Annotated in this window: 51 protein-coding genes (1 of these 51 only partly in view); 14 read left to right on the top strand and 37 right to left on the bottom strand. The window is 62.6% G+C overall.

Annotation, left to right across the window (positions count from 1 at the left end; genetic code table 11):
- The 10 genes from PRZ01_RS13120 to PRZ01_RS13075 all read left to right on the top strand — a co-directional run.
- Positions 1–178, top strand: partial view of a HypC/HybG/HupF family hydrogenase formation chaperone gene (locus tag PRZ01_RS13120; protein WP_273597251.1) — the 3' portion only. 53 nt of this gene lie to the left of the window's left edge; 178 of the gene's 231 nt are visible here — the last part of the coding sequence; its start codon lies off the left edge, out of view; the stop codon is at positions 176–178.
- Entirely contained in the window at positions 175–1,317 is a 1,143-nt protein-coding gene (hypD, locus tag PRZ01_RS13115) for a hydrogenase formation protein HypD (protein ID WP_273597250.1), read from the top strand. The genes PRZ01_RS13120 and hypD overlap by 4 nt, the downstream gene beginning before the upstream one ends.
- A gap of 73 nt (positions 1,318–1,390) precedes the next feature.
- Entirely contained in the window at positions 1,391–2,455 is a 1,065-nt protein-coding gene (hypE, locus tag PRZ01_RS13110) for a hydrogenase expression/formation protein HypE (RefSeq protein ID WP_273597249.1), read from the top strand.
- A gap of 37 nt (positions 2,456–2,492) precedes the next feature.
- Positions 2,493–2,981 carry a hypothetical protein gene (locus tag PRZ01_RS13105; RefSeq protein ID WP_273597248.1) on the top strand — a complete coding sequence of 163 codons (489 nt, stop codon included), beginning with the start codon at positions 2,493–2,495 and terminating at the stop codon, positions 2,979–2,981.
- A 58-nt stretch (positions 2,982–3,039) separates the two neighbouring features.
- Positions 3,040–3,315 (top strand): hypothetical protein, encoded by a 276-nt coding sequence (locus tag PRZ01_RS13100; RefSeq protein WP_273597247.1) that lies wholly within the window; start codon positions 3,040–3,042, stop codon positions 3,313–3,315.
- Between the two features lie 11 nt (positions 3,316–3,326).
- Positions 3,327–4,793, top strand: coding sequence for a sigma-54-dependent transcriptional regulator (locus tag PRZ01_RS13095; protein ID WP_273597246.1), 1,467 nt, complete (start codon positions 3,327–3,329; stop codon positions 4,791–4,793).
- Positions 4,794–4,800: 7 nt separating this feature from the next.
- Complete coding sequence (locus PRZ01_RS13090; RefSeq protein ID WP_273597245.1) at positions 4,801–5,820, top strand: NADH-quinone oxidoreductase subunit B family protein; 1,020 nt, start codon at positions 4,801–4,803, stop codon at positions 5,818–5,820.
- Positions 5,821–5,836: 16 nt separating this feature from the next.
- A complete protein-coding gene (locus tag PRZ01_RS13085; RefSeq protein WP_273597244.1) occupies positions 5,837–7,324 on the top strand; it encodes a nickel-dependent hydrogenase large subunit in 1,488 nt (495 codons plus the stop codon).
- 69 nt (positions 7,325–7,393) lie between these two features.
- Positions 7,394–8,812, top strand: coding sequence for a sensor histidine kinase (locus tag PRZ01_RS13080; RefSeq protein ID WP_273597243.1), 1,419 nt, complete (start codon positions 7,394–7,396; stop codon positions 8,810–8,812).
- Positions 8,813–8,829: 17 nt separating this feature from the next.
- On the top strand, positions 8,830–9,435 hold the full coding sequence (locus tag PRZ01_RS13075) for an ABC transporter ATP-binding protein (protein ID WP_273597242.1): 606 nt from the start codon (positions 8,830–8,832) through the stop codon (positions 9,433–9,435).
- Here PRZ01_RS13075 and PRZ01_RS13070 read toward each other — a convergent pair.
- Entirely contained in the window at positions 9,396–10,712 is a 1,317-nt protein-coding gene (locus PRZ01_RS13070; RefSeq protein ID WP_273597241.1) for an MFS transporter, read from the bottom strand. The two genes, PRZ01_RS13075 and PRZ01_RS13070, sit on opposite strands and share 40 nt — an antisense overlap.
- Positions 10,713–10,924: 212 nt before the next feature.
- Here PRZ01_RS13070 and PRZ01_RS13065 point away from each other — a divergent pair, with 212 nt between their 5' ends.
- Entirely contained in the window at positions 10,925–12,304 is a 1,380-nt protein-coding gene (locus PRZ01_RS13065) for an aminotransferase-like domain-containing protein (RefSeq protein ID WP_273597344.1), read from the top strand.
- Here PRZ01_RS13065 and fba read toward each other — a convergent pair.
- The 8 genes from fba to PRZ01_RS13025 all read right to left on the bottom strand — a co-directional run bounded on the left by fba (position 12,301) and on the right by PRZ01_RS13025 (position 21,331).
- On the bottom strand, positions 12,301–13,338 hold the full coding sequence (fba, locus tag PRZ01_RS13060; protein ID WP_273597240.1) for a class II fructose-bisphosphate aldolase: 1,038 nt from the start codon (positions 13,336–13,338) through the stop codon (positions 12,301–12,303). The two genes, PRZ01_RS13065 and fba, sit on opposite strands and share 4 nt — an antisense overlap.
- Positions 13,339–13,358: 20 nt before the next feature.
- The gene (gene tkt, locus PRZ01_RS13055) at positions 13,359–15,371 is read right to left on the bottom strand and encodes a transketolase (RefSeq protein WP_273597239.1); all 2,013 of its coding nucleotides are present in this window, start codon (positions 15,369–15,371) and stop codon (positions 13,359–13,361) included.
- Positions 15,368–16,264, bottom strand: a complete 897-nt coding sequence (locus tag PRZ01_RS13050; RefSeq protein WP_273597238.1) for a phosphoribulokinase — start codon at positions 16,262–16,264, stop codon at positions 15,368–15,370. Before PRZ01_RS13050 ends, tkt begins: the two co-directional genes overlap by 4 nt.
- A 206-nt stretch (positions 16,265–16,470) precedes the next feature.
- On the bottom strand, positions 16,471–17,556 hold the full coding sequence (locus PRZ01_RS13045; RefSeq protein ID WP_273597237.1) for a class 1 fructose-bisphosphatase: 1,086 nt from the start codon (positions 17,554–17,556) through the stop codon (positions 16,471–16,473).
- A 9-nt stretch (positions 17,557–17,565) separates the two neighbouring features.
- The gene (locus PRZ01_RS13040) at positions 17,566–18,303 is read right to left on the bottom strand and encodes an HAD-IA family hydrolase (RefSeq protein ID WP_273597236.1); all 738 of its coding nucleotides are present in this window, start codon (positions 18,301–18,303) and stop codon (positions 17,566–17,568) included.
- The gene (gene cbbX / locus PRZ01_RS13035) at positions 18,281–19,261 is read right to left on the bottom strand and encodes a CbbX protein (RefSeq protein ID WP_273597235.1); all 981 of its coding nucleotides are present in this window, start codon (positions 19,259–19,261) and stop codon (positions 18,281–18,283) included. The genes PRZ01_RS13040 and cbbX overlap by 23 nt, the downstream gene beginning before the upstream one ends.
- A 142-nt stretch (positions 19,262–19,403) precedes the next feature.
- Positions 19,404–19,856 (bottom strand): ribulose bisphosphate carboxylase small subunit, encoded by a 453-nt coding sequence (locus PRZ01_RS13030; protein ID WP_273597234.1) that lies wholly within the window; start codon positions 19,854–19,856, stop codon positions 19,404–19,406.
- Positions 19,857–19,867: 11 nt separating this feature from the next.
- Positions 19,868–21,331, bottom strand: a complete 1,464-nt coding sequence (locus tag PRZ01_RS13025; protein WP_273597233.1) for a form I ribulose bisphosphate carboxylase large subunit — start codon at positions 21,329–21,331, stop codon at positions 19,868–19,870.
- A 103-nt stretch (positions 21,332–21,434) separates the two neighbouring features.
- Here PRZ01_RS13025 and PRZ01_RS13020 point away from each other — a divergent pair, with 103 nt between their 5' ends.
- On the top strand, positions 21,435–22,370 hold the full coding sequence (locus tag PRZ01_RS13020; protein ID WP_273597232.1) for a LysR family transcriptional regulator: 936 nt from the start codon (positions 21,435–21,437) through the stop codon (positions 22,368–22,370).
- 62 nt (positions 22,371–22,432) lie between these two features.
- Here the strand turns inward: PRZ01_RS13020 and PRZ01_RS13015 are convergent, their stop codons facing one another.
- From PRZ01_RS13015 to PRZ01_RS12995, 5 genes are read right to left on the bottom strand one after another with little or no spacing between them, the layout of a single operon-like run.
- Entirely contained in the window at positions 22,433–22,888 is a 456-nt protein-coding gene (locus PRZ01_RS13015; protein WP_273597231.1) for a hypothetical protein, read from the bottom strand.
- Between the two features lie 47 nt (positions 22,889–22,935).
- Positions 22,936–26,040, bottom strand: coding sequence for an efflux RND transporter permease subunit (locus PRZ01_RS13010; protein ID WP_273597230.1), 3,105 nt, complete (start codon positions 26,038–26,040; stop codon positions 22,936–22,938).
- Between the two features lie 60 nt (positions 26,041–26,100).
- A complete protein-coding gene (locus PRZ01_RS13005) occupies positions 26,101–27,252 on the bottom strand; it encodes an efflux RND transporter periplasmic adaptor subunit (protein WP_273597229.1) in 1,152 nt (383 codons plus the stop codon).
- 19 nt (positions 27,253–27,271) lie between these two features.
- Entirely contained in the window at positions 27,272–27,880 is a 609-nt protein-coding gene (locus PRZ01_RS13000; RefSeq protein WP_273597227.1) for a hypothetical protein, read from the bottom strand.
- A complete protein-coding gene (locus tag PRZ01_RS12995) occupies positions 27,877–29,091 on the bottom strand; it encodes a TolC family protein (RefSeq protein ID WP_273597226.1) in 1,215 nt (404 codons plus the stop codon). The genes PRZ01_RS13000 and PRZ01_RS12995 overlap by 4 nt, the downstream gene beginning before the upstream one ends.
- 204 nt (positions 29,092–29,295) lie before the next feature.
- On the opposite strand from PRZ01_RS12995, the gene PRZ01_RS12990 reads away from it, so the two are divergent.
- Positions 29,296–29,979 carry a heavy metal response regulator transcription factor gene (locus PRZ01_RS12990; RefSeq protein WP_273597225.1) on the top strand — a complete coding sequence of 228 codons (684 nt, stop codon included), beginning with the start codon at positions 29,296–29,298 and terminating at the stop codon, positions 29,977–29,979.
- Positions 29,969–31,435 carry a Cu(+)/Ag(+) sensor histidine kinase gene (locus PRZ01_RS12985; RefSeq protein ID WP_273597224.1) on the top strand — a complete coding sequence of 489 codons (1,467 nt, stop codon included), beginning with the start codon at positions 29,969–29,971 and terminating at the stop codon, positions 31,433–31,435. The genes PRZ01_RS12990 and PRZ01_RS12985 overlap by 11 nt, the downstream gene beginning before the upstream one ends.
- 338 nt (positions 31,436–31,773) lie before the next feature.
- On the opposite strand, the gene PRZ01_RS12980 is transcribed toward PRZ01_RS12985, so the two are convergent.
- The 23 genes from PRZ01_RS12980 to PRZ01_RS12875 all read right to left on the bottom strand — a co-directional run.
- Positions 31,774–32,769: a PoNe immunity protein domain-containing protein gene (locus PRZ01_RS12980; protein ID WP_273597223.1), complete on the bottom strand. Its 996-nt coding sequence runs from the start codon at positions 32,767–32,769 to the stop codon at positions 31,774–31,776.
- 7 nt (positions 32,770–32,776) lie between these two features.
- Positions 32,777–34,120 (bottom strand): hypothetical protein, encoded by a 1,344-nt coding sequence (locus PRZ01_RS12975; protein ID WP_273597222.1) that lies wholly within the window; start codon positions 34,118–34,120, stop codon positions 32,777–32,779.
- A complete protein-coding gene (locus PRZ01_RS12970) occupies positions 34,117–36,621 on the bottom strand; it encodes a type VI secretion system Vgr family protein (protein WP_273597221.1) in 2,505 nt (834 codons plus the stop codon). The genes PRZ01_RS12975 and PRZ01_RS12970 overlap by 4 nt, the downstream gene beginning before the upstream one ends.
- Positions 36,618–40,700: a type VI secretion protein IcmF/TssM N-terminal domain-containing protein gene (locus tag PRZ01_RS12965; protein ID WP_273597220.1), complete on the bottom strand. Its 4,083-nt coding sequence runs from the start codon at positions 40,698–40,700 to the stop codon at positions 36,618–36,620. The genes PRZ01_RS12970 and PRZ01_RS12965 overlap by 4 nt, the downstream gene beginning before the upstream one ends.
- The gene (gene icmH / locus PRZ01_RS12960; protein ID WP_273597218.1) at positions 40,697–41,848 is read right to left on the bottom strand and encodes a type IVB secretion system protein IcmH/DotU; all 1,152 of its coding nucleotides are present in this window, start codon (positions 41,846–41,848) and stop codon (positions 40,697–40,699) included. The genes PRZ01_RS12965 and icmH overlap by 4 nt, the downstream gene beginning before the upstream one ends.
- Positions 41,845–43,200 carry a type VI secretion system baseplate subunit TssK gene (gene tssK / locus PRZ01_RS12955; protein ID WP_273597217.1) on the bottom strand — a complete coding sequence of 452 codons (1,356 nt, stop codon included), beginning with the start codon at positions 43,198–43,200 and terminating at the stop codon, positions 41,845–41,847. Before tssK ends, icmH begins: the two co-directional genes overlap by 4 nt.
- A 266-nt stretch (positions 43,201–43,466) precedes the next feature.
- A complete protein-coding gene (locus PRZ01_RS12950; RefSeq protein ID WP_273597216.1) occupies positions 43,467–43,952 on the bottom strand; it encodes an Hcp family type VI secretion system effector in 486 nt (161 codons plus the stop codon).
- 237 nt (positions 43,953–44,189) lie between these two features.
- Positions 44,190–44,348: a PAAR domain-containing protein gene (locus PRZ01_RS19310; protein ID WP_409993854.1), complete on the bottom strand. Its 159-nt coding sequence runs from the start codon at positions 44,346–44,348 to the stop codon at positions 44,190–44,192.
- A gap of 2 nt (positions 44,349–44,350) precedes the next feature.
- A complete protein-coding gene (locus PRZ01_RS12945) occupies positions 44,351–44,857 on the bottom strand; it encodes a hypothetical protein (protein WP_273597215.1) in 507 nt (168 codons plus the stop codon).
- 10 nt (positions 44,858–44,867) lie between these two features.
- Positions 44,868–45,221: a hypothetical protein gene (locus PRZ01_RS12940; RefSeq protein ID WP_273597214.1), complete on the bottom strand. Its 354-nt coding sequence runs from the start codon at positions 45,219–45,221 to the stop codon at positions 44,868–44,870.
- Between the two features lie 210 nt (positions 45,222–45,431).
- Positions 45,432–46,037: a PAAR domain-containing protein gene (locus PRZ01_RS12935; RefSeq protein WP_273597213.1), complete on the bottom strand. Its 606-nt coding sequence runs from the start codon at positions 46,035–46,037 to the stop codon at positions 45,432–45,434.
- Complete coding sequence (locus PRZ01_RS12930; protein WP_273597212.1) at positions 46,034–46,198, bottom strand: PAAR domain-containing protein; 165 nt, start codon at positions 46,196–46,198, stop codon at positions 46,034–46,036. The genes PRZ01_RS12935 and PRZ01_RS12930 overlap by 4 nt, the downstream gene beginning before the upstream one ends.
- A 39-nt stretch (positions 46,199–46,237) precedes the next feature.
- Positions 46,238–46,882, bottom strand: a complete 645-nt coding sequence (gene tssJ, locus PRZ01_RS12925) for a type VI secretion system lipoprotein TssJ (protein ID WP_273597211.1) — start codon at positions 46,880–46,882, stop codon at positions 46,238–46,240.
- 11 nt (positions 46,883–46,893) lie between these two features.
- Positions 46,894–48,525 (bottom strand): type VI secretion system protein TssA, encoded by a 1,632-nt coding sequence (tssA, locus tag PRZ01_RS12920; protein WP_273597210.1) that lies wholly within the window; start codon positions 48,523–48,525, stop codon positions 46,894–46,896.
- Positions 48,526–48,599: 74 nt separating this feature from the next.
- The gene (locus PRZ01_RS12915) at positions 48,600–49,112 is read right to left on the bottom strand and encodes a YegP family protein (RefSeq protein WP_273597209.1); all 513 of its coding nucleotides are present in this window, start codon (positions 49,110–49,112) and stop codon (positions 48,600–48,602) included.
- Positions 49,113–49,175: 63 nt separating this feature from the next.
- A complete protein-coding gene (locus PRZ01_RS12910) occupies positions 49,176–50,189 on the bottom strand; it encodes a DUF4123 domain-containing protein (protein WP_273597208.1) in 1,014 nt (337 codons plus the stop codon).
- A gap of 59 nt (positions 50,190–50,248) precedes the next feature.
- Positions 50,249–52,108, bottom strand: a complete 1,860-nt coding sequence (locus tag PRZ01_RS12905) for a T6SS phospholipase effector Tle1-like catalytic domain-containing protein (protein ID WP_273597207.1) — start codon at positions 52,106–52,108, stop codon at positions 50,249–50,251.
- Positions 52,098–52,580, bottom strand: coding sequence for a hypothetical protein (locus PRZ01_RS12900; protein ID WP_273597206.1), 483 nt, complete (start codon positions 52,578–52,580; stop codon positions 52,098–52,100). Before PRZ01_RS12900 ends, PRZ01_RS12905 begins: the two co-directional genes overlap by 11 nt.
- A 129-nt stretch (positions 52,581–52,709) precedes the next feature.
- Positions 52,710–53,270, bottom strand: coding sequence for a hypothetical protein (locus tag PRZ01_RS12895; RefSeq protein WP_273597205.1), 561 nt, complete (start codon positions 53,268–53,270; stop codon positions 52,710–52,712).
- The gene (locus PRZ01_RS12890) at positions 53,257–53,733 is read right to left on the bottom strand and encodes a hypothetical protein (RefSeq protein ID WP_273597204.1); all 477 of its coding nucleotides are present in this window, start codon (positions 53,731–53,733) and stop codon (positions 53,257–53,259) included. The genes PRZ01_RS12895 and PRZ01_RS12890 overlap by 14 nt, the downstream gene beginning before the upstream one ends.
- A gap of 129 nt (positions 53,734–53,862) precedes the next feature.
- Positions 53,863–54,408, bottom strand: coding sequence for a hypothetical protein (locus PRZ01_RS12885; RefSeq protein WP_273597203.1), 546 nt, complete (start codon positions 54,406–54,408; stop codon positions 53,863–53,865).
- The gene (locus PRZ01_RS12880; RefSeq protein WP_273597202.1) at positions 54,405–55,337 is read right to left on the bottom strand and encodes a DUF4123 domain-containing protein; all 933 of its coding nucleotides are present in this window, start codon (positions 55,335–55,337) and stop codon (positions 54,405–54,407) included. Before PRZ01_RS12880 ends, PRZ01_RS12885 begins: the two co-directional genes overlap by 4 nt.
- On the bottom strand, positions 55,334–57,303 hold a 1,970-nt coding region (locus PRZ01_RS12875), incomplete at its 5' end, for a type VI secretion system Vgr family protein (RefSeq protein ID WP_273597201.1). The genes PRZ01_RS12875 and PRZ01_RS12880, both read right to left, overlap by 4 nt.

The following is a 57,303-nucleotide window of genomic DNA, read 5'->3' as shown; positions in this document are numbered from 1 at the left end:
CCTGGTTGACCTGGGCGGCATCCGCAAGCAAATCTCCATCGCCCTGGTGCCCGAGGCTCAGGTGGGCGATTACGTCATCGTCCATGTGGGCCATGCCATAGGCCGCATAGACCCCGAGGAGGCGCAGCGCACCCTGGCCTTGTTTGACGAAATGGCTCAGCTGGAGCGGCAGGCATGAAATACATAGACGAATTCCGCGACGGCGACATCGCCCGCAAAATCGCCCAGCGCCTGGCCCTGGAGGCGCGGCCCGACCAGCACTACAGCTTTATGGAGTTCTGCGGCGGCCACACCCATGCGATTTCGCGTTATGGCATTGCCGAGCTGCTGCCGCCCAATGTGACCATGGTGCACGGCCCCGGCTGCCCCGTCTGCGTGCTGCCCATAGGCCGCATCGACCTGGCCATACAGCTGGCGCTGGAGCGCGGCGTCATCGTCTGCACCTATGGCGACACCCTGCGCGTGCCGGCCTCGGCGGGCCTGTCCATGATCAAGGCCAAGGCGCGCGGGGCGGACATCCGCATGGTCTATTCCGCCGCCGATGCCGCTGCCGTGGCCCGGCAGAACCCCGAGCGCGAGGTGGTGTTTTTTGCCATCGGCTTTGAGACCACCACGCCGCCCACGGCTCTGGTCATTCGTGACGCTGATGCTGAGGGTTTGGAAAATTTCAGCGTGCTGTGCTGCCATGTGCTGACGCCCTCGGCCATCACCCATATTCTGGAATCTCCCGAGGTGCGCCAGTACGGCACCGTGCCCATTGATGGCTTCATTGGGCCGGCCCACGTCAGCATCGTCATCGGCTCCGAGCCCTATGAGCACTTTGCCGAGGAGTACCAAAAGCCGGTGGTGATTGCGGGCTTTGAGCCCCTGGATGTGATGCAGGCTGTGTTGATGCTGGTGCAGCAGGTCAACACCGGCCGCGCCGAGGTGGAGAACGAATTCACCCGCGCCGTCAGCCGCCATGGCAATCTGAGCGCCCAGGCCCTGGTGTCCGAGATTTTTGAGCTGCGCAGCACCTTTGAGTGGCGCGGCCTGGGCGAGGTGCCCTACAGCGCCCTCAAAATCCGCCCGGCTTATGCGCGCTTTGATGCCGAGCAGCGCTTCCAGCTGAGCTACCAGCCCGTGGCCGACAACAAGGCCTGCGAATGCGGGGCCATTCTGCGCGGCGTCAAAAAGCCCACCGACTGCAAAATCTTCGGCACTGTTTGCACGCCAGAGAACCCGGTTGGCTCTTGCATGGTGTCCAGCGAGGGCGCTTGCGCGGCGCATTACTCCTACGGGCGTTTTCGGGACATTCCGGTGGTGGTGGCTGCATGAGCGCCGCGCCGGGCCGCCCCAAGCAAGCTCGCTCCCGCCTGGCGGGACAGGCCGCAGGCCGAAGGGTGCACCAATGAGCACAGTGAAGAAAGACTATGTCCGTCCGCTGGACATCCGCCACGGCCGCGTGGACATGGGCCATGGCGCCGGCGGGCGGGCTGCCTCCCAGCTGATTGAGGAGTTATTTCTCGCGGCTTTTGACAACGAGTGGCTGCGCCAGGGCGACGATGGAGCCGTGTTCACACCCCCGCCCTTGCCGCCCGGCGCACGCCTGGTGATGGCCACCGATGGCCATGTGGTGTCGCCCCTGTTCTTCCCCGGCGGCGATGTGGGCTGCTTGAGCGTGCATGGCACGGTCAACGATGTGGCCATGTCGGGCGCCACACCGCTTTACCTCACCGCTAGCTTTGTGCTGGAAGAGGGCTTTGCCCTGGCCGAGCTGAAACGCATTGTGGACTCCATGGCCCGCGCCGCACGCGAGGCCGGCGTGCCCGTGATCACCGGCGACACCAAGGTGGTGGAGCGCGGCAAGGGCGACGGCGTCTTCATCAGCACCACAGGCCTGGGCGTGGTGGCGGCGGGCGTGCATATCTCGGGCCGCAATGCCAGGCCTGGCGATGTGCTGCTGCTGTCCGGCACCCTTGGCGAGCATGGTGTGGCCGTGCTGTCGCAGCGCGAGTCGCTGGCCTTTGAGACCACCATCACCTCCGACACCGCCGCCCTCCACACCCTGGTGGCCGCCATGCTGGCTGCCGCACCCGGCGGCGTGCGCGTGCTGCGCGACCCCACCCGGGGCGGCCTGGCCACCACCTTGAACGAGGTGGCGCGGCAGTCCGGCGTGGGCATGGTGCTGGAGGAGGCTGCCATCCCCGTGCTGCCCCAGGTGGATGCCGCTTGTGAGCTGCTGGGGCTGGACCCGCTCTACATCGCCAACGAGGGCAAGCTCATCGCCGTGTGTGCCCCCGAGGCGGCCGAGGCGGTGCTGGCCGCCATGCGCGCCCACCCCCTGGGCCAGGCAGCGGCGCGCATCGGTGAGGTTTGCCAAGACCCGCAGAATTTTGTGCAGATGAATACCCGCTTTGGCGGGCGGCGCGTGGTGGACTGGCTCAGCGGCGAGCAATTGCCGCGTATTTGTTGAGTTAGGGGGTGGCTGAGTGGACGCGCAGGCAGCACAGGTGTATCGCAAATCTGCCCAGGGTCAGGCAGAAGTCAAGCTGCGCGCCGCCGGCCTGGACGCGCTGACCCGCGCCGCCCTCATTCTCATCAATGGCCGCAACGCCGTGGCCGACCTGGAGCGCCAGTGGGGGCGCAGCATGGCTAAGCCCTTGCGCGCCTTGCTGGCAAAGGGTTTGATCGAGCCTGTGCCCGTTGAGGTCAAGGTGGCGAGCGTAGAGAATGCCCAACCTGCTCGGCCCGCAGAGCCCAAAGCACCCACAGAGCTCGCAAAATCTATGAAAGCCCTCGATTGGCTGCCGCTGCAGCGCGAAGTTGCCCGCCGCCTGCGCTCTTTGTTTGGCCACGATCTGGCAAGGGTGATGCAGCCCCTGCTAAGTGCCCAATCTGTGACTGAGGTGCGTACGGCCCTGCTTGCGCTGGAGGCCAAGCTCGCCATGTACCAGGGTAAGAAGGCGGCCGCCAAAATATTTGAAGGTCTGGCGCCATGAGCAGCGCTACGTCTTTACCCTCCCTGCGGAGCTGGCCATCGGGTTGATTGACAGGGTGATGGGACAGGGATCGGCCGGCTACGTGGCACCGCTGCGTGATCAAGCTCTGAGCCAGGCCAAGACCTACACTTTGACCGAGCGCATACTGCCCAAACAGGCCCAGCGAGTCGCCGATGAAGCCCTGCGCCCGCTGGCTGAAACCCGAAAGGATGAGTTGTCCCGCATGTACTGCAATTTTTACGGTTTCGACCCCAGCAACCACGTGGCCTGCTGCCACTTTGTGCACAAGCCGATCCATGTCTGGACGCCGCGCCATCTGGCCCTGCATCGTTGAAGACAACTGACATGGATATTGCGAACACGGCTCTGCCCACCGTTCTCGTCGTTGACGACGAGGTGCGCTCGCAAGACGCCATGCGGCGCACCCTGGATGAAGATTTTGCCGTGCTGACAGCGGGTGGCGCCGCCGAGGCGAGGGCGGTGCTGGAGCAGCAGGAGGTTAGCGTCATTCTCTGCGATCAACGCATGCCGGGGCTGAGTGGCGTGGCCTTTTTGAAAGAGGTGCGAGAGCGCTGGCCCGACACGGTGCGCATCATCATCTCGGGCTACACCGATGCCGAGGACTTGATCACCGGCATCAACGAGGCCGGCATTTACCAATACATCCTCAAACCCTGGATCCCCAACCATTTGCTGGCGGCCGTGCGCAATGCCGTGGAGGCCCAGGGCCTGCAGCGCGACACCAATCGCCTTCATCTGGAATTGCGCAGCAGCACGCCGGTCTTGCGCGAGCGCGCCGCGAGCAATCTGGCCCAGGCCCGCCAGGCGTTTGACTTCGGCCGCATCGAGCGGGCACCCGGCAGCCCGCTCGATGCTGTGTGTGAGCTGGCCGCACGGGTAGCACGTTATGACCTCAGCGCCTTGGTGTTGGGTGAGAGCGGCTCGGGCAAGGAGTTATTGGCGCGTGCCATGCATTACGCCAGCCCGCGCGCCGGCAAGGCTTTTGTGATGGAGAACTGCGCGGCCATGCCGGACAGCTTGCTGGAGTCCGAGCTGTTCGGCCACAAGCGAGGCGCCTTTACCGGCGCGTTTGAAGACCATCCCGGCTTGTTCCAGCGCGCCAATGGCGGCACGGTGTTTCTGGACGAGATCGGTGAAACCTCGCCGGCCTTTCAGGTGCGTTTGCTGCGGGTCTTGCAGGAGCGCGAGGTGCGGCCGGTGGGCGGGGTGCGGGCCGTGCCGGTGGATGTGCGCGTCATCGCCGCCACCCACCGCGACCTGGAGCAGCGCGTCAGAGACGGCCTGTTTCGTGAGGATTTGTACTACCGTATCGCCGGTGTCACCCTGACCGTGCCACCGCTGCGCGAACGTGTGGGCGATATCGCACCCATTGCGCTGCGGCTGCTGGGTGATGTGGCGAGCGAATTCGGGCGCATAGGTCCGTCCTTCAGCGAGGAGACCTTGGGTGTGCTGATGGCGTATCCCTGGCCCGGCAATGTGCGCGAGCTGCGCAATGAAATCGCCCGTGCCGTTGCGCTCAGCGAGGGCGAGAAAATCGGGGCGCAGGCGTTTTCAGCCCGTGTCCTGCAGGGCCAGGCGGCGGGCGGTCTGGACACTGCGGAGCTCAAGGGCGGGGGCATTGGAATTCCTCAAAGCGGCACCCTGGCCGAGCGCCTGGATGCTATCGAGGCGATGATATTGCGCGAAACCCTGCTGCGTTTGCGCTGGAACAAAACCCGCACGGCCAAGGAGTTAGGGCTGTCGCGCGTGGGCTTGCGCGCCAAAATGGCTCGTTTGGGTCTGCAAGGTTGAATGCACGATGAGTAACAGTCCTCGTGCCCCATTGAATGTGCTGTGGTTGCAGTCTGGTGGCTGTGGAGGCTGCAGCATGTCCTTGCTGTGCGCAGATACGGCTGATTTTCACGGCCATCTGAAGGCAGCCGGCATTGAGCTGCTGTGGCACCCCTCCTTGTCCTTGGAGAGCGGTCAGGAATTGCTTGATTTGCTGGCGCGCATCGAATCCGACACGCTGCGTCTGGATGTGCTGTGCCTGGAGGGCGCTGTGTTGCGCGGCCCGGCGGGCAGCGGGAAGTTCCACATCATGGCGGGTACTGGTGTACCCATGATGGATTGGATTGCCCGTCTGGCACTTAAAGCCAGGCATGTGATGGCCGTGGGCAGTTGCGCCGCCTGGGGCGGCGTGACCGCAGGGGGCGGAAATCCCACCGAGGCCTGCGGCCTTCAGTACGAAGACGAGCATCAAGGCGGGCTGCTTGGCGCAGATTTTCGCAGCCCAAGTGGACTGCCGGTGATCAATATTGCCGGCTGCCCCACCCATCCCAACTGGGTGTTGGACAGTCTGATGGCCTTGGCTGGCGAAAGCTTTGGCCCCGACGATCTTGATACCCTGGGCCGACCCCGGTTTTACGCCGACCAGCTGGTTCATCATGGATGCACGCGCAACGAGTATTACGAATTCAAGGCCAGTGCCGAAAAGCCCTCCGATTTGGGCTGCATGATGGAAAACATGGGCTGCAAAGGTACGCAGGTGCATGCCGATTGCAATATCCGCTTGTGGAATGGTGAGGGCTCCTGCACACGCGGCGGCTATGCGTGTATCGCCTGTACCGAACCGGGCTTTCAGGAGCCTGGCCACCCCTTTCACCAAACGCCCAAACTGGCGGGCATTCCTATCGGTTTGCCGACCGATATGCCCAAGGCCTGGTTCGTGGCGCTGGCTTCCTTGTCCAAACATGCGACCCCGCGGCGGGTCAAGCTCAATGCCACAGCAGACCATTTACTTGTTCCGCCGATGGCCAAGAAAACCCGACTGAAATGATGGAGAAAGAATCGTTATGAGCCGCCTATTGGTGGGCCCTTTCAATCGGGTCGAAGGCGATCTGGAGATCAGCCTGCAGGTCGAGAGTGCGCAGGTCGTTTCAGCGCAGGTCAACGCGCCGATGTACAGGGGCTTTGAGCAAATATTGCAGGGCAAGCATACCCATGACGCTCTGGTCTACGTGCCGCGTATTTGCGGTATTTGTTCGATCTCGCAGTCGGTGGCTGCAGCGCGGGCCTTGGCGGATATGGGCGGGTTGGCCGTGCCGCCCAATGGCCGGCATGCCAGCAATCTTTTGCTGGCGATTGAGAATCTGGCCGACCACCTGACCCACTTTTACCTTTTCTTCATGCCCGATTTTCTTCGTCCGGTGTATGCAAGCCAGCCTTGGTTTGCGCAGGCGCAGCAGCGCTTCCATCCCCAGCAGGGCGAACAAACTCGGGCGGCTATTGGGGCTCGCCAACGCTGGTTCACCCTGGCGGGCACCTTGGGGGGCAAATGGCCACATACCTTGAGCATTGACCCCGGCGGCTCGAGCCGCGCCATCGACGCTGCGGAGCGCGTGCGCCTGCTGACCAAGGTGCGCGAATTTCGAGCCTTTCTGGAGCACCATCTCTTTGCCTGCGCTCTGGAGCAGTTTGCTGACCTGAGCAGCGAGCAAGCCCTGTGGGATTGGCATGGGCGTGAATCAGCACGTGCGGCAAGGCGGGGTGATGTGCGCCTGTGGCTGGACATCGTGCTCAGCAGCGAGCGGCAAGGCGATGCCGCGCTGAGCCGGCTGGGCGGCGGCCCCGGACGCTATTTGAGCTATGGGGCTTTTGAGCGACCTGATGGGGGATTCGCCTTTGAGCGGGGTTTGTGGCGGGCCGAGGGACTGGGGCTGACGGCCCTGGATCTGGGCGGCATTCTGGAGGATGCGACTCATGCCTGGTTGTCCGACGCGACTGGGCCTCGTCACCCCTTACAGGGCGTGACCGAACCCGTGGCCGACAAACCCGGGGCCTATACCTGGAACAAAGCGCCTCGGCTTGCCGGCGAGGTGGTGGAAACCGGCGCCATCGCGCGCCAGCTGTGCTCGGGTCATGGCCTGATCGTGGACACGGTGGGGCGCCATGGCGGTACGGTGTTCACCCGGGTGCTCGCTCGGCTGTTGGAACTGGCCCGGGTGTTGCCCATGATGGAAGACTGGCTGTATGCACTGCGACCGGGCGAGCCCTATTGCGCGCAAGGCCCGGCCGAGCTGGAGGGCACGGGTGTAGGCCTCACCGAGGCGGCACGCGGCAGCCTTGGGCATTGGGTGGTGGCAGCCCAGGGTCGCATCCAGAGCTATCAAATCGTGGCGCCCACCAGCTGGAATTTTTCGCCCCGCGACGCTGCCGGTACGCCGGGCGCCTTGGAGCAGGCCCTGGTGGGCGCGCCCGTCTTGCCGGGAGAAAGCACACCTGTTTCGGTGCAGCACATCGTGCGCTCCTTTGACCCCTGCATGGTCTGTATCGTCCATTGAGTCGCTTTGTCTATGGTGAAATATGCGCATGCTGGGCCTTGAATTTGCCGACGCCGCACCCCGGAGACTTTGTTGAAATCTATATCTGCCGATGCTGCACCGCCGCTGCGCCCGGCCGGGTTTGAAGACCTGATGCCCCTTGGGCCGTTGGAAGGTGTGGATGAATCCACCTGGATGGACGTGATCCAAAAGATGGACGAGGTCTATACCCAGCTGATCCACGACGAGGTGGAGCTGGAGAAAAAAAACAACGAGCTGGAGCAGTCGCAGCAATTCATCTTCAGCGTGCTAACTTCAATGTCAGACGTGCTGCTGGTCTGCAACGAGCGCGGCCTGATTGAGGAAACCAATGCCGCCCTGTGCGAACTGGTGGGCCGCAGCGACGCGCAACTGCGCAACACCTCCATCTTCGAACTGTTGGCGGATGAACCCAGTGCGCAGCGGGCGCGTTTGGTCCTGTCCAAGCTTGACCCTTCGCGGCGCGGAGAAGGCCTTGAGCTCAATCTGCGAGATGTCGCCCAACGCGCCATCTCGGTGGACGCCAACTGCACACCGCGGATCGCGGCCAATGGCCGGCGGGTCGGCACGGTGTTTGTGGCCCGACCCACGGCCGAAATCAAGCGCGCCTATCAAGAACTGCGGGTAGCGCACGAGGCCCTGAAGCGGGCTCAGCAACAACTTCTGCACTCGGAGAAGATGGCATCCCTGGGTCGGTTGGTTGCCGGCGTGGCCCATGAGCTCAACAACCCCATCAGCTTTGTCCTGGGCAATGTACATGCGCTAGCGCGTTACCTGCAGCGTCTGCGCAGCTATCTGGATGCTGTCCACCAGGGCGCCTCGCCCGAGGCGCAAGCGGCCTTGCGAGTGAAGTTGCGGATAGATCACCTGCTGGCCGATCTACCCTCTCTGATCGAGGGGACGCTGGAAGGGGCACAACGCACCACCGACATCGTGGGCAGCCTGAAGCGCTTCTCGGCCATGGATCGGGACGCGCGTGCGCCGGTGGCCCTGCATGAGGTGATCGAGCAATCGGTGCACTGGATCAGCAAGGGCGCCGCGCCCGACTTTGAGTTGCATTGGCAGCCTGACCCCAGCTGCATGGTGATGGGCAATGCCGGCCAGTTGCAGCAAGTCTTGATGAATCTGCTACAGAACGCTTTGGATGCGGCGACAGCAGCCGGCCGCTCCCCGGTGCAAGTCTGGATCAGGACCGAGAAGCAACAGGTCGACGGCCAGGAACGCCTACTTCTGCACCTGCGTGACAACGGCCCCGGCATCGCGGAGGCACATTTGTCGCGCATCTTCGAACCATTTTTCACCACCAAACCGGTAGGCAAGGGCACGGGCCTGGGCCTGTCCATCAGCTATGGCTTGGTGGAGCAACATGGCGGCCATTTGAGCGTGCACAACGCGGCGCAGGGCGGGGCGGAGTTTGTGCTGAGCCTGCCGCTGGCCGCCCCTGGCGCGGCAGAATGCGGGGCCGAGTAGCCGCCCCACATCGTCCATTGCAAACCCATCCCATCTTCTGCCAAGCCACCGGCCTGGGCCTGTTCTTTGCAGGCCGCAGCGTGTTGAGCGATCTGAACTTTGCGCTGTCCCCCGGCCTCAACGTACTGCGCGGCGGCGATGGCCGAGGCAAGACCAGCTTGCTGCGCCTGATCAGCGGCACCCTCGCACCCACGGCCGGCCACATCAGCCGCAGCGTTAGCACGCTTTGCTACCCCTGCCCGGAAGACCCCAGCCATGACGCCCAGCCTGTACGGCAATGGCTGGCCGCCCAGCGCCAGGCCTACCCCGCCTGGTCACAGCCGTTGGAGGCGCGCCTGCTGCAGGCTTTTGCGCTGAGCGAACATCTGGACAAGCCCCTGTACATGCTCTCCACCGGCAGCCGCCGCAAGACCGGCCTGGTCGCCGCCGCCGCCAGCGGCGCCCAGCTGACCCTGCTGGACCAGCCCTATGCAGCCCTGGACGCGCGCTCATGCGCCCTGCTTAGCGAGCTGCTGGCCGAGGCCGCCGAAGACACCCGGCGCGCCTGGGTGCTGGCCGACTACGCGCTGCCGCCCGCCCTGGCTCAAGTGGGCTTGCGGGCGGTGGTGGATTTGGGGGATTGAGCTGGCCGGGCCGCAAAGGCTTGCGGATGCTGGCGGCCATACCAGTTATGCACCTCCTCATGGCTCAACCGCAGAAAGTGGCCCAGGCCGGGCACGGCCAGCAAAAGCAGGCCGCTGGCGAGAAAGCCTGTGGCCATCAGCAAATAGGCCGTCGCTACCGGCCAGCGCTGCAGCAAGACGCCGGCCAGGGCTGGCGCTAAGGCCGCAGCTACATGGGCAGCAGTCAGCTGGGCGGCACTCATGCGGGCACGAAAATGCTCGGGTATCGCCAGCATGCGGTGGGTCTGACCCACCAGCTGGGTCACCGCCATGCCCAGGCCTATCAGCCCACAACACAGGGCCAGGCCCGATGCCCAGTGGCACAAGCCAATCGCACCCGCTGCGCCGCCGCACAGCAGCACCGCCACCGCAATGGCGCGCGCCCGGCCCAGCCTGGTAATCAAAGCATCGGCCAGCCCCAGCACTCCCAGCAACAAGCCCAGCGACAGCGCCGCACCGCAGGCCCCGAACCAGGCGGGCGACAAGCCCAGTGACTGGATGCGCAGCGGCAGTAGCATGCCCGTCATGGGCAGCAAAAACACCATCATCAAGGCGCCGACCACCGTCCACCACCGATCCAGGGGCACACCCCATTTGGCCCGCAAGCCGGCCGCCATCTCGCCAAACCAAGGGCCTGCTGCCGCGCGTCGGGCCGCAAACACCGGTTCATTGAGACGAAATGCAGCCAGGGCCGCCAGCACGCACAGCAGCAGGTTCAAAACCGCTGTGCTACCCACACCGCCCAGGGCCAAGGCCGCGCCGCCCAGGCCTGGGCCCAGCAGGCCGCCCAGGGCTTGCGCGCCCCGGCGCAGCCTGATGGCCTCGGGCAGGCGCTGGGCCGTGACCAGCTCCGGCAAGATGGCGGCCTGGGCCGGCAAAAGCAGGGCATGGGCCAGGATGGACAACCCGCTGCACAGGCATAGCCAGCTCAGGTTGTAGACCCCGCTGCCGGCTAGCGCGGCCAGGGCCAAGGCGTCCAGCAAGAGGCAGGCCTTGCCCAGGCGTATCAGCCGTCGCTTGGGCCAGCGGTCGCCCAGCGGCGACATCAAGGGCATGGCCAGCAGGGCGCACAAGGCCATCGCTGCGCCGTAACGCGATAAATCGGTGGCACCACCGCTCTGCGCAATCCACCAGGCCACCGCGAGTTGGCCGAGGCTGGTGGCCAGCAGGCCCAGCATCTCGCTCAATAACAGGGGCCGCAACGCGCAGTTTTTTGCGCTGAAAAATTTTCTCAACATGGGTGGTTTTTGGGGTCTTGGCAGGCGGCCACTTTAGGAAGCCGGCGCCCCCTTGATAAGACCCAGGCGCTGCCGACGCAGGCCGCACAGCGGGCCTGTGTATCGACTGCCCAGCGGCGCTCTGTATCGATGCAGGCCTGCCATTTCGGCTATCGTGGCAAACCCGCAAATGACCCCGCCCCGTGAGTTCTAACACCTAGCGCTACCGCGCCCTGGCCAAGCTTCTGGCCGCTGAATTGCAGGCCGGTGCTTACCCGCCCGGCACGCGCCTGCCCTCGGTGCGCCAGCTGTGTGAGCAGCATGGCGCCAGCCTGGCAACAGTCACCCATGCCTTGCATGAATTGGAAGACGCAGGCTTGATCGCCGCCCGGCCCAGGCGCGGCTTTTTTGCCCTGGCGGCGGCGCGGCCCAAACGCCCCGCCTCAGCGGCTGTTGCGATCGAACTGGCGGGCCGCCGCAAGCGCCTCATGGCGCTGGCCGCGACGCAGTCGGGCTGCTTGTCTCTGGGGCATCTGGCCCTGCCTGCCGAGTTGCTGCCCCTGCGCCCGCTCAGCCGTTTGCTCACCCAGCTCCTGCGCAGCGATGCGGCGCTGATGGCCTCGGGCACGGTCTATGGCACGGCGGAGCTGCGCGAGCAGCTGGCGCTGCGCGGGGCGCGCATGGCCTGCCCCTTTGATGCGGAGGACATTGTGGTGACGCAGGGCTGGACCGAGTCGCTGGAACTATGCCTGCGCCTGCTTTGCAAGCCGGGGGACAGCGTGGCGGTGGCCAGCCCGGCACCTTTGCGCGCCCTGGAGTTGCTGGCCCAGCTGGACTTGCAGGTGGTGGAGATTCCCGCCTCGGCAGAAACCGGCCTGGCCGTGCCGGCCCTGGCGTTTGCCCAGCAGCATCAGCGCATCACGGCCTGCCTGGTCGAACCCACTTTTGATTGCGCCACCGGCAGCCTGATGAGCGACGCCGCCAAGCAAGACCTGGCCGAGCTGGCGGCCCGGCATGGCTTGGCCGTGATCGAGTGCGACATGATGGGCGAGCTGCACGCCGGCCCCCAGCGCCCACGCCCGCTGAAGGCGTTTGACCGCGATGAGCGGGTTTTGTACTGCGGCAGCTTTGCCTGCATCACCGGGCCGGGCTGCAGCCTCGGCTACATCGTCAGCGGCCGTTACCGCCTGCAGCTGCGAGCCGCGCGCACGGTGCATGGCGAGCTGCTGCCCTTGCTCACCGACCAACTGCTGACCCGCTTCATGGCCAGCGGCGGCCTGGACGCACATCTGCGCCGCCTGCGCCAGCGCCTGGCCGCGCAACGTCAGGCTTATGTCCAGGCGGTGCTGAGTTTGTTTCCGTCGGGAACCCGCGTTAGCAAAAGCGCCGGCAGCTACCTGCTCTGGCTGGAGCTGCCGCCCGGCCTGGACGCCTGCACCTTGCTGGAACAGGCAAGACACCTGGGCTACACCTTTGTGCCCGGCGCCGTGTTCAGCACCGGCCACCCGTTTGACCACTGCCTACGCCTGAGCGCAAGACACCCGCTGGACGAGGCGCATCTGCAAGGTATTCGGGTGCTGGGGGAGTTGGCTGCGGGCTTGCTTGAGCGCTAGATATACCGCTTCACCATCTCCCCCAAGGGCACCGGCCTGATTTTGCTCGCCATGCCTGCGCAGCCAAAGGCCTGGAACCGGGCTTCGCAGATGTCGCGGGCGGCCTGGGTGGCGGCTTTGAGGAATTTGCGGGGGTCGAACTCGCGGCGGTCTTGGGACATGGCGCGGCGCAGGGCGCCTGTCATGGCGAGGCGGATGTCGGTGTCGATATTGATTTTGCGCACGCCGAACTGGATGCCGCGCTGGATTTCTTCCACCGGCACGCCATAGGTCTCAGGCATATCGCCGCCGAATTCGCGCACGATGGCCAGCCACTCTTGCGGCACGCTGCTGGCGCCATGCATGACCAGATGGGTGTTGGGGAGGGCGCGGTGGATTTCGGCGATGCGCTCGATGGCGAGGATGTCGCCCGTGGGCTTGCGGGTGAATTTGTAGGCGCCGTGGCTGGTGCCTATGGCGATGGCCAGGGCGTCTACCCCGGTTTTGGCGACGAAGTCCACGGCCTGCTGCGGGTCGGTCAGCATCTGCTCATGGGTGAGCTGGCCCTCGGCGCCGACGCCGTCTTCCTCGCCCGCCATGCCAGACTCCAGCGAGCCCAGGCAACCTAACTCGCCTTCTACCGACACCCCAACGGCATGCGCCATCTCGGCCACGCGGCGGGTCACGTCCACGTTGTATTCATAGCTGGCGGGGGTTTTGGCATCGGCCAGCAGGGAGCCGTCCATCATCACGCTGGAAAAACCCGAACGTATGGACTGCATGCACACGGCCGGCGAGGCGCCATGGTCTTGGTGCATGACGATGGGCAGGTCGGGGTACATCTCGACGGCGGCCTCAATCATCTTGCGCAGAAAAGGCTCACCGGCATAACTGCGTGCCCCGGCGGAGGCTTGTAGGATGACCGGGCTTTGGCAGGCCTGGGCGGCTTGCAGAATGGCCTGGATCTGCTCCAGATTATTGACATTGAAGGCGGGCACGCCGTAGCTGTGCTCGGCAGCCTGGTCCAGGACTTGGCGAAGTGAGACGAGGGCCATGGGGTTTCCTTATTTGAGATTCAAAGTTTCAAAAGTCCGCGCACCGCCAGCACCACGGCCTCGGCGGTGATGCCGAAATGGCGGTACAGCTCGGGCGCCGGGGCCGATTCGCCAAAGGTCTGCATGCCGATGACGGCGCCTTGGCGGCCCACGTATTTGCGCCAGAAGTCGGGCTGAGCAGCCTCGATGGCCACGGCCGGCAGGGCCAGGGGCAAGACCTCTTCCTGGTAGGCCAGGCTTTGCGCATCAAAGCGGCTGCTGCAAGGCATGGAGACCACGCGCACGGCCAGCCCCAAGGCGGCCAGCTGCTCTTGCGCCTGCACGGCCAGCTGTACCTCGGAGCCGGTGGCGATGATGACGGCGCGCGGCTGCGCCGCATCACGCAAAACATAGCCGCCGCGCTGTATGGCCTCAGCCTGCTCGGGCCGGCTCAGCGCGGGCAGGTTCTGGCGCGACAGCACCAGGGCGCTGGGCCCCGTGCGGCGCTGCAGGGCCTGACTCCAAGCCTGAGCGGTCTCTTGCAGATCGCAGGGCCGCCACACATCCAGGCCGGGGATGAGGCGCAAGCTGGGCACTTGCTCCACCGCCTGGTGGGTGGGGCCGTCTTCACCCAAGCCTATGCTGTCATGGGTGAAGACGTGGATGACTTGTTGCCTCATCAGCGCGGCCATGCGGATGGCATTGCGGCTGTAGTCGCTGAAGGTGAGGAAGGTGCCGCCGTAGGGAATGAAGCCGCCGTGCAAGGCCATGCCGTTCATCATGGCGGCCATGCCGAATTCGCGCACGCCGTAGCTGAGGTGGTTGCCGGCCTGGTCGCGGCCGGCGATGACGCAGCCTTTGAAATTGGTCAGATTGGAGCCCGTCAGGTCGGCGCTGCCGCCGAAGATTTCGGGTAGCAGGGGGGCCAGGGCGTCTAGCGTGAGCTGGCTGGATTTGCGTGTGGCCAGGGCCTGGGTGTTCTCGCACAGGGCGGCCAGGCGGGCGGGGAGATTCTCCACAAAGCTGTCGGGCAGGGTGCCGGCCCAGCGCCGCTCCAGCTCGGCGGCCAGCTCGGGGTGTTCGCTGCGGTAGGCCTCAAAGCGCAGGCGCCAGACTTGCTCGGCCGTGCGGCCACGCTCCAGCGCCGACCAGCTAGCGGCCAGTTCAGGCGGAGTCTCGAAGGGCGCGGCCGTCCAGTCCAGCGCCTCGCGCATGGCCTGGGTTTCGGCCTTGCCCAGGGGCGCACCATGCACCTCGTGGCCGCCGGCCTTGGTGGGCGCACCCTTGCCGATGACGGTTTTGCAGCAGATCAGCGTGGGTCTGCCATCGGGTTTTTGGGCCTGCTCGCGGGCGGCTTGCAGGGCCGCGTCCACGGCCTTGGGGTCATGGCCGTTGACCTGGCCAATGACGTGCCAGCCATAGGCGCGGAAGCGCGCCGCTGTGTCATCGCTGAACCAGCCCTGCACATGGCCGTCGATGGAGATGCCGTTGTCGTCATACAGCACCACCAGCTTGGACAGGCGCAGCGTGCCGGCCAGGCTGCAAACCTCGTGGCTGATGCCTTCCATCAGGCAGCCATCGCCCACAAAAACATAGCTGAGGTGGTTGACCACGGCATGGCCGGGGCGGTTGAACTCGGCCGCCAGCAGCTTCTCGGCCAAGGCCATGCCCACGGCATTGGCCAGGCCCTGGCCCAGGGGGCCGGTGGTGGTTTCAACGCCGGGGGTCAGGCCATGCTCGGGGTGGCCCGGCGTGCGGCTGTGCAGCTGGCGAAAGCGTTGCAGCTCGGCCGCCGGCATGTCGTAGCCGCTGAGGTGCAGCAGGGCATAGAGCAGCATGGAGGCGTGGCCGTTGGAGAGCACAAAGCGGTCACGGTCCGGCCAGCCGGGGTTGGCGGGGTTGTGCTTGAGGTGGCGGCTCCACAGCACGGTGGCCATCTCGGCCATGCCCAGGGGCGCGCCGGGGTGGCCGGAGTTGGACTTCTCCACCGCGTCCACGGCCAGAAAGCGCAGGGCGTCGGCCATGCGATTCAAATCGAGCGACGTGCTTTTCATGCCAGGCCTCCTTCCGAGGCGATGGCCTTGTTGCGCCGCTCCATCATGCGCCAGATGAAGGGGGTGAAGATCAGCTGCATGGCCAGCTCCATCTTGCCGCCGGGCACGACGATGGTGTTGGCGCGCGACATGAAGCTGTTGTGAATCATATTGAGCAGGTAGGGGAAATCGATGCCCTTGGGCTGGGCAAAGCGGATCACCACCATGCTCTCGTCGGGCGCCGGAATCTCCCGTGCAATAAAGGGGTTAGAGGTATCGACGCAAGGCACGCGCTGGAAGTTCACATGGGTTTGCGCGAACTGCGGGCAGATGTAGTGCACATAGTCGGGCATGCGGCGCAGAATGGTGTCAGTCACGGCCTCGGTGCTGTAGCCGCGGCTGGACTTGTCGCGCCAGAGCTTTTGAATCCACTCCAGATTGATGACGGGCACCACGCCGATCAGCAGGTCGGGGTGCTGGGCGATGTTCAGCTCGGGCGTGACGACGGCGCCGTGCAGGCCCTCGTAGAACAGCAGGTCGGTGTTGGGGGTCAGGTCTTGCCAGGGCGTGAAGGTGCCGGGCTCTTGCTGGTAGGGCGCGGCCTCTTGCGCGTTGTGCAGGTATTTGCGGTGCTGGCCGCGGCCGGTGCGGGCGTAGTCGGAGAACAGCGCCTCCAGCTCGGCGAAGAGATTGTTCTCCGGGCCGAAGTGGCTGAAGTGCTGGTCGCCCTTGGCTTCGGCCTCGGCCTGGCGGCGCTTCATCTCCAGGCGGTCGTAGCGGTGGAAGCTGTCGCCCTCGATCAGGGCGGCGCGCACATTGTCGCGCCGGAAGATGTTCTCGAAGGTACGCGTCACCGAGGTGGTGCCGGCGCCCGAGGAGCCGGTGATGGCGATGATGGGGTGGCGAACTGACATGGTGGGGTCCGACTGGTTAGTGTGGAAAGGCTTCAATAGACCAAGGCGCGCGATGCAGGCATTGCGGGCCGAGCGCCGGGCCGCCCCAAGCCGGCCCGCTTGGGCGCGTGCTCGCGGGGCAAACCCCGCGAGCACCGCCGTCCCCCTGGGGGACCGGCCGGTCGCGGCCGCGTTCAGCGAGGCGCGATTGGACGAGGGGCTTCATTTCAAGCGCGAAATAAGCTGCGCTCGCTGAACAGCGGGTTGTCGTCATGCTTGGGCAGGGGCTCGGCGTGGTAGCGCTCAATGCGCTCCACCTCGTTCCTGGAGCCAAAGACCAGGCCTATGCGCTGATGCAGCTGGCTAGGTTGTTCGTCCAGCATGGGCTTGCGGCCCGTGCTGGCGCGGCCACCGGCCTGCTCGATCAAAAAGCCTATGGGGTTGGCCTCGTACAGCAGGCGCAGGCGGCCGGGTTTGCTGGCGTCTTTGCTGTCACGCGGGTAGAGGAAGACGCCGCCCCGGGTCAGGATGCGGTGGGCCTCGGCCACCATGGACGCTATCCAGCGCATATTGAAATCCTTCTCGCGTGGGCCCGATTTGCCGGCCAGGCATTCGTCCACATAGCGCTTGACCGGGGCCTCCCAGAAGCGGGCGTTGGAGGCGTTGATGGCGAACTCTTGCGTGGTGGCGGGGATTTGCATGCGCGGGTGGGTGAGCATGAATTCGCCCAGATCGGTGTCCAGGGTGAAGCCCGCCACGCCGTCGCCCACGCTCAGCACAAACATGGTGCTGGGGCCGTAGAGGGCGTAGCCGGCGGCGACTTGCTGGTTGCCGGGCTGCAAAAAGTCTTGCTCGCTCAAGGCCGCGTCAGGGTTGGGCGCGCGCAAGACACTGAAGATGCTGCCCACGGTGAGGTTGACGTCGATATTGCTGGAGCCGTCCAGCGGGTCGAAGACCAGCAGGTATTTGCCGCGCGCGAACTGGGCGGGGATTTGATAGGGCTCCTCCAGCTCCTCCGAGGCCATGCCGGCGAGGTGGCCGCTCCACTCGGTGATGCGCAGAAAATAATCGTTAGCCAGCACGTCCAGCTTTTGTTGAGTCTCGCCCTGCACATTGATGCTTTTGCCGCCCAGCTCGGTGGTCTGGGCGCCATGGCTGCCGGCCAGCGCGCCCTTGCCCACGGCGCGGGCAATCGCCTTGCAGGCCATGGCCACGTCAAGGATCAGGGCATTGAAGTCGCCACTGGCCTGAGGGAAGCGGCGGCGCTGCTCGATCAGGTACTGGGTCAGGGTCTTGCGTCCGGTCAGAGGCATGATGGGCTTTCAGGAGGTTGCAAATTCAGGCCGGGCCGCAGCAAAGCGCTGGCGCAGCTGGCTTAGAGAGGGCAGGGGCGCAGCCTCGCCACCGGCATGCAGCTGCCAGGCGCGGGCGAAGTTCTGGCCCTGGGTAAAAGCGGTGGGCGAGACATAGCAGCGCAGCCCGGCGGCATGGGCGGCGTTCAGGCCGATTTCAGAATCCTCGATGGCCAGGCAGGCGCTGGCGGGCAGGCCTAGCTGTTCCAGCACCTGGCGGTAGACCAGGGGGTCGGGTTTTTTGCGCGGGGCGCTGGCGCCGTCGCCAATGGCGGCAAACCAGCGCCGCCAGTCCGAGCCCAGGGGCCGGCGCAGCAGGGCGTCCAGATTGGCCGGTGTGGTGGTGGTGGTGGCCAGGGCCAGGGGTACGTCGTTCTGGCGGGCCTGCTCCAGCAGCTCCAGCACACCGGCGCGCAGGGGCAGGCCGCTGTCGGCCAGCTGGGCGGTGTAGTAGCGGGTCTTCAGGGCGTGGACGCTGGCGATGCAGTCGCGGGCCCAGGGGCCGGCGGCGGTGTCGGGGTCATGGGTTTGCCAGAAATGCGCGATGCGCTCCTTGCCGCCGGCCACTTTGAGCAAGCGGGTGTAGAGGGCGGCGTCCCAGTGCCAGCCCAGCTTGAGGCTGGCAAAGGCCTTGTTGAAGGCCTGGCGGTGGGCCTCCTCGGTGTCGGCCAGGGTGCCGTCAACGTCAAAAATCAGGGCTTGCAGCATCGCTCGCTCCCTCGGTGTTGAAAAGGCTGCTGGCCAGGATGTCCGCCGCCTCCACGGTGCTCAGTTCCTCGGCGCTGAGTTCGCGCGTGGGGTCGGCAAACAGGCGGCTGGCCTGGCGCAAGCGCATGCGATCCAGGGCGTTGCGCACGCTGCGGGCGTTGGCAAACTGGGGCTGGGCCAGGCGCAGGTCCAGGTAACGCTGAAAAGCAGCGGCTGCGCCCACGCCGAAGCGGTAGTTCTGTGCCCTGAGCATTTGCTCGGCAATTTGCATCAGCTCGGGCCCGCTGTAATTGGGGAATTCCAGGTGATGGGCAATGCGCGAGCGCATGCCGGGGTTGGACTGGAAGAAGGTGTCCATGCGGTCGGCGTAGCCGGCCAGGATCACAACCAGGTCGTCGCGGTGGTTCTCCATCATTTGCAGCAAGATCTCGATGGCCTCCTGGCCGTAGTCGCGCTCGTTCTCGGGGCGGTAGAGGTAGTAGGCCTCGTCGATGAAGAGCACGCCGCCCATGGCCTTTTTAATGACCTCGCGGGTCTTGGGCGCTGTGTGGCCGATGTACTGGCCCACCAGGTCGTCACGCGTCACCGAGACCAGATGGCCTTTGCGCACATAACCCAGGCGATGCAGGATGGTGGCCATGCGCTGGGCGACCGTGGTCTTGCCGGTGCCGGGGTTGCCGGTGAAGCACATATGCAGGCCCGGCGCCTGGGCGGCCAGGCCGAAGTTGAGGCGCAGCTTGTCGATGACCAAGAGCGCCGCAATATCGCGTATGCGCGCCTTCACGCTGGCCAGCCCCACCAACTCTTCGTCCAACTCCTGCAACACGTTCTCAATCTGTGTGTCGGCCAGCACGGCGGCCACCGAGCGGGCCTGGCTGAGGGCAGCGGCCTCGGGCGTGGCCGCTGTCTCGGGCTGGGCCGGCGTGCTACCGGGGATGGCGTAGAGCGGGGTGGACATGGGGTGCTCTTTTGTTTGGAGTTCGGCGTAGGTTGGAGTGAGCGTGAGCGAACTCCAACATTGCACCGTGGCGAAGGTCGTTGTTGGAGTTCGCGGTGCTCACTCCAACCTACGGGTTACGGGTTACGGAAATTCAAGAGGGTCAGGTCTTGCCACCCGTGCCGTAGCGCTCGCCCTCGGGCTGGTTGGCGCCATAGCCGCGGGTGGTGTAGCGCAGGCTGCGGCCGTTCACCTCTTGGCGCTCCAGCATGAAGCCGGGCTCGCGGTCCGGGCGGTTGACGATGAAGCTCATGGCGATGGTTTCGATGCCCCGGGTGGAATCAAAAGCCATCAGGCGTATGTACTGGTGGGGCACGGCCTTGCGGCAGGCGTTCAGCTCCAGCATCACGGCGGCGGCGTCATGCAGGTCGAACATGGGGTTGCCATACATGCTCCAGTAGGTGTTGCGGGGGTGGGGGTCATCGGTGTACTCGATGCTCCAGGCATAGCCCTTGGCCAGGCCGTAGTTGATCTGCATGGCGATTTCTGCGTCTGTCAGCGGCGGCAGAAAACTGAACTGGCCTTGGGTGATGTGGCCGATGGGGTTGGTCATCATGGTGGAATTCCTTAGGCAAGATTGGGGGTGACGGCGTAGTCGCTGGTGTCGGTGCTCTCGTAGTTGAACGAGATCTCGCCCCAGGTATCCAGCGCTGCTTTCAGCGGGCTGCAATGGCGGGCCGCATCGCGCAGGATGGACGGGCCTTCGGCCAGAATGTTGCGGCCCTCGTTGCGGGCCTTGACCATGGTTTCCAGCGCCACGCGGTTGGCCACGGCACCGGCCTGTATGCCCATGGGGTGGCCGATGGTGCCGCCGCCAAATTGCATGATCACGTCGTCACCAAACAGGTCCAGCAGTTGGTGCATCTGGCCGGCATGGATGCCGCCCGAGGCCACGGGCATGACCTTTTTCAAATCGGCCCAGTCCTGGTCAAAGTAGAGGCCGCGCGGCAGATCGGTCTTGGTATAGCTGTCGCGGCAGACGTTGTAATAGCCTTGCACGGTCATGGGGTCGCCTTCCAGCTTGCCGACTGCCGTGCCGGTGTGCAGATGGTCGCAACCGGCCAGGCGCAGCCATTTGGCGATGACGCGGAAGCTCACGCCATGGTTCTTCTGCCGTGTGTAGGTGCCGTGGCCGGCACGGTGCATATGCATCAGCATGTCGTTCTTGCGGCACCAGTTGGCCATGCTCTGGATGGCCGTCCAGCCAATCACCAGGTCCACCATCACGATCACCGAGCCCAGGTCTTTGGCGAACTCGGCGCGCTCATACATATCCTCCATGGTGGCGCCGGTGATGTTGAGGTAGCTGCCCTTGACCTCACCGGTCTCGGCGCTGGCCTTGTTGACGGCGTCCATCACAAACAGAAAGCGGTCGCGCCAGTGCATAAAGGGCTGGCTGTTGATGTTCTCGTCGTCCTTCATGAAGTCCAGGCCGCCCTTCAGCCCTTCATACACCACGCGGCCATAGTTGCGGCCACTCAGGCCCAGCTTGGGCTTGGTGGTGGCGCCCAGGAGGGGGCGGCCAAATTTGTCCAGGCGCTCGCGCTCCACAACCAGGCCGGTGGGTGGGCCCTTGAAGGTTTTGACGTAGGCCACAGGGATGCGAATGTCCTCCAGCCGGGCGGCCTTCAGCGGCTTGAAGCTGAACACATTGCCGATCAGGCTGGCCGTCATGTTGGCGATGGAGCCCTCTTCGAACAGGATCAGGTCATAAGCCACATAGGCGAAATACTGGCCCGGGTTATTGGGCACGGGCACCACTTTGTAGGCCTTGGCACGGTAGCTGTCGCAGGCGGTCAGGCGGTCGGTCCACACCACCGTCCAGGTGGCGGTGCTGGACTCGCCGGCCACGGCGGCGGCGGCCTCCTCGGGGTCCACACCCTCTTGCGGGGTGATGCGGAACAGGCACAGGGTGTCGGTGTCCTTGGGCACATAGTCGGGCATCCAATAGCCCATCTGGCGGTACTTCAAAACGCCGGCGCTGTAGCGCTTTTTGGCGTCAGTGATGTGGGTCGTGGTGTCTGCGCTCATCAATGGCTCCTGGGTGGGCGGGGGTGGCGATGGACCCAATGTAAAAATCAGCGCAAATAAAGTAAATTCATCAATATTTGAATTTCGCTTAAGGAATTGCTGAATGAAGAACGCCACTTTCCGCCAGCTGCGCGTGTTCAGCGAAGTGGCGCGCCAGCTCAGTTTTGCCAAGGCCGCGCAAAGCCTGCACCTCACGCCGCCGGCGGTGACCATGCAGATCCGCGAGCTGGAGGGCCATGTGGGCATGCCCTTGTTTGACCGCAGTGGCCGCCAGGTCACACTGACCACGGTGGGTGAATACATGCTGGTCTACGCCCGCAAAATCCTCGCCACGCTGAAGGACGCCGAGGACGCCAGTGCCCGCCTGCAAAAGCTCGAAGCCGGCCAGCTCATCATCGGCATGGTCAGCACGGCCGAGTATTTTTTGCCCCGCCTGCTGGCCGAGTTCCGCCGCGAGCATGAGGGCGTGGACATACGCCTGGCCGTGGGCAACCGCGAGCAGCTGGTCAAGATGCTGCATGGCGGCGAGGTAGACATCGCCATCATGGGCCGCCCACCTAAGGAGTTAGCCACACGGGCCGAGCCCTTTGCCGCCCACCCCCATGTGTTTGTGGCTGCCGTCGATCACCCGCTGGCACGGGCCGAAACCATCTCTGCCGAGGAGCTGCGCGACCAGGGCTTCATCATGCGCGAGCCCGGCTCAGGCACCCGCAATGCGCTGGAGAAGTTTTTTGCCGACGCCCATGTCGCGCCCCGCGTGACCATGGAGATGTCCAGCAACGAAACCATCAAGCAAGCCGTGATGGCCGGCATGGGCCTGAGCTTTCTGTCCCTGCACACCCTGGGCCTGGAACTGGACAACCGCCTGATCGCCGTGCTGGACGTGCAAGGCGCGCCGGTGCTGCGCGCCTGGCATGTGGTCAACACCCTGTCCAAGATGCTGTCACCCGCCGCTGAGGCGTTTCGTTACTTTGTGTTGGAACGAGGGGAGGGGTTTTTGGCCACGCAGTTCGCCCACCACACCGACGTCGCGCAATGAGCGTTGAATTTGTTGGTGCTAACGGATCAAAAGCGACCCGCGAGGGCGCTGAGCGGGGCATCTCAATGCTTGTGATCCTCATGGCTCGTCGCCTGAGTTGCCAATGGCGTGAAGCGCGCCTGCTGCTCGTCTTGCCCGGCCAGTTTCACCTTCACCACGGCCTTCAAATCGGGGGTAGAGGCATAAACCGCGTGGCCCGTTAGCTTGTTGTCGCCATCGGGTGTCAGCGCGGCGCTGACTTTGGTCTTGCCTGACAGCAGGGTGATCGAGCCGGATGCGCCCGCGGTCGGAATTTTGGTGCCGGCGTGGTCAGTCACATAGATCACGAGGGGCTTGTCCTTGGCGCCCGTGCTGTCTTTGACCACCACCAGTTCATAGTGGCTACCCGCCGCCATGCGCAACTGGCCGCCATGCGGTGCTGTCTGCGTGTCCAGGTAAGCGTCGTCATGCGCGTGGGACAAAGGCGTCAAGCCCAAGATCAAGCCTGCAGCCAGGGCCAGGGTTTTGATGGTTTTCATGGTGAATTCCTTTTTGAATTTCAAGAATTGCGTTGGCTTCAATGCGGTCAGAAGCTCTCGCCCGCGTGGGCGCACAACAGACGCGCCAGCGGCTTGCGCCCCCAGAGCCCAAACATCAAGGGGGTGAGCACCGTGTCCAACACGGTCGAGCTGATCAGGCCGCCAAAGATCACCACGGCCACGGGGTGCAGCACCTCTTTGCCCGGCGCGTTGGCCGACATCAGGAGCGGCACCAGGGCAAACGCGGCCACCAGGGCCGTCATCAGCACGGGCGTGAGGCGTTCAAGCGAGCCGCGCACGATCATGGGCTGGCCGAATTGCTCGCCCTCCAGCGCACACAGGTTGATGTAGTGGCTGATCTTGAGGATGCCGTTGCGGGTGGCTATGCCCGTCAGGGTGATGAAGCCCACCCATGCGGCAACCGAGAGGGCCTGGCCCGATATCCACAAGGCCAGGACACTGCCGACCAGGGCCAGCGGAATGTTGCCCATGATGATGGCGGCTAGCACCGCAGAGCGGTAGCGGCTGTACAGCACCATGAAAATCAACACCAGAGAGATGCTGGCCAGCAGCGCCATGAGCCGAGCCGCCTGTTCCTGGGCCTGGAATTGCCCCTCTAGCGCGGTGAAGTAGCCCTCGGGCAAAGGCGTGGCCGCAATTTCGTTGCGGATGGCTTTCACCACCCAGGCCATGTCGGTGCCATCGGTGTTGGCCGAGATGATGATGCGCCGGCGGGCGTTTTCACGGTTGATCTGGTTGGGGCCATCGGCCTCCTCGATTTGCGCCAGTTGGGACAGCGGCACCCGACCCGTGGGCGTTTCAACCAGCAGCTGGGCCAGATCGGTGGCGCCACGCTGCTTGTCGGGCAGGCGCACCAGCAGGTCAAAGCGCCGGTTGCCGTCCACGATTTGGGTGATGCGCTCGCCCTCGATCATTTCCTGCAACGAGCGCAGCAAATGGCCTGGCGCCACACCCAGGCGGGCGGCCTGGTCATAGTCGATGCGAATCTTGATTTGGGGGATCAGCACCTGCTTTTCGACCTGCAGGTCGGTCACGCCGGGGATGTGGCCAAGGCGCGATTGCAAGTCGCCCGCCAAGCTTCGCAAGGTGTCCAGATCGTCACCGTAAATCTTCAGTGCAATCTGGGCGCGCACACCGGACAAGAGGTGGTCCAGGCGGTGCGAGATGGGCTGCCCCACATTGCTCGCGGCGGGCAGCACCGCCAAGCGGCGGCGCAAGTCGGCAATGATTTCTTCCCGCGAGCGGGCCGAGGGTTTGAGGTCGACGTCCATCTCGGAGGAGTGCACGCCTTCGGCATGTTCATCTAGCTCAGCACGGCCGGTGCGGCGGCCCACCTGCGTCACTTCGGACACGCTGGCCACGATTTGCTCGGCCAGGGTGCCGATGCGATTGGACTCTGCCAGAGAGGTGCCGGGGTTGAGCAGCAGACTGACCGTGAGCGTGCCCTCGTTGAAGGGTGGCAAGAAGGCGCGCGGCATCCAGGCCAGGGAGGTAGCCGCCACGGTGACCGCTGCGCCGGCTATCAGCAGCAACACGCGGCTGTGCTGGAAGGACCAATTCAACAAGCGCGTGTCGCCGCGCTTGAGCCAGCGCACCAGCGGGCTGTCGCCATGCTCCTGCAGCTTGAGTTTGGGCAGCAGGTAGTACGCCATCACCGGCGTGAGCGTGATCGACACCAGCATGCTGGCCAGAATGGACACGATGTAAGCCCAACCCAAGGGGGTGAACAGCCGACCCTCGATGCCCGGCAACACGAACAGGGGGGCGAACACCAGCACGATGATTAACGTGGCGTACACAATGGCCGAGCGCACCTCCAAGGTGGCGTGTGCGATAACCTCGATCACTGGGCGCGGCGAGGGCAGGCCCTGGTTGAGTCGCAAGCGGCGCAGCACGTTCTCGACACCCACCACTGCGTCATCCACCAACTCGCCAATGGCAATGGCCAGGCCGCCCAAGGTCATGGTGTTGATCGACAGGCCCATGGCATGAAACACCTGCGCGGTCACCAGCAGCGACAGGGGGATGGCCATCAGCGAGATGACGGTGGTGCGCACATTGAGCAAGAACATGAAAAGCACGACAGCCACCAGAATGGCGCCGTCGCGCAACGCCTCTTCAACGTTGCTCACCGAGTGCTCAATGAAGTCTGCTTGCTTGAACAAGAACTGCGGCGCTGCCAACCCCTGCGGACGGGCTTCGGCCAAGTCGCCCATGACTTTTTCGACCTCACGGGTGACGGTCACGCTGTCGGCGCCGGGCTGCTTTTGTACCGACAAGATGACGGCGGGCTTGCCCTTGTAGCTGGCATCCCCGCGCTTGGTGGCCGCAGCGATCTTCACGTCCGCCAATTGCTTGAGCAAAATGGTTTGGCCGTTGCGCACCGTGACCACGAGGTTTTGCAGGTCTTCGATGCGGCTGGTGCGCCCGATCTGGCGAATCAAATACTCGCGCCCGTGGGCCTCCAGAAAGCCACCGCTGGTATTTGCGCCAAAGTCCTGCAAGGCCGCGGCGAGCTTTTCTCGCTCCACCCCCAAGGCCATCAGTTGCTCCGGTTTGAGCTCGACCCGGTATTGCCTAACCTCACCGCCCATCGGTATCACCTGGGCCACACCCGGGATGGTCAGCAAGCGGGGCCGCATCACCCAGTCGGCATACTCGCGCACCTGCATCGGGCTCACTTTTTCCGGATCGGCAGGCAGGGCGATCAGCAGGATCTCACCCATGATGGAGGAGATTGGGCCCAACTGCGGCACAGCACCGGGAGGCAACTGGTCACGCACCAGGTTTAGCCGCTCACTGACCTGCTGACGATTGCGGTAGATGTCAGAGCCCCAGTCAAACTCGACGTTGACCACCGACAATCCAACGCCGGAGACCGAGCGCACCCGCGTTACGCCCGGCATGCCGTTCATGCTGGACTCAACGGGCAAGGTCACCAATTGCTCCACCTCTTCGGGGGCCATGCCGCCGGCTTCGGTCAACAGGGTGACGGTGGGCTTGTTGAGGTCGGGGAAAACATCCACCGGCATCTGGCGCACGGTCAGCACGCCGTAGAGCACCAGAAGCAGGGAGACGATCAGCACGATCAAGCGCTGCTTGAGGCTGTGATGAATCAAGAAATCAAACACGGCAGTCTCTTGTATTTTTGTTGCTTGGTGGATTAACGCACTTGGCTCAACGCACTAAGTTCAACGCACCTGGGCCAGCAAGCTGGCGCCCTGGGTCACGACGCGATCGTGCTCGCTCAAGCCTGATGTCACGACCACCGTGCGTGCGTCCAGCGGCTGGGTGCGTACGACCTTGGCGGCAAAGCGCTCAGGCCCCGTGTGCAGCCAGACCACGGCGTCGCCCGCCGCGTTGCGGCTCAGTGCCGCTTGGGGCACGGCGACGCCTTGCGCGGTTTGCGATGTTTGGGCCGTGACCTTGAGCGTTTGCCCGATGGCCACCGGCACATCGGTACGGGTCACGCGAAACAGCAAGGGGATGGCCTGGTCGCGCAGTTGCCGTCCACCGCCAATGAACTGCAAGGCCATCGCCCCACCGGGCAGGGCGGCGCTGGCCTGGCCCAGACCCTGGGTGAGCGCCGCGTCATAGGCCAGGGCCTCGACCACCAATTGCTTGGGGTTGACCACCTCAAAGAGCACGTCTTTGGCATCAACCACCTGGCCGATGACCACACCGGAGGCCGCCACCATGCCGCTGACCGGAGACACCAGCGCCTCCGGCGCATTCACGCTGGCACTGATGGCGGCGCGGCGCTTTTTGAGGGCATCCCGCTCGTACCGGGCCGCCTCAATGTCCTTTTGCGGCACCACGCCCTCCAACTGCTCATAGCGAGCGAGCTTGCGCTCGGCCACTGCATCTTGTGCCTCCAGTTCAGCCAGCGCCGATTGTTGATTGCCCCGGTCCAAACTGCTTGTGGCGGGACGCAAATAGGCCAGTACCTGCCCCTTGCGTACGGTTTGCCCCAGCATCGGCAAGCCCTGAGGACCGGCCTCGATACGGCCGCCCTGCGAAGCCTGCACACGCCCGCCCGCATTTGGATCTGGCAGCACGCGGCCATTCAATTCAACGGCCAGCGCATGGCTTTGAGTCTGCGCCAGCAGCGTTTGAATGCCGAGCCGATGCTGTACGGCCTTGGGCACCCACAGGCTGCCGTCGGGCTGGCGTTGCGGAGCACTGATATCGGTGGAGGGCACCGTAGCTGCCGCGGGCTGCGCCATGGTTTGCGTCTTTGGCTTGGCATCGCCGTGGCTTTCATCGCCGTGTGCCCATGTTGCGGTTGTGGCTACTGCGGTGGCCAAGCTGACCAGTACGGCGTAAGTGAGAGACGTTTTCATGAGCTCATTCTTCAAACGATCAGGCACGGGCTGGGCGATGGCGCCACACCCCTGCGCTGAAAATCAGCATCAGGGCCGAGCCAATTGCCCAGCCCGCAAATTTGCGCCAGGGCAGGGCAGTGGCCGGTACAGCTACCGCTGACGGGGGCGCTTCGTACTGCAGCGTGGCGTCGAGCAGGTCTGCGGCGTCGCTGGTCTGCACAGAAACGGTCAGCGGATAGCGCCCCGGCTTGGCAAAGGGTTGCCCGGCAACGGCGTACACACCCGGCGCCACCGGCTTGGCCACGGCCTTGAAGGCACCGCTTTCCACCTCCACCGTGGCACCGTCAACAGGCGCGTTGGTGGCAAAGCGATCCAGGTACAGGGTCAGCACGGGTGGTGAGTTAGGGTCAGGGCTAGGGTCGGGGTTAGGGTGAGGGGGGGCACTCCCGGCTTCGGCGGTAGCCTGAGTACCTGTTAACACCAGCACCAACTCGAAGTCATCGGTCTGCGCGGTAGCGCGTGGCGCCAGTCCCCGTTGGGCGGGTGCGGTCACATGTTCACCATGGTCCTCGCCGCCATGAGCCCATGTCAACGATGTGGCAAGCACGCCCCCTGCGAGCACACCGGCGATCAAGATTTTTTTCAAGGCAACATCCCTTGGGCTTGAAGAAGTCGAGACTGCGCCAGCGCGCGAGCCGTCTCTTGGTGTTTGAACCAGGCCAAGGCTTCATGCGATGCGGCACGGGCGCGCAACAAGCTGGGCAGATCGGATTCACCCAAGGCGAAGGATCGCTGTGCCAGCGTCAGGTTGTCGGTGGTCAAGGCCTGACGCTCTTGCGCCAGAGCCCATTGGCGCTGGGCAATATCCAACTCGCTTTGGGCCCTGAGCAGCTCTTGCTGCGTGCGGGTTTGAGCCAGGGTCAACTCGGTCTCTGCCTGCACAAGATCGGCCCGGGCTGCGGCGCTGTCTTGACGCATCCGAGCGCCAAAGGACAGCGGAATCGTCAGCTTCACCCCCACGGCCTGGTCAGATGACGTCATGTCGCCGCTGCGTTGTTGGGTCCATCGCACGGCCAGCTCGGGGGCATCGCGGTGGCTGGCGTCCACCACGGCCAGTCGGCTTTGCGCCACCGCTGTGGTGGCCTGCAAGGCTCGAACTTGGGGATGATTGGCCACCGCGCCTTGCGTTTGTGCCAGTTCTGCCGGGAGCAAGGCCGGTGCATCTGCGCCCGTCAAAACTCGATAGGCTTGCGTCGCCTGCTGCAGGCCGCTATCGGCATCCAGCACCTCGGCCTGGGCGGCCAGCCGCTCGGTCTGGATCAGATTGGCGTCCATGCGGGCGAGGTCGCCGGCCTTGAATCGGCGCAGGATGCTGCTTTCCAGCGCCTGCGCGGTGTCCAAACGCTGGTGGGCCAAGTCAGCGGTGTCGCGTGCTGCGGCTACCCGCCACCAAGCTTCACGTACGTCGGCGGCCAACTGCAACTTCAGGCTCGCAGTTCTGGCCTCCAATTCGACTGAAACCTTTTCTGCCAGGGACTCGCGAGCGGGCCTTTGTCCCGGCAACCAAAGCGGCGTGGCGACCTCGAACTCCCATTCCCGACGGCCAATGTTCTGGGTGAGCCGGTCGTTCAAGTGGTTGAGGGAAACGGACGCAGGCCCGGGCGTCAAGCCGCGGGCCAGCTCCAGACCGGCCTGTGTCTCGGCTTGTCGGGCAGTCAAGGCAGCCGCCTGCGGCGAGCGAGCCCATGCGGCATCCAGCGCGTGGGCGAGGGTCTGCGCCAATACCGGCGGCCCGGCCATCAGGCCGAGAAAAATGCCGGTCACCCATCCGGCTCGGGCCTGTCTACGCTTGCTCACCATGTCGCGTTCTTCCGCCGTTCTTTCACTGATCCCATTTTGGAATGCCACGATCATGCACAAGCGCACCCAACAATCGGGTGACCCAAACATGACAATGTTGTAATGCGCACCTCATCTGTCAGACAGCCGCCGTTGGCTACAGTGCGATGTCCGCTTCGGTGATTTGCATGTCGTCTATCTGTTGTGTGTGGGAGTTCCCTGGTGAAATTGCTCGTTGTTGAGGATGAAAGCAAGACCGCTGACTACCTCAGGCAAGGGCTGATGGAAGCCGCGTTTGTGGTCGACCTGGCACGCACGGGGCTGGACGGACATCACCTGGCCATGACCGAGCCCTATGACCTGATCGTGCTGGATGTGATGCTGCCCGATGTGGACGGCTGGCGCATCCTGCAATCCCTTCGCGAAGCGGGAAAACAGACGCCCGTGTTGTTCCTCACTGCCCGAGACAGCGTTGAAGACCGCGTGAAAGGCCTGGAATTGGGGGCCGACGACTATCTGGTCAAACCCTTTGCCTTTGCCGAACTGCTGGCACGCGTGCGCACGCTGCTGCGCCGGGGAAGCACGCCCGTGCAGTCCGATCGGCTGCAGGTGGCCGACCTCGTGCTTGACCTGAGCAAACGCCGGGCGATGCGCGGCGCGGTGCGCATCAACCTCACGGGAAAAGAGTTTGCCTTGCTGGAGTTGTTGGTGCGCCGCCAAGGTGAAGTCTTGCCGCGCTCGCTGATTGCATCCCAGGTTTGGGACATGAACTTTGACAGCGACACCAATGTCATCGACGTGGCCATCCGCCGTCTGCGCGCCAAGATCGACGACGCGTTCGAGCCCAAACTGATCACCACCGTGCGCGGCATGGGCTACCGCCTGGAGGCGCCAGATGGTGTTTGACCTGGCGCGGCGCCGGCCCCGCTCCCTGGCCTTGCGCCTGACGGTTTCCATCGGCCTGGCCATCGTGCTGATGTTCTGGGGCTTGGGATGGCTCATCCAGCACTCGATCGAGCAGCACTTTATCCAGCAAGATGTTGAAGAGCTTGAAGTGGTTGCGCATGCTGTCGAGCAGGTGCTGTCCGGCCTGCCGGATGTAGTGGGCGCGGCAGTTGTGGCCAGTGCGGCGCCCAACCAAGACATTGCCCACCGACTGGCGGGTGCCGTCAGCGGCCACCACGGCATGTACTACCACGTGGCCGATAGCATAGGGCGCACCCTGTTTGCCACACCCGGCCCCGAGATGGCGGCCCTGGCACAAACACAACCTGCCATGCCCCGTGTAGATGCCGGAAATTTGCAGGCCTGGCAAGAACAAGGTCAGTCTTACCGAGGCGCCGTGTTGCGCGTGCCCGGCACGCCCGCATCCTCGCCGCAATACACCCTCGTCGTGGCCACGGGCACGGGTTTTCATGAGCATTTTTTGGTGAGCTTTCGGCGCACGGTCTGGATGGCCATGGCTGGGGCAGGGCTGTTCGCCATTGGGGCAATTTGGCTGGCGGTTTACCGTGGGCATGCACCATTGCGTGAGATGAGCGACCGCATTCGTGGTATCTCAGCCAATCAGCTCGACCTGCGGTTGGACCCCCAAAAAGTCCCCATTGAGTTGGCGGGTTTGGCGGGTTCTTTCAACGCGATGCTGGCGCACGTCGAGCAAGACTTCAAGCGACTGAGCAACTTCTCCGCCGATATCGCCCATGAATTGCGCACCCCCATCACCAATCTGACAACACAAACCCAGGTCCTGCTGTCCCAAGCCCGCGATGCGGACGCCTACCGTGAAGTGCTTTACTCGAATTTGGAGGAGTACGAACGCATGGCCAAGATGATCAGCGACATGCTGTATCTGGCACAGACCGACAACCAACTGGTCAAGCCCGATTGGGTTGATGTAGACATGGTGTCAGAGTTGGCCGCCTTGTTTGAGTATTTCGAACCGTGGGCCGACGAGCGCCATGTTCAACTGAAATACACAGGCCAGATGCGACCGGTGCGCGGTGACCGATTGATGCTCCGGCGCGCTTTGAGCAACCTGTTGTCCAACGCCATCCGTCATACCGCCAGTGGCCAGACGGTGACCGTGTCGCTGTGCCAGAAGCACTCGGCGGCGATCATCACGGTGTCAAACCCCGGGGGCACCATCGCCGCCGAACATCTGCCGCATCTCTTTGATCGTTTCTACCGCGTCGACCCGTCCAGGCAACGCAACGGCGACGGCGCAGGGCTCGGGCTTGCCATCGTCAAATCCATCGTCGAGGCCCATGGCGGTGAAATCTGTGTCCGCTCAGACAATGGCTGCACTGGGTTTGAGATGCACCTGCCTCTGGCTCAAGTTCCGGTTTCTGCTGTCGCTGACTGAAGGGCGCGATTTGGCAAATGAAGGGAGGCTACGCGCACCCTTGAAAGTTCGAAACCAGGTACTTCGGGATCGCTGTTGCGTTTTCCTTCCCAGGAGAAACGGCGAAATCCGCGCCAAACCTGTTGCATTTGGCAAAACCAGCTCGGCGTTGCGTTTGCTCTTGTTGAATTTCCGAACGGAGGCCCGTTCGGACGAACTGGCCTGTGATGTAGACGCAAGCGCCGACAAAGGCGGCGGTGGGGCGTTGGAGTTGTGGGGTCATGGTTGGGTCCTTGGCAAAACGATGTTCTTGAGTTGAGGGTATTTTTTGATGGCAATGCGCTTGCGTCGCTCAGGCTTCACGCCACCACCGACCCACCATCGCTGCGCTGGCGCAGGATCCAGGTGAAGGCACGCAGCGGCCGCTTGGGGTCCATCAGGTCTTCGGCCATGGGGAGCAACTCGCCGCGCTCCCGCTTGACCTCGGGCGCCAGCCCGTCGAAGGCGGCGTAGAGGCCGCTGTGTGGGGCGGGCTGGCCGGTTTTGACGAGGATGGGCTTGCGTTCCACCGGCAGGCCTGCGCCATGGATGCGGGCATAGTCCACCAAGTCCTTGGGGTAGAACTGCATCTCGCGGTAATCGCTATCGTCCAGGTCCAGCAGCAAGGTGGCCATGCCGGCTTCAAAACTCCAGTAGCCAAAGTGCACGGCATGGCGGGTGTTTTTATGGCGGTCATGCCAGTAGCAGTCCTTCATGCCGCGATACCAGGTTTTGAGGTAGGCGGTGAGCGACTTTTGCGCCTGAGCCTTGTCGGGCGCGGTGAAGGCATCGAAGAGGTGCTGGTAGGGCTTCTCGAACATCAGGCCGTCCAGGCTGGGGCCGACGGGGGCACCATAACGTGCAAACAGCAGGGACAGCAGCGGATCGTCTTGGTCACGTTCTTCCGTCCATTGCGCCACCCAGCTGCGAATGTGAACCACCTCTTGCGGCTTGTTGAATAAGACGGCCAATCCCAGCAGCCACAAGGTGTATTGGTAGGCGTCGGGTTCCCAGTAAAGCATTTGCCATTCGGGGAACATCTCTTTGTGGCGATGGAACTGGGCAAAGACTTGATCGGCGGGGGCGCGCAGGGATTCGACGGGTTCGCCGGCGGAGTAGAGGAGGATCAAGTATTCGACGGAGTTGTAGCACTTGTCCCAGCTCAAACCGCTCCGGTGAAATCTTTCCTCATTCAAGTCGTTGATGGGGTCATTGAGTTTGGGGTCGGCCATAGCACGAGGAAAGTACTCAAGGTTTTCTAAGTACCCAGCCTCCGTTAAAAACCAATCTCGTTTGCTTTCTTCAAACTTGCTCATGCCTGCCTCAAGGTTTGATGGCACCAATGGCGTTTGCTGCGCCATCTAGTTTTGTAATTTGCTCTACTTTTCCTGACGGCCCAACAATCATCAGCCACCGTTCATATTTTTCTGCCTTGATCTTGTCAGAAAGGGCTCTACTAAACTCATCCGCCAATCTCGGTCTGATCCACTCATCCGTCATCTGCTTCGCCCCCGGCCGCCCCTTGCTCCCCTTGGTCGTGCTGAGTAGCTGAGTCGAAGCCGTGCCATCCGAGTCAATGTACAGCCCTGCTTCCGTGCGGTATTTTGTCTCGGTGACGATGTAGGGCGGGGGTGGCGTGGCGTTTTGGTAGACGCCGTCGATACCGCGCCCTCGCGGCACGCTTTGCAGATCGCGTACCCGGCGGCCTTCGTCCATGAGGGATTTATGGCCAGCCGTCTCCATGAAGTGGTCGCTGATGATCTCGCCGAACAAGCCCTTCTTGCCGATGGAGAGGTTGCGCGGGTCGATGCCGTGCAGGCTTTCGGGCACGCTGTGCACCGTCTTGGCATTGCTGGGCGCATGCAGGGCGGCTTGCGGTTTGGCGGCTTCCAGCTCCAGCCGGGCTGCCACTTCGTCCAGAATTTTTTGAACCGGGCTGATGGCTTCTTGGATGGGCTTTTCTGCGAGCAGGCGTACCCGCTCCAACTCGCTCAGCGCCTGCAGCAACCATGCGCTCTGGCTTTGAGGCAGCACGACTTTGAGCTTGGCCACCATGGCTTTGAAGGCGCTGATCAACTCGTCTAGCTGGGCCAGCACCCGGGCAGCGGTGAGCTGGCCTTTGAGGCTGCGCAGCTCTGTGGCGATGGTCTTGAGCACCTTGTCAATCTGCGCCGTACCCAGGATGCGTTGAACCTTGGGGTCACGCAGAAACATCAGCACCGGCTGCATCGCCGCCTCAACGGCTGGCGCCACCTTGCCGTCGAACTTGCGGATGTATAAAAAGATGATACGGGCCGCCCCCTTGGCCGGCGCGCCCAGCACCGGGAATAAGGCGATCAGCGTCAGCACCAAGGCAACCCAGGCCAAGCTGTTGCGGGCGTCTTCCAGAATCTTCTTGGCGTTGGCGATCAAGTCTCTGAGGCACAGCAGCTGGCCCACAAAGGGCACCATGCCCAGCACGGCATCGGCGGCAATCTGGCCCACCGTCCGCTCATCATTCCAGTCACCTTGCAAGGCGTGCCAGACCCAGAGCCCGGCGTTTTCAGCGCCACCGGCGATGTCTTTGAGTTTGGCAACCCCAGCGTCGTAACCGCTGACCAGCTCGGTGCTCAGATCGGCATAGAGTGACTCGCAATAGTCGTTGGCGGTTTTCCAGAAATCACTCATCCTCGGCCCCCCAGGAGTTGGGCGAGGCCGGATGGCAATTTCGCTACCGCATACTCACGGGGCAGCTTGGGGGACTCCGGGTCGGTATAGACAATCTGGGCCAGGCCTGCAGGGACGTCTTCAAAGCGGATGCTGCCGTTCTTGTCGAGCGAGCCCTCCCTGCGTTCACCGCCCGCGAAGAGGGCCGAGACTTTGCAAGGCGTGACGGGCTGCAGTTCATCGTCAAGGCGTTTGAGCGCCAGCCAGTTCTTGGCGGGGGTCATGGCGGTCGAACTCAATTCCCCCGGCAACTGCGCCTTACTCCCCCCTTGCACCATCACCGCCCCCGCCTTGACCTCATGCAAGCTGGTTTGCATGACACTGGCGCCTGAAGATTTGAGCCCGGCATGCCCATGGGCCGTGAGCTGGATGCTGCTGCCGCCGGCCTTCAGGCTGATGGCGCCGCCTTGGCTTTGGAGGGTGATGTTTCCTTCCACCAGAATGTGCAGCCGGCCTTTGGAGATGGTGGTCTCCGCATTGCCTTCGCTCACAAAGGCTTTGCGTCCGCCTTGTTCGATGTGGACGCGGCTGGCGCCTTGGGTGGCAAGCTGGATTTGGCTGCCGGCCAGCCAGTCTTGGCCGGCAAGGCTCCAGGCGCCCAGGTCTTGGCTCGCGGCTGCGTGGAGGGTGGGGGCACCCAGCACTTGACCGGCTGCGGCCCAGTGGATTTGATGGGCTTTGCTGGGACCCAGCGCGTCTTTGACGGTGGTGTCGAGGGCGTTCTTGACCCCGGTGGCGGTGGGCAGGCTGGCCAGCGTAAAAGCGCCGACCTGGTGGGCGGCGAGGCTGCGGTTGCCGATGAAGCTGTGCAGGTTTTGCAGCGTGGCGCGCACCTCGCTGCTGCTGGCACTGCGCTGGGCCTCGCCGGTGGCGCGTGGGCTGGCCGTGCCGGTGGTGATGAGTAACTGATTCGCCGAGCGGATGGCGCCGTGCAGCGCGCTGCGCAGCTCTAGCCCTTGGCCGCGTTGCTTTTTGCCATGGGTGACCATATGGCCCAGGTTGAGCTGGCTATGGCCATGCGGCGTGTACAGCTTGATGTGTTCTTCACCTTGGCGGTCTTCCAGGCGCAGCTTGTTGCCGGCCTGGCTGCGCAAGACGTTGCGGCTATTGTCTTTGGCGGTGACTACATCGGCTTGTTGGCCGGAGTGACTCACGCCTAGAACAATGGGCCGGTCGGGGTCGCCTTGCACATGGCCCAGCCAGACCTCGGCATTGTCTTTGAGCGGGAAGTGGCTGCCGTAGCTGGGTCCGGCATAGGGCTGAACCATGCGCAGCGCCTTGGACTCGGGTTGATCCTGCCAGGGGTAGCCGACGTGGTAACGGCCTACTTCGTCGAGCTGGGCGATCGGCTGGCCCCGGTGAATTTTGGCGGGCACCAAGCCGTGGATCTTGGGGCGAGGGGTGACTCGTTCGGGCCGCCACATTTGCTGGGGGTTGTCGGCCCGGGCGGCTTCAAAGCGGGTGTGCAGGCTGCCGTCGCGGTGGGTGTCGAGGTGCAACTCAGTGACGACCCAGTAACCTGCTACGTCATCGCCATCCACCTTGATGACCCGGCCGGCTTGCAGCTCCATCAGCGGGCCCTGGCCTAGCAGGGTTTGCTGGCGGCACAGGCGTTCTTGCAGGCGGACCTGGGCGATTTGATCGCCGTCGACCACGGTCTTGTAATGCTCCCCATGGCTGTGAAAAGCCTGCTCCCCGTCTTGGGCCTCGCCCTGCGTGACGGAGAGGTTGAGTTGGGCTTGTTGGGCGTCGTATTCCGTCAGATCGACGGCTTGGGCGGTTGCGCGGCTTTGGAGGCTGGCGTGGGTGAGGGTTTCAGGTTCGGAGTCGTTGACCAAGCCGGCGCGCGGCGCCACGCGCAGGCCTTGCAGATAGGGGCTGCTGCGGTCCAGGCCGGCGTGGTCGTCGAAGAACACAAGTCGCTCGCCTTCGCGGGCATGCTCGAAGCGCAGCCCGATGCCCTCGTACGCCAGCAGCCACAGCACGAAGTCCAAGGCGCTCTGCTCATAGCAAGTTCTTTGCGCGAATACAGGGTAGGAGGCGCTGACGCGCCAATCCTGCCACTGCGCGCTCAGGCCGCTTTGTTCCAACACGGCCTGCACGGTTTGCACCGAGCTTTGGTTCAGAAAAACCTGGTTCATTCGCATCAGGCCCAGGCGGGCCAGGCGAGGCTCCAGCACCAGATGGAGGCGCGGCACGCCGCGCGCGTAGTGCCAGCGGGCGCTGCTGATTTGCCCCCAAATCAAACGCGGGCCCATTTGCAAATTGGCGCGGCAGCCGATGAGCGGCTGTAGCGAGCCGCTCACATCCACACCAGCGGGGGCTTCACATGCCAGCTCGTAGCGGTACAGGCCGCCGAGGCGTTCGCTGCCTTGCACGCGGATCAGGTCCAGCGCCTCCAGCTGCGGCATGCCGATGATGTGCAGGCGGTGCTGGGAGTGGCGGGAGGCGGCGTTATTCATGGCGAGGGCCGGCCTTCGGCATTGGCGATACCACCGCCCTGGGGCTGAGCCAGGCCTTGGTTGACTCTTTGCAGCAGGGCTTGGCGCGACTGCAATTGGGTTTCGCGTTCGGCGGCGGTCTTTTGAACGGCGGCGCCTTTTGCGGGTGGGGGCAGGGGACTGGTGCCGGTGCTTGGGGCAGCGGCCGCTGCCTGGCTTTGCAATTGCAAAATCTGCCCGGGCAGTTTGAGGCCGTAGATCAGGGCCAGGTCTTGCGGGCCGTAGCTGGCTTCGTTGCGCATCAGATAGCTGACAGTTTGCCCGCCGCTGGTGGGCCAACTGACGCGTGCCCGGCCGCCGTCCAAGCGCTCAATCTGGGCAGCAGCCAGGGCTCGCATCAGGGCCCAGGGGCCGCGCTGGTACTGCGCCATTTGCACGGTGGCAGCCGTGCCATTGGAGGCTGTATTGCCCTCGGCCGGCGCAGCCGCAGGCGCTTGGACCAGGGCTTGAACGCGCAGCTGCGGCGCGGTGCTGGGGCCGGGCCAGCTCATCAGGCGCCAGTCTTGTGGGCCGTTTTGATACTTGAGAACCTGGCCGTCCAGCTCAAGCTCGGTCTGCGCCACCTTGGGGTTAGGTTCCGGTTGCAGATAGAACTTGAAGCCCACCTCGCCTTTGAGCGCAATGGCCTCGCCGACGCGGGCCAGGCGGTTGATGGTGTCAAGAAAGTCGGGCCGCACATTCAGGCCACGGCCGGCCCATTGGCGCGGCACCAACTGTGTGCCTTGCTTGATGACGAGGAAGTCAAAGTTCTGGCGCATAAAGCTCCAGACGACGCCGTCTTTGTCGCGCACAAATTTGGCTAACTCGAGCATGGAGGCGTCTTGCGTGCTGTCCACAAAGGGGTAGCGTCCGGCAAAAGCCTGGGTCCAGGGTTCCAGCACGGCGTTGTTCCAGGCGCTGTTGATTTCCACGGCGGCGGGGTTGAGCACCGCGTCCCAGCTGCTCAAAATGGGTTGCATGAAAAGATTGCGCACAGCGTCTTGGGTCTTGTAGTCCATGCCGCTGAGCAACTGGTCGGTCCAGACGAAGGCGTCGTTGATTTCGGAGCCCACGCCGTCCAGCGTGTTCTTGACCAGGGTGACGGCAGCCCCCCCCTGGGCGCTCCCAGTGCGGATCTTGGCCAAGCGGTTGCGCACCGCTTGCAACTGCTCCAGATAGCGGCCTAGGCTTTGGTTGATTTGCCCGCCTTTGTCAGGGCTGCGCACCAGGCTGACCAGGGGCATGAACATGCTCTCCAGCCGGCCCCGGCCCACCACCTGCTCGCCTTTTTGCACCCGCTGTTTCTGTGGCTCATTGCCCAGCAACTTGTCTTTGAGGCCTTGGGCGTGGCCGGCAATCTCTTCAAAAATGGGCTTGGTGGGCGCGTCCCAGGAGGTTTGCTCGTCTAGGGTCTGCACCAGGGCCACATAGGGCGATGAGCGCAAATCTCCCAGACGAGCAAGCCCCACCACGGCTGCGTCCGGGCTGGCAAAAGGCGTCACTTCGATCTGTGCGAGGAAGCTGCGCCAGGCTTGGGCATAGTCGTCGATGTAGAGGCCTTTGAGCTCGTCAAATACCTTTTGGCTGGCGGCATGGGCGGCCTCGCTGGGCTCGCCTGCTGATGCTGTTGGTGCTGCTGCTGCGGCAAGCGTTTTGCTCTCCTCGCGCGACTCGTCTTGCTGCAACAGGTTGTCGCTAATCAGCTCTTTTTTGCTGGCTTCTTCGAAGGCGGCTTTGAAGAACTTTTCCCAGGCCTGCTTGGTGAAGCTGCCGCTTACTCGGGCATTGCCATGCAGCAGGTCGCTGGGCTCGCCCAGGGCGCCGGCCAGGGTGATGGCAGGGAAGCTCTGCGCCTGCGCAAGAATGCTTTTGTAGAGTCGCCGCACGGGGCTCATCTCGGTCACCAGGTTTTTGAGGGTGTCGCGGGCCTTGCCCAGCACGGCATCACGGGCTTGATAACGCGGTGCATCAGCGGCTTTCAGTTCGGCCAGATAGTAGGCAATGCAGCGCTGCAAGGCGGTTTGCTCGTTGGCGCTGAGGGTCTTCTTCTTGCCTAAATGACTGGCCACCGCGCGTTGCCATAGATCGGGCAGGCGCTTGCTCATCAAGGGCAGTTCGGCGCGGGCCGGTTCTGCCAAGGCCGAATAAACCTTGAACAAGGCGTAGCTCTCCTCGATGGGGTCTTCATCGTTGCTGACTGGCGCTTTCAGGCTGGCCGCACCGCCGCGCAAGGCGGCCATGCCGCTGGCCCTGAGGTTAGGCGCTTGGCCCTTGGCCAGGGCTTGCGCGGCGTTATTGCTGGCGGCGGCCGTGGCGGCGTTTTGTGCGGCGGCCAACTTGCCCTGGCTTTTTTGCTGTGCCAGGGTGGCCGCATCCGGCAGGTTGAGGGCGCTGAGTTCGGCCTCCAGCCAATGGCCCACGGGCTGGATCAGCTGCTGCTGGAATTGCCCGAAGAAGGCCTGCCTGGCCGCAGCACGGCTGCTGTCGCCATGGTAGAGGCCGAAGCGCCAACTGAGTGGGCTGAGCGTTTGATGCGTGTCCAGCGCCTGGGCCTCGCCGCGCAGCGCATCGAGCTGCATCAGCCAGTCACGCGGGTCCTGGCTTTCGGCCAAGCTTTCGCTGAGCTGGCTCATGCGGTGATCCAGGGACTGTTGCGCGCTGCGGTTGTTGTACCAGCTCAGCCCCAGGCATAAGGCCGCCAGCACGGTGAGCAGCAGGGTGATGGACAACATCCACTTTTGCCAACGCTCCAGGCGCCAGGGCAGGCGCAGGGCCAGGCCACGGTCGGGCAACACCAGGCTGCTGAAAAACTCGTTGACGAAGAAGGGCCGGGCCGGGCCGCTATGGGTGTTGGGGCGCGTGCCGCCGTCGGGAATGCCAAAGGCTTCGCGAATCTGCGTGCCCGCCGGGCTGACTAGATTGCCGCTCTGAGCCACGCTGGTGAAGTAGAAGCCGCGGAACAGTGGGCGGAACTGGTAAGGGTTGGTTTGAAACAGCTTGCCCACAAAGCTGCTCAAGGCCGGCTTGAGTTTGGAGAATTCGATGGGGAAGGAGTAAAGCCCCAGCCGCTCCCCCGCGCCGCGCTGTTGCAGCAGGCGCTGCTCGGCCATTTCGCGCAATTCGCTGGCGAGAAGATCGAACTCGGCGTTAAAGGCCTGGGCGGCGTGCTGCTTGTTGCGCTTCTTCCAGGACAGCATGGCGCCCCAGGGCTTCTTCAACTCATTGGCATTGGCACCACGGAAAAAGGACTCAAAGCCTTCCAGCCTATCGATCTGGGTGAAGGCCAGATACACAGGCACCTGGAAGCCGATGTGGTCGGCCAGGTCATGCACGCGGTCACGCACCTGCTTGGCCAGATTGTCGATAGAGGGGGCATCAGCCAGCGCCAACTCGGCAACATTGACGGTCAAAACCAAGGCGTCTAGCGGTTTCTTTGAGCGGTGCTTTTTCAGCAGGCTGAGCAGATTGCGCCATTCGCCACGGCCTTCGCTGCTTTCGGCCAGGCGGCCATGGGTGTCCAAGATCACGGCCTGGTTGGCGAAGTTCCATTCACAGCCGTTGTAGCTGGCGTCGCGGTTTTCTTGATAGGGCGAGTACTCCAGCAAGGCGTATTCCAGATCGCTGCCCGTCATCAAGGATGTGCGCCCGGCGCCGCCCTGGCCCAGCATCACCACCCAGGGCATGCGGTAGATGGGGTTGCCGCCAAAAGGGAGCCAGCGCCGCCCCAGGCTGGAGGTTTTGAGCGTATGGATGGCGTTCAGCAAACGCGTGCGCAAAAAGGCGTAGCTGGGGTCTTCTTGCGTGACGGGCAGGGCCTGAGCCGCTTGTTGGCGTTGCTCGGCCCAGTTGCGCCAGGTCTGCCTGGCGCTGCGGCCCAGCAAATGCCCCACCAGCAAGAGCAGCACCCAGACGGAGAACACCACCATGCTGGCGATGAAGCGCTTGTCGCGGCTGGGCAGGCCCAGGCCATCGCCCCAGACCCAGATCAACAGCAAGGCTAGCAGGGCCAGAAAGCTGACGATGAATTTGAACGTCAGCATCAGTTCGAAGAATTTTTTCATGGTGCAGCCTGCCTTGTGCTCAAGACCTTGAATTCGATGCGGCGGTTTTGCGCCTGGCCTTCGGCTGTGGTGTTGGGGGCGATGGGCTGGCTGGCGCCAAAACCTTCAGCCTGCAGGCGTTCAGCCGCGATGCCGTGCTGCGTCAGGTAGCGCTGCACCGCCTGCGCGCGCGCCAGGGAGAGGCGCTGGTTACTGGCCGGGGCGCCCAAGCTGTCGGTGTGGCCGTTGAGGGCCACGCGCGCCTCGGGCTCGCTTTGCAGCACCGGCAGCAAGGTGTCCAAAAAGGCGGCACCGGCGGGGGTCAGCAGATCGCGGCCGGACTCAAAACCTATGCTGCGGCCCTTGAGCATGGCGTTCAGCACCGACTGGATATCGGGCTTGATGTGGACGCTTTGCTGGGCCAGTTGGCGGCTGTCTTGTGCGAGGCGGGCGGCGCGTTCGTCCAGGTCTTGGTTCAGGTAGCGGGCGCCAAAAAACAAGCCCAGCAAAGCGAGCAGGGGCCACAGCCAGACTGAGACGCGCAAGTGAAAAGCGCGCCGCCTTTCTTTGAGCACCGCATGCGGCGCCAGCTGGGTGGCTTTATTGCCGCGCAGCCGGGCAATCTCTTGGGCCAGGCCGGCGGAGATAGTGTTGAGCGTCTCCCGGCCTTCGAGCCGGTAGCGGCCTTCAAAGCCTAGCATCAGGCACAGGTTGTACAGCTCCAGCAGGCGGAAGTTGCGCTCGGGGCTCTGGCGCAGCCGCTCCAGGCGGGTGAAGAAGCCGATGCCGGAGCGGTTGTCTTTGTAGAGTTCAAGTTGCAGGGGCTGGGCTTGCCAGAACTCGCGCAGCGGGTTGTCGGAGTTCAGCACCGCTTCGTCGAAGTAGGCTGCCACGGCGTAGCGCGCGTCGTCCACCTCGTCGCTGCTGTAGTTCGCGGCCAGGGCCGTGCCGCCGCTGGTGTCGAGCTGGTGCAGCAGCCGCTCGCGGAACTGGCTCTGCGCCTGGATGTTGAGGCCGCGCTGGATGTCCAGGGCGAGGTAGATCGCGTCTTTGTAGATGTCGGCCAGGCTGTCGGCCTGAACGGGTTTGAAGGCTGCGCCGTAGCTGTGCTGGGCTTGCAGATGGGCGGCGGGTTTGAGCCGCTGCATGAGGGTGTGCAGGAGGCTCATTTTTTCATCACCGCCATCAGTTCAATGCTGGCATCGGGCAGGGCCTGCGGCACATAGACCGCAATGGTGCGCGACTGGATCATGCGTTGGTAAAAGCTGTTATCAGCCACGATGCCGAAGTAGTGCTTGTCCATCTTTACGGGGATGGAGGAGGGCACACGCGGCATGTGCTGCAAGACCACGCCCGGCGTGGCCGAGGTGATCAGCTTGCCCACATCGTCGGGCGAGCCGATCTTGATGACGCGCGTTACCGCCGCAACCAGCTCGGCCGAGGCCATGGCGGCGTGGACGCTGAGGTAGAAGTCCACCTTGTCAATCATGTCCTCGTTGTCCAGGCGGCCGTAGTACAGCGAGGGCCGCACCTGCTCCAGCAGCAGGGGGTGATAACGCGAAGGAATGACGGTCTCCAGCAGATGGCGCACCAGGCGGTCCAGCTCGGCGAAATGAGCGGTGGGTTCGATGTGGTGGTAGCTGGGCAGATCGGCCAGCTTGGCCTCGGGCGCAAAAGTCATCAGCGCGGCGGCGATTTCAACCAGGCAGAGATAGACCTGCTCGGGGTGCAGCTGCGGGTTCTCCAGCAAATGGCGAACCTTGGGCCAGGCCGTGTTGACGGTGTGCAAAAGCCAGAACAATGAAACATCGGCGGCGCCGAATTCCACCAATTGGTTGGAGCGCTCGCGCCGCTGGTCTGACAGGGCGTGCGACTTGGCCAGCAACATATCGTGCAGCCGCTTGAGGATGTTGACCAGCATGTCCGAACTGCCCAGGCTGACGGCCGGCGCCACAAAGTCGCGCGCCAGCCGGAAGATGCCGCTGCTGTCGCGCCGCAGCCGTGCCACCGGGCAGGTCTGGAAGTCTTCCAGCGTTTCGCCCTCCACCATCAGGCTGACGTTGCGGCGGGCCACGGCCATCTGCGTGCCGCCATTGCCATTGGTCATGTCGGAGACATCTTCAAACTCGCGGTAGTAGCGGCGCGGGCGGGCGCCATCGTCACCATCCATGCGGTAGTTGCCCGAGCGGGGGTCAAACTGGGGCAGGGCGGCGAAGACGGTCACCTCCTTCTTGCTGCTGGGCACGATCTCGTTGAGGTTGCGGGTGCGTGGCAGGCGGTCTGAGCCGGCTGAGTCCACCGTCTCGCCGTCGGGGAAGGTCAGCTTCAGGCGCAGCGCATTGAGTTGGCCCAGGTTGAGCGCGTCATGGTCGATCTCGAAGGCATGCACACCCCAGGGGAAGCCGCTGCCCATGCGGGCGGCCTCGCGCACATTGGCCTCGTGGTAGAGGTCGAGTTGCTGCAGATGTTCTGGCCCCAGGAACACGCCTTCGGCCCAAAGTGGCTTGATGGTTCGACCCATGCTGAATCCCTCGAATCTGCTGCTGTGAGCCACCTTGAGCCGCGCCGCCAACGTGGGGTTAGCGCAACTTCGGGGCATTGTGTTTTTTGCCTAGCACGGCACCTCGGTGCCCCGGTTTTTGCCCCAGAACCGTGGCACCGAGGTGCTCAGGTCAGATGGGCAAAAGGCGCGATGCTCAGATAAACCTGAAACACCGCGCATCTGCGTAACGCATCAACTCATGGGCGCCGCCCTGGCTACAAATTAGGGCCTGCGCTGATCATGAGTTAGCGGCCTTCGATCCAACTGTCGGAATGGATGATGTTGCCGTCCTTATAGGTCCAGGTGACCTTCTCGTAACGCATCTCGATCTCTTCCATATGGTTGTACTTCTCCTTGGAAGGCTCCTTGATGTTGTGCATCTTGGGCTTGACCGAGATGATCTTGACCTTCTCCAGCTTGTGGTTGAAGTACTCAACTTCCTTGCCCGAGGCGTCGATCTGGAACCACTTGATTTCCACCGCCTTCAAGGTCTGACCATTGGTCACGGCCTTGTAGAGATAGGGTGAAGATGCGTCCACCAACTTGACCAGAGTCATGGGTTCATGGACCCGGTTGCCGGTCAGCTTGCCGGTGTTGGCGTCGGTTGGAATGCGGACCTGGTGGTCAAACTCCACCACTTCTACTGAACCCTCGCGGCCTTCGATATCGACGGAGCCCTTGATATCAGCGCCACCGTCGTCCTTGAACCATGCATAGGCGGGAATTGCCATTTTCTATTCTCCGAAACTGGGTTGATTTGGGTTGTGACCAGTGATGCGCTGCAGTCGCTTCCCCGAGTCAGGTGTCACATTGCACAAGTGGCCTACGCCGGTCAAGCACATTTCTCTTTGCGCTCGGGTGTGCGAAAAATTCACTCGCAAAAAAACACCTAATGCTTCGAATGCGCGTGTTCATGGGGCTTGTGCGCGATGAGTGGCGTTTTTCAGGGGGCAAAAAATGGCAACAAATCAGCTCGTTCCGGCATCCCGGGTGGCAATCAGGGTGGCGCCGCAGGCCACCATGTCCCCATCTCGGGCGACAGGCTTGCCATCCACCTTATGGTTCGAAGTCGCACTGCTAATGACGAATTTGTTCGGCTTGCATTTGGGGCAGCTGACCGACCTCATCTTCACCAGTCAGCTGGTGGCGGCGAACTGTTCTGCCATCGCTTGAAACTCATCAAATCTCCTGATTCCGATGTTCTTCTTAATTTAATAATTTCAGGTTTTACATGAGCTTCTGGTTGATATCCATTTCTATGTTCTAAACTTCCTATCAGGTGGTTATTTTTAAAAATGCCTTGAAATATAAAATAGTCGCGACTAGGTCGTCCATCTATCTCGGTTTCTTTGGAGAATTCACGACAACACGATGCTTTTGTTTTGAATTCAATTCTGTTTTTTTCTATTTTTAAATCAAATAATTTTGATCTTGTTATATCGATTGAGCCCGGCGCATACAAAAAATCACCAAAAATAACACTATTTTCTTGGTGCAAAATAACAGCATAGCCTTCAGCGTGGGGGTCATCAGACTTATCCCAGACAATGGAGGTATAGTGACCAAAGGGCTGAGCCGGGTGAGCTTGTGGGGAGGTCAAGCCAAGTATCACCATCAGGGTGAAAATTAATCGCATGCAATTCATCTTATTGTCCAGTCGATGACCAATGCGGCTTGTCTGTGCCGGTTCGATTGTATTTAATAACACCATAGGCGGCGCCGACTGCTATCAAATCACTGTTCATTCCAGTTTTTGGATCAATATCAATGGTCGTATTGTTTCCATTTTTATTTGAGATGATCAAATCTCCTGACCATTTGATGGTCATATCGATGGCGACCCTGAGTTCATGTTGAGATGCTAATGCGGGCTTTGTTCCCAAAGTTGTTGTGTTAAAGGATATGCACATCGCTTTTGCCGCTGCAAATGACTCTTCAGTTGTAGGATGCACCCATTCAATATCAATCCCGTCACTGGGAGGGACTTTCTCCGGTAGCACATGCTTTTGTAGATCATCCAGCTCCAGTGAATTAGATGTGCCCTTTGGGCTGGCCTATAAGTGTTGCTGACGATTACAATTGCACCTGCTGTTTTTAGAGCTGCAATAAACTCCTCGACACATGCGCGGAAATCAGTTTCCAAATCTGATAATAGAGAACTTCCAAGAAACCGCGCGCACCACTGATCGCCGCTTAGTTCGCGCTGCACGCTAACAACCGCAGGCGCCGTGTCCGTCCTGGGCGTCAATTGTGTTTGTATTGTCGCCATAGTAAGGAATCTCCAGTTTTGCGGTGAGTGCGGATTGGGCGCCGATTTTGCTTGTAAACCCCATTTCGTCAGTTATACCTTTGACCTGTTGGCCGTCTGGCAAAGTCAAGCGGTAGGGAACATTGACTTTTGGCTTGCCAGTATTTTCATCTTTCACGAGAAAGTGAAGATCGAATTCGTTTGATTGCGAACTTGGAGATTTATTTGGATATGGGTCGAATTCCGCCGCAATCTTCATGGCCACAACAAAGTCCGCTCCGCCGGCATCCATCAGTACCGCGCCGCAGTCCGTGACGTCGCCATCGCAAGCAACGTTCCTCCCATCCACCTTGAAACTAGGCGTACCAGACACGATGATCGTGTAGCCGCGACTCTTACAGTGATTGCATTTGCAGGTTGCGCGGTCACCAACACGTGCAATTCCTCTCCCAACGGGCCCCCATTTCCCGTTGGGCGATCCTGAAAATACGACCCCGCCTTTGCTCGTCCGGTCACCAATCACGATGTAAGGTCGAAAGCCACCAATTTGCTCGCCTGCTTGCTTCATGCTGTTGTCTCCGTCATTCGAGTTGATGAATTCTCATAAAGCGATATTGGCCGTTGGCGCGCAACGGCCTTGCCCTTGATGGCGGAAGAGCTGCTGCCACTGAGCACCTTGCCGACACGGCTGGTGCTGTTGCCGACACAAACTATGGGCTTGTCTGCCATGGGGTTCTCCTGCGTGATTGAGGGGCTGGCAGGGCGTTTTCACGCACCCAGTTTTTCGGGCTGCTTGGCCGTCTTAGGGTTGGGAAGATCGGGCGGTGGGGCTGGGTTGGCGGAGGGCGCAGCGGCTGTTGCTGCCGCTTCGTTGCCCTTGTTCAAAGGCTCGGCGCCTCCCACCAGCTGCATGTTTTGCGTGCCTATGCGCAGCTGTAGCCCGCCCATATCAATGCGCGCCGCATCCAGCAGGTAGTAGGCCGGGGCGGGGGCCTTGCGCATCACGGCCAGCACAGCGATGTAACGGGTGCCGGGTTTGATGGGGAACTCTTGCACCGAGTTGCTGGCCGGAAAGGCCAGGTACTCATAACGTTGAATCAGGCTGGTGCCTAGGCTGTCTTGGTCACGCTCTAGCAGGGCGGTGTAGTCGCTTTGCAGCAGCTGGTTCATTTCGCTCAGCTGGTAAATGCGCACCGTCACCGGCAGGGCCGCACCACGGTCATCGGCATTGATGAGGGCCTCGCTGTGGGTGCTGATCTTGAGGTTCTCGACGGTCGGGAAGATGGCCGCCTTGGCCAGATTCTTGGCCCCCTGAATCGCGCCGCAAGCGCTGAGGCCGCCCAGGCTGAGCAGGCCAAGCGCGACAAAGAGGAGGGTGCGAACACGGGTGTTGGGCATGGGGGTGGCTTTCATCATCAGATCCTTCATGGCAGATCGGCCGCGCGTGCGGCGTCCAGGCCGCACAGCCGGCCGTACAAAACTTTTGCCTCGGCTTGCCCCGCCTCGCCGCTGACGCGCAGCAAGGCATAGAGCTTGGCCCAGCAATCAAAGGCCAGGGCGGGCGCCCAGTGGGCCAGCGAGAACTCTTCCACCTGGGCGGCCAGGTCGCGCGCCAGCCCCAGGGCCAGGTCGCGCCGGCCGGCGTCGCGCGCCAGATCCAGCATCAGGGTTTGCAGCTCAAAGCGTTCTTGTTGCGAGGTGCAGGCCTGTGCATACGTTTGCATCAGGCTCAGGGCCGCACCCAGGCCCTGGGCCTTGAAGGCTTGTTTGGCGGCGGCCAGGATGGTTTGCGGGTCGCTGTCGGTGTTGGCCTCGGCGCCATTGGCAGGCGGGCCGGGTTGCTGGCTGTGGGCGTTGCCGGCGGGTCTGAGCTGCTGGGTGATCCACTCCTGCGTGGCGCTGCTGGCAAAGGCCTGGCCGTCGTCAAACTTGAGCGTAGGCAATAACGGCAGCCGCGCCAGCATGCCGCGTAGATCAAGGCTTAGCTGGGCGCGCGCCAAATCGCGCGTTGCACCCAGCTGCGCATAGGCGGCGTCACTCCAGGCCAGCAGGTCCAGCCAGAGGTGGTTGCTGCCCTCGTTGAACATGCGGGCGCATTCCTCCAGCAAGTTGTCCCATTGCGCCGGGGTCTGGGCCGTGCTGTGCAGATTTTCCAGATAGGCGCGTGCCTCTTTGCGGGGTGCGGCAAAACGGGTCAAGCCCGCCTGGTGGGGCGGCAGCTCGGCCACGCTGGCCCAACGCGCGGCGCGCAATACAGCCCGGCCGGCATCGGCCCATTGCGCATCAGCACGCAACATCACACTGGCCTTGCGCAACAGCGCCCAGGCCTCTTGCGCTGACTTGGGCGTGGTGGCACTGGCTTCACCGTTTTGGCTGGCACCCAGCAGGGTGGGCAGGCTGGGCTCCGGCTGGGCTTGCTGACTGACGGCGCTGCGCAAGTCGTTGCGTAGGGTCTCATCCAGCCAGAGTTCTATGCGTTGCACCAGGCCGCTCAGATCCGGCCTGGCCTCCTCGGGCCAGGCCTGCACGGCGGCAACCAGGGCGCTCACGCTGGCCTGCAATTGCAGCAGAACTGGCTCGGCCTCGTCTTTGGCCCGCAGCGTCAGCGGGTCGATGAAACGCTCATTGCACAGCCACTCCAGCGCCGCCCGCCGGGCCGCCGGCTTGCGCGGGTGCACGGCATCGCCAAAGGTTTCGATCAAGGCCCGCAGCAGACCCAAAGCCTCCATGGCGGAGGCCAGGCCATCCATGCGCAAGGTGGAGTAAGCCAGGAACACGGCCGCGCGCAAATCCTTGCCCCGGCTGCCCAGCAGCAGCACGGCATTGCCCTGGATCAGGCTGTCGTCGATATGGCCGCGCTTGGCTACTTGGTCTTGGATGACGGCGTACTCGTCTTCGTAGCCAAGGTCTATGCCCGCGCCTGGCGCCGCGCTGCCCTCGATGGGAGCCAGCAGCTCGATGTAAGCGCCCGGGCCCACTGCGGCTGCGCCTGAGGCATTGCCTGTGCCTCCCGCAGAAACACTTTGCGTCAAGTTGTTGAGGAGTCGTTTGAGCATGGCTTCAATTCAGGTGAAAGGTCGCGAGGGTATGCGTGGCAGGAGGTGGTTAGGCAGGGTTGTTATTGCGTTCATCAACCCTCCGCCACCACCACGCGGCTGCCGGGTGCGCAAGCCCGCACCGCGTACAAGGCCTTGTCCATACGGGAGCGGTAATCAAACGGCTTGCTGCTGGCCAGCACTTGTTCAAGCCCGCCCTCTGCGTCGGCAGGTTCACGCACCACGAAATACCATTTGCCCGTGAGCGACTGGCGGCACACAAAGGCCTGAGCCAGCGCCGCCTCTGGCCTGCTGAACTCGGTACTCGCCATTTGCGCATTGCCGAGGTCGATCAAAACCCGCACCCGCTCCACCAGCGCCAGAGCCGCCTCCAGGCTGGGTTCATCCCGCTCATTGCTCAGCAGGCAATGGCCGTTATGTGCGCGTAGCTCAAAACCATAGCTGCCGTTGGGATGGCGTTCGATCACGTAGCGGGAGCGGGAGGAGGTGGAGATGGGAAGGCGTTGGGTCGTGGCCGGAGGTGTGCCTTCGTTCTTGTTGCCGGAGCCAAGCTGGGTGGTGTGCAAACCACTGGTTGGCGCAGCCATGGGGAAGTGCGGTGGCTGGCAGCAACCCTCGGCTTTTGTTGTTGTGAGCGGCATGGTCATGGTTCAAGCCATCTGTGCCTGCGTCGGAGACGGCTTTGGCTCCGTCATCGCATAGTCAATTTCCGCGTCGCCGCCCACATAAATCACCCGCGGGTCGCTGGGCAAGGTCTCGTCTTTGCCAAGAGCGGCCAAAGAGTCATGCACATAGTTGTCAAAAATGGCCAGCACTTCAGGCTCCCGCGCCAATATCCCCAGCCTTTTGTCAAACTGGGCCGAGTAGACGGCCATCAAATTGGCATAGTGCGGGCGCAAGCTCTCCTTGGGGTTTTGTTTTTGGTAGGCGCGCAAAGCCTCGATGTCGAGCAGCAACTCGGCGTCATAGGCATCCAGCTTGTCGGCCAGACCCTGGCCCGGCAAGTTGGCTTTGCGCGCCTCTAGCTTCAGGCGTGGGTCGTCGGCCTTGGCAAAGTCGGTCTTGGCCTGGGCAAGTGCGGTATCTGCAGCCCTTGAGTTTTTGAGGGCGGCACCCAGCCGTTCAGCGTCCAGCCAGTCCGAGCGGCTGAGCATGGCCAACTGGCTGCGTTGCGTGACAGCTTCCTGTTCGGCGGCCTGCAGATGTTTTTGCGCCGCTAGGCGGGCGGGGTCTTGCTCAGCGGTCTTGATCTGCGAGGTCAAGGCGCTTTGCTCTTTGGCGTATTTTTGTTCCTCGCTGGCGATACGCGACCGATCTGAGCGCGCAGCCTTGCCACGCTCGTCAATGCGCTGCAGGCGCCAGGCGTTCAGTTCGTCAACGATGCGCGGGTCGGCAAGGCGAATCAACCAGGCGCTGCCATCGTCCATCTTCATTTCCATTCGGGCGGACAAGGCGCGGTGCAAGGCATCAAAACCCAGGCTGCTGCAGACCCAGGTGATAGCGGGCGCGTCGTTGGCAAGCTGCCAGCTTTGTTCGATCTGCTGCTCCGTCTTGAGTTCCACCAGCCAAGGCAGTGCGCTGAGTTGGGCGGCTGTGGTGTTTTCATCCCAGATGCAGCGTGCCTGGCCTTGACCGGCGGGAGCCAGCAAAGATTCAAGACCCATGGGGGTAACCATGGCAAAGGTTTTGGTGTTGAACGCTCGTAACATAGGCACTCGATGATTCAAAAGCCCAGCGCTGCTCGGCTTGCCGCCCAGGCCTGTTCAACTGCATTGAGGCCGCTATCTACCGCCTTGCCGCCCGCATCCGCTGCGGCTTTTGCGCCCTGCTCCAAGGAGTGCATTGCGCTAGACACTGCCTGCTTACCTGCCGCAACGGCTTGGCTGCCCTTTTGTTCGATCGAACGGGCGGTGTCAATGACCTTTTCTTTTCCGGAGTCGTAGGCCGATTCGGCTTTTTTTGCAACGGTCGATGCGGTGTCACTGACTTTTTTCTCTGCTGCGCTGACGACGTCATCCGCCTTCTTGGCAGTGGCCACTGCCGCATGCTCAACAGTGCTGCTTGCGTCATGAATCCAATCTCCCGCCACTTGGCTCACGCTGCGAGAAGACTCCGCCATGCCGCGTGGCTGAAAGTAGCTGAACGGCTCCGCGTTGTTGAGAAACCCAGCCTTGGAGTCATGCACAAACTGATCAAAAAATGTGACCACGGCGTTGTTGGCGTCCTGATCCCAAGCCTGTAATCGCCAGGTCTCGGCGTTAACCGAGATGGCGTATTGCACGCCTGTGTGCCCACCCAGCACCACCGAAGATATCGCCGTCTTGCCCCGGTACTGCGCCACCTCCCAGGCCATGCCCTGGCTGCCCAGCACACGCTTGGCCAGTGAGGTCTGCCGATCCCGGTCACCTGGCCCCACACGATGTTGTCTGTGCATGGTGCCGTAAGCCCGGTAGTACAGCGTCATATGAGCCTTGACGCAGTCTTCCACCCGGCCCTTCTTTGTGGAAACTTGCGCCATATAGGCCTGATAGGCGGCCTGGGTGGCGGGCAGGGTTTCAAAGCGCTCCTTGTAAAGCGCATTCGCAAAGCCTTTGATCTCCTCGCTGGCATACAAGCGTACACCCTCGGCCCGGGCATCGCTGATCATGTCGTTCATGGGGATGCGCGCATAGTTATTGCCTGCGCCTTGTTCAATGGGTTCATACCCCCCGCCAACATCGGAATGAACGCCTGGGTAAACCGTTTCCTCCCAGTTGTCCTGCAGCTTGCCGTGCCGGCGGATCAAGTCCACCGGGAAGGAAAAGCGCAACTCATGCGCGGCGATGTAGTGGACGCAGCGCTTCACCTGCGGGGGGACCCGTAAGTCGCGCTCCATCCAAGGCAGCTGCACGTTGGCCGCTGGCACGCCAAAGGACGCCACGGTGTCGAACAAACCCATGAACTTCAAGGTCAGCGGGTGGCCTTCATAAAGCAGCTGGTCGCCATTTTTCTTGCAGGCATTCACCAGGCGGTTGCTGAAGGCGCGTGCCAAAGAGGCCCCACGTGAGAAGCCGAAGATGGACACATTGATCATCTTGATCAATCGCCGCCCGGCCAGCGCTTGGGCCAAGTCGGCAAAGCCTTTGTCATGCCCTTGATCGGCATAGGCTTTGAGGTCGCCGCCCAGGGTTTTGGCGTTGTCCAGCAGCAGTTGCTTGAGGCGGTCGTTGACCCTGTCCATCGCAAAGTCTTGCCGCCTATCCCCACCCCCACCCACTGCATTGCCCGTGACCTTGTCCTCAAAGACTTGCAGCTTCCGATCAATCCAGTTTGCCGCCTCGCCATTGAAGGTGGTGCCTACGCCCGGCACGTAGATGGGGAAAACATTGGGGTCACCAGTGACATCAGCGAGCTGTCGTGCTGAGCGATAAATTCTCGCGATATTGCTCCAACGCTTGGTGGATGTGTCGGCCTCATCGTTGTTACCTGTGCCGTCAAAGAACAGGATGATGTGAAGGACACTGTTGCAATCCTGCGCCGCTGTGAGGGGGCCGGCGCCAACGTTGCAATTTCTAGCATTAGCGACACTGGTTTCAGTGCTCACGATTACGCTCCTCCAAGATACTCAATCCACGCGTGCTGTCCCTGACTGGCCCGTCAGATGTTGCCAACTCTGCCGTGTCATCCGGGTAGATATAGACGATCAAGATTTGATGACCGGGCGGCACTGAATCTAGCCTTGGTGTGTTTTCGCACTGCACCGTCTCGCCGTTGCGGGCCATGCCTTCGGGCCCATCCAAGCGCCAGGTGATGGTTTGGTGCCCTAGAGAAATGGTCATGCCCGCGTTGATTCCATAACTACTCAAGGGCGTGGACCGAAGTTTCTTGCCAACACCGCCGTCGCCTATCCATGCGCCGTTCATGAACACATCAAAAATGGCGCGCGTGTAGTAGCTGACCAAAATGACATCCAACGCAACTTTCATCTTGTCTCCTTGCTTGAATGGAATACCCAAATTCCCTGGATTGTTGGGAGCCTGACCGGGCTTACAAGCTTGCAATACCGGCAATAACATGCAGGAAGTCAAGCGCAGCAGACAAGTCCGGCGTGAAGAGCGACGATAAGACGTAGATGTAGTCATTGGGCGATGACCTTGATATTCGCGCCTACATCACAAGTCCCGGCGTTTGCCTCCGCAATGTCTTTATTGGCCACGGCGGTTCTCCTCCAGTATTTCCAGCCCCCGTGCGCTGTCATACACACCGCCTGTGGAGGTTTGCAGGTCTACCGTATCGTCCGGATAGAGGTAAATAATCAGGATCTGGTGACCAGCTGGAATCTTGTCCAACTGAGGTGTGTTTTTGCACTGCACGGTTTCGCCGTTGCGGGCCATGCCTTCGGGCCCATCCAAGCGCCAGGTGATGGTTTGCGGGCCGAGCGTGATTGGCACAGCTGTTATCACACCGAAACCACTGACGGGTGTTGTTCGTGGTTTCAGGTGGCCACCGAGTCCAACCTCTATTCCATTGATCGTCAGCTCAAAGAATGGGCGTTTGTAGTAGTCGATCGTGACGACATCCATCGCAACTTTCATCGTGTCCCCTTGCTTGAATGGAATGCCCAAATTCCCTGGATTGTTGGGAGCCTGACCGGGTTTGCAGGCCTGCGGAGCCGGCAATAGCATGAGCGAGGCCAAACGTTGCAAACAGGTTCGGCGTGTGGAGTGGGCGATAACGCTTATCGCCTGCATGTCATTGTTTGGCACGGCGTCGCTCCCGAATAATTGCCAATCCCCTGGCGCTGTCCTCAACGGTGTCCTTTGAGGTCACTAACTCTGTCGTGTCATCTGGATACACATAAACGGTCAATGTGTTGTGTCCTTTGGGAATGGACTCAAAAATTGGCGTGTTCTTGCTCACGACGGTTTCGCCGTTTCGGGCCATGCCTTCGGGACCATCCAAGCGCCAAGTGATGGTTTGGGGGCCGAAAGTCATTGGCACGCCAATTTGAGTTCCGTATCCACTGAGCGGTTCTGATCGCATACCGCTGCCCAGGCCGGCATATTTGCCGTTAATGAGTACATCGAAAATTTCCCGGTCGTGGTAACTCACAACCGTGAGATTCATCAGCGCTTTCATTTGGGCTCCTTGTTTCATGGGAGTACCTAAGCTTACGGAGTTGCTGCCTACCTGATCGGGCGTGCATGCTTGCAAAGCAAGCAGCAGCATGAAAGAGGTCAAGCGCAGCAAACAGCCACGGAGTGAGGATTGACAATAAAACGTAGATGTAGTCATTGGGCGATGACCTTGATATTCGCGCCTACATCACAAGTCCCGGCGTTTGCCTCCGCAATGTCTTTATTGGCCACGGCGGTTCTCCTCCAGTATTTCCAGCCCCCGTGCGCTGTCATACACACCGCCTGTGGAGGTTTGCAGGTCTACCGTATCGTCCGGATAGAGGTAAATAATCAGGATCTGGTGACCAGCTGGAATCTTGTCCAACTGAGGTGTGTTTTTGCACTGCACGGTTTCGCCGTTGCGGGCCATGCCTTCGGGCCCATCCAAGCGCCAGGTGATGGTTTGCGGGCCGAGCGTGATTGGCACAGCTGTTATCACACCGAAACCACTGACGGGTGTTGTTCGTGGCTTCAGGTGGCCACCGAGTCCAACCTCTATTCCATTGATCGTTAGCTCAAAGAACGGGCGTTTGTAGTAGTCGATCGTGACGACATCCAACGCAACTTTCATCTTGTCCCCTTGCTTGAATGGAATACCCAAAGTCCCTGGATTGTTGGGAGCCTGACCGGGTTTGCAGGCCTGCAGAGCCGGCAGCAAGGCGAGTGAGGCGATGCGCAATAAGCAGGCTCTGCGGGCGGACCGACGGTTTTGGGGTGAGATGTTCATGAGGGAAAGGCTTGCATGGCTTCGCTCATCGTGAGCGTCTTGTTGCGCACTTGAGCGAGCACACTCAACACGGCGGGGTCGCTGTCAAAGCGGGGGCCAAAGATCAGGGCCGCGCAGATGAAATTCAGCAAGTCGCGCATGCCGCGCAGACCATGCTGCCTGGCCTCACGCAGATGCAATTCCATCTGCGAGTAGTGCTGACTTTCGGGTATTGAATGCAGCAGTTGCGGGTGATTGATGCGCAGATGCTGTAGCAAATGGTCGGGGACGCTGGCCTCCACCAACATGTCCACCTGCACCTGGGCCAGATGAAAGGGGGCTGAGTCAGTTCCCGGAGTTAGGGCCGCATCAGGCGCGGCAATTTGCGTGACTGGGGGGATGTTCAAGCGCAATAGAAGGCCATGACGGTTCCAGTACCACCACGCCCGCACCGGCCTGAGCAGCGCATGGATTTGCCGGCGAGTCAGGGCCGGTCCCGGCACATGAAGGCTGGTGTCTTCCGCGCAAGCGACCAAGGTTGCCAAGATGGCGGGGTCCCACAGCGCAAGAACCATCTCGTCGCCATCGGGCAAGCGCACCTGGCTGGCTTGCCGCAGGGCGGTGAGCAGCTCTGCGTAAGCCCAATCACTGGCCATCAATTGGATGCAGGGCTTCAGGGTAGCCAACTGATTGATCAAAACCCAGTATGGCGAATCTTCTCGCAGGCCATGCGGGCCGGCCAGCGGCACTGAGACGAGATGCGGGCCATTGCGGCTGATTTCATCGCCGATGTGCTCGGCAAAAAGGCAGCTGTCGACGGCCTCGTCCACAAGCCCAGGATAGACGCGGGGGTCTTGTGCCGCGTCGACCAAGGCATACAGACGAACACCCGGGTGCTCCTGTTGTAGCTGCGCCCACTCGCGCAGAAATTTAGGGCTCCAGTCGTTCACGCGCCATCTCCCAAGCTGATAAACGCGCTCCGGTGAAGGGCTCTGGCCTTCAAACACTCCACACAAACATCCTTCACATCCATCTTGCCCCAGTAACTCAAAGCCCCCGCCGCCGCGCTGCCCGAGCCACTCCCCCAATCCTTCGCCCCGCCAATCTCATGGCTGCTGGCCTCCACCACGATGTCGGTGTTGGCGGTGAGGGTCAGGGTGCCGGCTTGCGTCAACTCCAGCATGACGCCTTGGGTGCTGAACACGGCGTGTTGGCCACGGAATTCGAGGATGAGGTCTTGCTGGGCGAGGTAGTGAGCGGCACCGCCCTGCACCTGGGTTTGATCGTTGCCTTGGCTGATGATGTCGGTGCGGCTGCCGCCTTTGCCTCGGCTGTTGAGGCTGGCTTTGGACTCGCCTTCGGTGTGCCAGGTGATGCCGGTTTTGGCGTAGAGGCGGATTGGCTCGGCGCTGGCGAGGTCGAGTTGGCCTTGGGCTGCGAATGCGATGTTTTGCGCGGCCAGCACTTGCGGGCCGGGGCTGAGCAGGAGCAGGTGTTCGGCGCTGGCGGCGTGGATGAGGGCTGCGCTGATGTTGGGGGTTTGGTCGCTGAGTTGGCGGCTGGCTGGCAGGGCGGCGAGGGGCCCCAGGCCGACTTGGGCGTTGGCCTCGCTGCGTTGCTCGGCCATGGCTTGTGCGCCTTGCACGTCGGCGGCGCCGGGGTTGTAGAGCTGGTGAGCGGGATGAGCGGGATGGGCGGGTGACAAGGTGCCGCTGACCGTGCTGCGTGGCTGGCCGGCGAAGGTGCTGAGCAGCAGGCCTTGGGCGGCTCTGAGCGTGCCCCAGTGCTCGGTTCTGAGCTCAAAGCCTTCACCGCGTGGCTGGCGCTCGGCGTTGACGTGGTGACCGAGGTTGGCTTGGCTCAGGCCGTATTCGGTGCTGAACTTGATGTGTTCTGCGTTTTGCCGGTCTTCGAGCCTGAATTTGTTATTGGCCCAGGTTCTGAGGATGTTGCGGCTGGCGTTGCGGCCGGTGACGAGGTCGGGTTGGCTGCTGTTGTGCAGGGCGCGGGCGATCATGGGGGTGTCAGCGTAGCCGGCGTGGTAGGCCACGAGCACTTCGGTGGCTTCGTGCAGGGGCAGGTGCCAGCCGTAGTCGGGCCCGGCATGGCTGCGGATGTGGCGCACGGGGCGGCTGGTGGCCCCTTTGGCGGCGCCGGCGGTATCGGCGGTATCGGCGGTATCGGCATTGATCTCGATTTGATAGCGGCCGTGGGGGTCGATATGGGCGTAGACGGCCCCGGGGGTGGCGCCGATGCGGGCGTGTTCGAGGTCCAGCGGGGCGGTGGCCAGGGTGGCCGGCATCCAGCCGTGTTGCACCCAGGTGCTCAGGGGGCAGGCATCAAAGTGGACGTAGGCTTGGTGCGTTATGTCTGTGGCGGCATCCCCTTCTTCAGCCTCCAGCCAGGGCCCCAGATGGCTGCCGGCTTCGATGTGGGTGAGCAGCCAGCGGCTGTCCGCCCCGGGCGCGGCTTGGCTCAAGTCCAGGTTGATGGCCTGGCCGCAGCGCCACAGGCCGGCGGCGTTGCTGCTGGCGGTGAGGCTGTGGCTTTGTTGCCGATGGGTTTGCGCGAGGCGGCGGGCTTGGCCGTCCAGCCAGGCCTGGATGCCTGCGGTGTGGTTGCCCTGGAAGCTGAGGGCGTCGGCGCCTGGGGCGGGTTCTTCCCAGCGCAGATGGGGGGCGCCTGTTGCGGAGGTTGCGGAGGTTGCGGAGGTTGCAGACCTTGCAGACCTTGAGGACGGCGCATCGATGCTGCTGCGCAGCTGGCGGCCTTGGTCGCGGTAGTTGTAGGCCCACAGGCTGGCGGTTTGCGGGGTTTGGGTGTATTGCAGATCGAAGTCCAGCAGATGCTCGGCTTGCAGGTCGGGGGCGTTCAGGCCGGCGGGGCTGGCGACGGTGAGCGGCTGGGGTTTGGCGT

The organism is Roseateles koreensis, from assembly GCF_028595305.1.
GTDB lineage: Bacteria > Pseudomonadota > Gammaproteobacteria > Burkholderiales > Burkholderiaceae_C > Paucibacter_A > Paucibacter_A koreensis.
The sequence above is the reverse complement of the archived record's forward strand: the minus strand, read 5'-3'. Positions and strand labels throughout refer to the sequence as shown.

What these genes read in the sequence shown, in the direction of transcription:
- icmH (WP_273597218.1), bottom strand. Translation starts at nt 41,848, where the DNA reads ATGAGCCTCCTGCACACCCTCATGCAGCGGCTCAAACCCGCCGCCCAT.
- PRZ01_RS19310 (WP_409993854.1), bottom strand. Translation starts at nt 44,348, where the DNA reads ATGAGGTCGGTCAGCTGCCCCAAATGCAAGCCGAACAAATTCGTCATT.
- PRZ01_RS13030 (WP_273597234.1), bottom strand. Translation starts at nt 19,856, where the DNA reads ATGATGACCAACCCCATCGGCCACATCACCCAAGGCCAGTTCAGTTTT.
- PRZ01_RS13070 (WP_273597241.1), bottom strand. Translation starts at nt 10,712, where the DNA reads ATGTTGAGAAAATTTTTCAGCGCAAAAAACTGCGCGTTGCGGCCCCTG.
- PRZ01_RS12900 (WP_273597206.1), bottom strand. Translation starts at nt 52,580, where the DNA reads ATGTTATTGCCGGTATTGCAAGCTTGTAAGCCCGGTCAGGCTCCCAAC.
- PRZ01_RS13050 (WP_273597238.1), bottom strand. Translation starts at nt 16,264, where the DNA reads ATGTCAGTTCGCCACCCCATCATCGCCATCACCGGCTCCTCGGGCGCC.
- PRZ01_RS12930 (WP_273597212.1), bottom strand. Translation starts at nt 46,198, where the DNA reads ATGGCAGACAAGCCCATAGTTTGTGTCGGCAACAGCACCAGCCGTGTC.
- PRZ01_RS12945 (WP_273597215.1), bottom strand. Translation starts at nt 44,857, where the DNA reads ATGCGATTAATTTTCACCCTGATGGTGATACTTGGCTTGACCTCCCCA.
- PRZ01_RS13100 (WP_273597247.1), top strand. Translation starts at nt 3,040, where the DNA reads ATGGGACAGGGATCGGCCGGCTACGTGGCACCGCTGCGTGATCAAGCT.
- PRZ01_RS12910 (WP_273597208.1), bottom strand. Translation starts at nt 50,189, where the DNA reads ATGGGTCTTGAATCTTTGCTGGCTCCCGCCGGTCAAGGCCAGGCACGC.
- PRZ01_RS12985 (WP_273597224.1), top strand. Translation starts at nt 29,969, where the DNA reads ATGGTGTTTGACCTGGCGCGGCGCCGGCCCCGCTCCCTGGCCTTGCGC.
- tssJ (WP_273597211.1), bottom strand. Translation starts at nt 46,882, where the DNA reads ATGAAAGCCACCCCCATGCCCAACACCCGTGTTCGCACCCTCCTCTTT.
- PRZ01_RS13005 (WP_273597229.1), bottom strand. Translation starts at nt 27,252, where the DNA reads ATGAAAACGTCTCTCACTTACGCCGTACTGGTCAGCTTGGCCACCGCA.
- PRZ01_RS12965 (WP_273597220.1), bottom strand. Translation starts at nt 40,700, where the DNA reads ATGAAAAAATTCTTCGAACTGATGCTGACGTTCAAATTCATCGTCAGC.
- cbbX (WP_273597235.1), bottom strand. Translation starts at nt 19,261, where the DNA reads ATGTCCACCCCGCTCTACGCCATCCCCGGTAGCACGCCGGCCCAGCCC.
- PRZ01_RS13045 (WP_273597237.1), bottom strand. Translation starts at nt 17,556, where the DNA reads ATGCCTCTGACCGGACGCAAGACCCTGACCCAGTACCTGATCGAGCAG.
- PRZ01_RS13095 (WP_273597246.1), top strand. Translation starts at nt 3,327, where the DNA reads ATGGATATTGCGAACACGGCTCTGCCCACCGTTCTCGTCGTTGACGAC.
- tssK (WP_273597217.1), bottom strand. Translation starts at nt 43,200, where the DNA reads ATGGGTCGAACCATCAAGCCACTTTGGGCCGAAGGCGTGTTCCTGGGG.
- PRZ01_RS13020 (WP_273597232.1), top strand. Translation starts at nt 21,435, where the DNA reads ATGAAGAACGCCACTTTCCGCCAGCTGCGCGTGTTCAGCGAAGTGGCG.
- PRZ01_RS12885 (WP_273597203.1), bottom strand. Translation starts at nt 54,408, where the DNA reads ATGAACATCTCACCCCAAAACCGTCGGTCCGCCCGCAGAGCCTGCTTA.
- PRZ01_RS13015 (WP_273597231.1), bottom strand. Translation starts at nt 22,888, where the DNA reads ATGAAAACCATCAAAACCCTGGCCCTGGCTGCAGGCTTGATCTTGGGC.
- tssA (WP_273597210.1), bottom strand. Translation starts at nt 48,525, where the DNA reads ATGCTCAAACGACTCCTCAACAACTTGACGCAAAGTGTTTCTGCGGGA.
- hypE (WP_273597249.1), top strand. Translation starts at nt 1,391, where the DNA reads ATGAGCACAGTGAAGAAAGACTATGTCCGTCCGCTGGACATCCGCCAC.
- PRZ01_RS12950 (WP_273597216.1), bottom strand. Translation starts at nt 43,952, where the DNA reads ATGGCAATTCCCGCCTATGCATGGTTCAAGGACGACGGTGGCGCTGAT.
- PRZ01_RS12970 (WP_273597221.1), bottom strand. Translation starts at nt 36,621, where the DNA reads ATGAATAACGCCGCCTCCCGCCACTCCCAGCACCGCCTGCACATCATC.
- PRZ01_RS12915 (WP_273597209.1), bottom strand. Translation starts at nt 49,112, where the DNA reads ATGGCTGCGCCAACCAGTGGTTTGCACACCACCCAGCTTGGCTCCGGC.
- PRZ01_RS12890 (WP_273597204.1), bottom strand. Translation starts at nt 53,733, where the DNA reads ATGCTGCTGCTTGCTTTGCAAGCATGCACGCCCGATCAGGTAGGCAGC.
- PRZ01_RS12975 (WP_273597222.1), bottom strand. Translation starts at nt 34,120, where the DNA reads ATGAGTGATTTCTGGAAAACCGCCAACGACTATTGCGAGTCACTCTAT.
- PRZ01_RS13090 (WP_273597245.1), top strand. Translation starts at nt 4,801, where the DNA reads ATGAGTAACAGTCCTCGTGCCCCATTGAATGTGCTGTGGTTGCAGTCT.
- PRZ01_RS13025 (WP_273597233.1), bottom strand. Translation starts at nt 21,331, where the DNA reads ATGAGCGCAGACACCACGACCCACATCACTGACGCCAAAAAGCGCTAC.
- PRZ01_RS13085 (WP_273597244.1), top strand. Translation starts at nt 5,837, where the DNA reads ATGAGCCGCCTATTGGTGGGCCCTTTCAATCGGGTCGAAGGCGATCTG.
- fba (WP_273597240.1), bottom strand. Translation starts at nt 13,338, where the DNA reads ATGGCCCTCGTCTCACTTCGCCAAGTCCTGGACCAGGCTGCCGAGCAC.
- PRZ01_RS13040 (WP_273597236.1), bottom strand. Translation starts at nt 18,303, where the DNA reads ATGCTGCAAGCCCTGATTTTTGACGTTGACGGCACCCTGGCCGACACC.
- PRZ01_RS12935 (WP_273597213.1), bottom strand. Translation starts at nt 46,037, where the DNA reads ATGAAGCAAGCAGGCGAGCAAATTGGTGGCTTTCGACCTTACATCGTG.
- hypD (WP_273597250.1), top strand. Translation starts at nt 175, where the DNA reads ATGAAATACATAGACGAATTCCGCGACGGCGACATCGCCCGCAAAATC.
- tkt (WP_273597239.1), bottom strand. Translation starts at nt 15,371, where the DNA reads ATGAAAAGCACGTCGCTCGATTTGAATCGCATGGCCGACGCCCTGCGC.
- PRZ01_RS12980 (WP_273597223.1), bottom strand. Translation starts at nt 32,769, where the DNA reads ATGAGCAAGTTTGAAGAAAGCAAACGAGATTGGTTTTTAACGGAGGCT.